The organism is Pedobacter nyackensis, from assembly GCF_900176505.1.
GTDB lineage: Bacteria > Bacteroidota > Bacteroidia > Sphingobacteriales > Sphingobacteriaceae > Pedobacter > Pedobacter nyackensis.
Window position 1 is genome coordinate 1 of record NZ_FWYB01000004.1, and the last position, 57671, is coordinate 57671.

41 protein-coding genes (1 of these 41 running past the window's edge) are annotated in these 57671 nt (G+C 39.3%); 26 read left to right on the forward strand and 15 right to left on the reverse strand.

The genetic code is table 11. The features are described from left to right. Window positions 1–242: 242 nt before the first annotated feature. On the forward strand, window positions 243–1307 hold the full coding sequence (locus B9A18_RS09850; RefSeq protein WP_084289126.1) for an IS110 family RNA-guided transposase: 1065 nt from the start codon (window positions 243–245) through the stop codon (window positions 1305–1307). 36 nt (window positions 1308–1343) lie between these two features. Here B9A18_RS09850 and B9A18_RS09855 read toward each other — a convergent pair whose 3' ends face one another. The 7 genes from B9A18_RS09855 to B9A18_RS09885 all read right to left on the reverse strand — a co-directional run bounded on the left by B9A18_RS09855 (window position 1344) and on the right by B9A18_RS09885 (window position 7257). Beyond that, window positions 1344–2069, reverse strand: a complete 726-nt coding sequence (locus B9A18_RS09855) for a TonB-dependent receptor (protein WP_084289127.1) — start codon at window positions 2067–2069, stop codon at window positions 1344–1346. Between the two features lie 221 nt (window positions 2070–2290). Beyond that, window positions 2291–3481 carry an ADP-forming succinate--CoA ligase subunit beta gene (gene sucC / locus B9A18_RS09860; RefSeq protein WP_084289128.1) on the reverse strand — a complete coding sequence of 397 codons (1191 nt, stop codon included), beginning with the start codon at window positions 3479–3481 and terminating at the stop codon, window positions 2291–2293. A gap of 41 nt (window positions 3482–3522) precedes the next feature. Further along, window positions 3523–4278, reverse strand: a complete 756-nt coding sequence (locus B9A18_RS09865; RefSeq protein WP_084289129.1) for a ferritin-like domain-containing protein — start codon at window positions 4276–4278, stop codon at window positions 3523–3525. Window positions 4279–4289: 11 nt separating this feature from the next. After that, window positions 4290–5948 carry a DUF4153 domain-containing protein gene (locus B9A18_RS09870; RefSeq protein WP_084289130.1) on the reverse strand — a complete coding sequence of 553 codons (1659 nt, stop codon included), beginning with the start codon at window positions 5946–5948 and terminating at the stop codon, window positions 4290–4292. Window positions 5949–5974: 26 nt separating this feature from the next. Beyond that, window positions 5975–6277, reverse strand: coding sequence for a hypothetical protein (locus B9A18_RS09875; protein ID WP_084289131.1), 303 nt, complete (start codon window positions 6275–6277; stop codon window positions 5975–5977). A gap of 54 nt (window positions 6278–6331) precedes the next feature. Then, the gene (locus tag B9A18_RS09880) at window positions 6332–6628 is read right to left on the reverse strand and encodes a winged helix-turn-helix domain-containing protein (RefSeq protein WP_084289132.1); all 297 of its coding nucleotides are present in this window, start codon (window positions 6626–6628) and stop codon (window positions 6332–6334) included. Continuing rightward, window positions 6628–7257 (reverse strand): hypothetical protein, encoded by a 630-nt coding sequence (locus tag B9A18_RS09885; protein ID WP_084289133.1) that lies wholly within the window; start codon window positions 7255–7257, stop codon window positions 6628–6630. Before B9A18_RS09885 ends, B9A18_RS09880 begins: the two co-directional genes overlap by 1 nt. Window positions 7258–7377: 120 nt before the next feature. Between B9A18_RS09885 and B9A18_RS09890 the strand changes: the two genes are divergently transcribed. The 5 genes from B9A18_RS09890 to B9A18_RS09910 all read left to right on the forward strand — a co-directional run bounded on the left by B9A18_RS09890 (window position 7378) and on the right by B9A18_RS09910 (window position 11064). Further along, entirely contained in the window at window positions 7378–8028 is a 651-nt protein-coding gene (locus B9A18_RS09890; protein ID WP_084289134.1) for an ABC transporter ATP-binding protein, read from the forward strand. Further along, entirely contained in the window at window positions 8025–8366 is a 342-nt protein-coding gene (locus B9A18_RS09895; RefSeq protein ID WP_084289135.1) for a hypothetical protein, read from the forward strand. The genes B9A18_RS09890 and B9A18_RS09895 overlap by 4 nt, the downstream gene beginning before the upstream one ends. Then, complete coding sequence (locus B9A18_RS09900; RefSeq protein ID WP_084289136.1) at window positions 8356–8964, forward strand: haloacid dehalogenase; 609 nt, start codon at window positions 8356–8358, stop codon at window positions 8962–8964. The genes B9A18_RS09895 and B9A18_RS09900 overlap by 11 nt, the downstream gene beginning before the upstream one ends. A 45-nt stretch (window positions 8965–9009) precedes the next feature. After that, window positions 9010–10650, forward strand: coding sequence for a S41 family peptidase (locus B9A18_RS09905; RefSeq protein ID WP_084289137.1), 1641 nt, complete (start codon window positions 9010–9012; stop codon window positions 10648–10650). Window positions 10651–10797: 147 nt separating this feature from the next. Continuing rightward, window positions 10798–11064 carry a hypothetical protein gene (locus tag B9A18_RS09910; RefSeq protein ID WP_084289138.1) on the forward strand — a complete coding sequence of 89 codons (267 nt, stop codon included), beginning with the start codon at window positions 10798–10800 and terminating at the stop codon, window positions 11062–11064. 3 nt (window positions 11065–11067) lie between these two features. Here the strand turns inward: B9A18_RS09910 and B9A18_RS09915 are convergent, their stop codons facing one another. The 6 genes from B9A18_RS09915 to lpdA form a co-directional block, all read right to left on the reverse strand. Continuing rightward, on the reverse strand, window positions 11068–12024 hold the full coding sequence (locus tag B9A18_RS09915; RefSeq protein ID WP_084289139.1) for a M28 family peptidase: 957 nt from the start codon (window positions 12022–12024) through the stop codon (window positions 11068–11070). A 75-nt stretch (window positions 12025–12099) separates the two neighbouring features. Next, the gene (locus B9A18_RS09920; RefSeq protein WP_084289140.1) at window positions 12100–13548 is read right to left on the reverse strand and encodes a glyceraldehyde-3-phosphate dehydrogenase; all 1449 of its coding nucleotides are present in this window, start codon (window positions 13546–13548) and stop codon (window positions 12100–12102) included. Window positions 13549–13678: 130 nt separating this feature from the next. Further along, window positions 13679–14539: a sigma-70 family RNA polymerase sigma factor gene (locus B9A18_RS09925; RefSeq protein ID WP_008242129.1), complete on the reverse strand. Its 861-nt coding sequence runs from the start codon at window positions 14537–14539 to the stop codon at window positions 13679–13681. A gap of 380 nt (window positions 14540–14919) precedes the next feature. Beyond that, complete coding sequence (locus B9A18_RS09930; RefSeq protein WP_084289141.1) at window positions 14920–15249, reverse strand: YegP family protein; 330 nt, start codon at window positions 15247–15249, stop codon at window positions 14920–14922. A gap of 142 nt (window positions 15250–15391) precedes the next feature. Further along, window positions 15392–16234 carry an MBL fold metallo-hydrolase gene (locus tag B9A18_RS09935; RefSeq protein WP_084289142.1) on the reverse strand — a complete coding sequence of 281 codons (843 nt, stop codon included), beginning with the start codon at window positions 16232–16234 and terminating at the stop codon, window positions 15392–15394. A 195-nt stretch (window positions 16235–16429) separates the two neighbouring features. Next, entirely contained in the window at window positions 16430–17818 is a 1389-nt protein-coding gene (gene lpdA, locus B9A18_RS09940; RefSeq protein ID WP_084289143.1) for a dihydrolipoyl dehydrogenase, read from the reverse strand. A gap of 333 nt (window positions 17819–18151) precedes the next feature. On the opposite strand from lpdA, the gene B9A18_RS09945 reads away from it, so the two are divergent. Together B9A18_RS09945 and B9A18_RS09950 are read left to right on the forward strand one after the other, a co-directional pair. Continuing rightward, window positions 18152–21325, forward strand: a complete 3174-nt coding sequence (locus B9A18_RS09945) for a TonB-dependent receptor (RefSeq protein ID WP_084289144.1) — start codon at window positions 18152–18154, stop codon at window positions 21323–21325. Between the two features lie 125 nt (window positions 21326–21450). Beyond that, window positions 21451–22239 (forward strand): sulfite exporter TauE/SafE family protein, encoded by a 789-nt coding sequence (locus B9A18_RS09950; RefSeq protein WP_084289145.1) that lies wholly within the window; start codon window positions 21451–21453, stop codon window positions 22237–22239. Window positions 22240–22282: 43 nt separating this feature from the next. On the opposite strand, the gene B9A18_RS09955 is transcribed toward B9A18_RS09950, so the two are convergent. Further along, window positions 22283–23506 carry an ROK family transcriptional regulator gene (locus B9A18_RS09955; protein WP_084289146.1) on the reverse strand — a complete coding sequence of 408 codons (1224 nt, stop codon included), beginning with the start codon at window positions 23504–23506 and terminating at the stop codon, window positions 22283–22285. 438 nt (window positions 23507–23944) lie between these two features. Here B9A18_RS09955 and B9A18_RS09960 point away from each other — a divergent pair, with 438 nt between their 5' ends. The 13 genes from B9A18_RS09960 (at window position 23945) to B9A18_RS10020 (ending at window position 47777) form a co-directional block, all read left to right on the forward strand. Continuing rightward, window positions 23945–26080, forward strand: coding sequence for a hypothetical protein (locus B9A18_RS09960; protein WP_200816343.1), 2136 nt, complete (start codon window positions 23945–23947; stop codon window positions 26078–26080). A gap of 9 nt (window positions 26081–26089) precedes the next feature. Then, window positions 26090–27286 carry a n-acyl-d-glucosamine 2-epimerase gene (locus tag B9A18_RS09965; RefSeq protein ID WP_084289147.1) on the forward strand — a complete coding sequence of 399 codons (1197 nt, stop codon included), beginning with the start codon at window positions 26090–26092 and terminating at the stop codon, window positions 27284–27286. Window positions 27287–27288: 2 nt separating this feature from the next. Continuing rightward, window positions 27289–28527 (forward strand): sugar MFS transporter, encoded by a 1239-nt coding sequence (locus tag B9A18_RS09970; RefSeq protein WP_084289148.1) that lies wholly within the window; start codon window positions 27289–27291, stop codon window positions 28525–28527. A 30-nt stretch (window positions 28528–28557) separates the two neighbouring features. Beyond that, entirely contained in the window at window positions 28558–31632 is a 3075-nt protein-coding gene (locus tag B9A18_RS09975; protein WP_084289149.1) for a SusC/RagA family TonB-linked outer membrane protein, read from the forward strand. Window positions 31633–31636: 4 nt separating this feature from the next. After that, entirely contained in the window at window positions 31637–33331 is a 1695-nt protein-coding gene (locus tag B9A18_RS09980) for a RagB/SusD family nutrient uptake outer membrane protein (RefSeq protein WP_084289150.1), read from the forward strand. Window positions 33332–33355: 24 nt separating this feature from the next. Next, window positions 33356–35068: an FAD-dependent oxidoreductase gene (locus tag B9A18_RS09985; protein WP_084289151.1), complete on the forward strand. Its 1713-nt coding sequence runs from the start codon at window positions 33356–33358 to the stop codon at window positions 35066–35068. A gap of 162 nt (window positions 35069–35230) precedes the next feature. After that, window positions 35231–38227 (forward strand): SusC/RagA family TonB-linked outer membrane protein, encoded by a 2997-nt coding sequence (locus tag B9A18_RS09990; protein ID WP_084289152.1) that lies wholly within the window; start codon window positions 35231–35233, stop codon window positions 38225–38227. Between the two features lie 11 nt (window positions 38228–38238). Further along, on the forward strand, window positions 38239–39939 hold the full coding sequence (locus B9A18_RS09995) for a RagB/SusD family nutrient uptake outer membrane protein (RefSeq protein WP_084289153.1): 1701 nt from the start codon (window positions 38239–38241) through the stop codon (window positions 39937–39939). A gap of 19 nt (window positions 39940–39958) precedes the next feature. Continuing rightward, window positions 39959–43033: a SusC/RagA family TonB-linked outer membrane protein gene (locus B9A18_RS10000; RefSeq protein WP_084289154.1), complete on the forward strand. Its 3075-nt coding sequence runs from the start codon at window positions 39959–39961 to the stop codon at window positions 43031–43033. Window positions 43034–43043: 10 nt separating this feature from the next. Then, the gene (locus B9A18_RS10005; protein ID WP_084289155.1) at window positions 43044–44807 is read left to right on the forward strand and encodes a RagB/SusD family nutrient uptake outer membrane protein; all 1764 of its coding nucleotides are present in this window, start codon (window positions 43044–43046) and stop codon (window positions 44805–44807) included. 63 nt (window positions 44808–44870) lie between these two features. Then, a complete protein-coding gene (locus B9A18_RS10010; protein ID WP_084289156.1) occupies window positions 44871–45608 on the forward strand; it encodes an SGNH/GDSL hydrolase family protein in 738 nt (245 codons plus the stop codon). 135 nt (window positions 45609–45743) lie between these two features. After that, a complete protein-coding gene (locus tag B9A18_RS10015) occupies window positions 45744–46550 on the forward strand; it encodes an alpha/beta hydrolase (RefSeq protein ID WP_235005284.1) in 807 nt (268 codons plus the stop codon). A gap of 33 nt (window positions 46551–46583) precedes the next feature. Further along, window positions 46584–47777 (forward strand): copper amine oxidase, encoded by a 1194-nt coding sequence (locus B9A18_RS10020; protein ID WP_084289157.1) that lies wholly within the window; start codon window positions 46584–46586, stop codon window positions 47775–47777. On the opposite strand, the gene B9A18_RS10025 is transcribed toward B9A18_RS10020, so the two are convergent. Next, window positions 47778–48998: an ROK family transcriptional regulator gene (locus B9A18_RS10025; RefSeq protein WP_084289158.1), complete on the reverse strand. Its 1221-nt coding sequence runs from the start codon at window positions 48996–48998 to the stop codon at window positions 47778–47780. Between the two features lie 143 nt (window positions 48999–49141). Here B9A18_RS10025 and B9A18_RS10030 point away from each other — a divergent pair, with 143 nt between their 5' ends. From B9A18_RS10030 to B9A18_RS10050, 5 genes are all read left to right on the forward strand, one after another. Further along, on the forward strand, window positions 49142–51031 hold the full coding sequence (locus tag B9A18_RS10030) for a beta-N-acetylhexosaminidase (protein ID WP_084289159.1): 1890 nt from the start codon (window positions 49142–49144) through the stop codon (window positions 51029–51031). Window positions 51032–51178: 147 nt separating this feature from the next. Beyond that, a complete protein-coding gene (locus B9A18_RS10035; protein ID WP_084289160.1) occupies window positions 51179–52195 on the forward strand; it encodes a phosphodiester glycosidase family protein in 1017 nt (338 codons plus the stop codon). A 47-nt stretch (window positions 52196–52242) separates the two neighbouring features. Further along, window positions 52243–54126: an FAD-dependent oxidoreductase gene (locus B9A18_RS10040; RefSeq protein WP_084289161.1), complete on the forward strand. Its 1884-nt coding sequence runs from the start codon at window positions 52243–52245 to the stop codon at window positions 54124–54126. 33 nt (window positions 54127–54159) lie between these two features. Beyond that, window positions 54160–57348, forward strand: a complete 3189-nt coding sequence (locus tag B9A18_RS10045) for a SusC/RagA family TonB-linked outer membrane protein (RefSeq protein WP_084289162.1) — start codon at window positions 54160–54162, stop codon at window positions 57346–57348. Between the two features lie 11 nt (window positions 57349–57359). Continuing rightward, window positions 57360–57671 carry the 5' portion of a RagB/SusD family nutrient uptake outer membrane protein gene (locus tag B9A18_RS10050; RefSeq protein ID WP_084289163.1) on the forward strand. It continues 1500 nt past the right edge of the window, so the window shows 312 of its 1812 coding nt (coding positions 1–312); the start codon lies at window positions 57360–57362; its stop codon lies off the right edge, out of view.

Genomic DNA, 57671 nt, shown 5'->3' on the forward strand with positions numbered 1-57671 from the left:
TCTTTTATATTTACTGAGAATTTTAAAAAGGTCATTATATTGTTGTTATGCAAAATGTATTGACTGTTCGTGTGAGATCAATTCGGTCTTGGTAAGCTTCCAGCTATACCGTAAAAAAGGGATGATCCACACGATTTCATTCTCAGGAGTCTGAACAGTACTTAAGGCCGCTATAACGAGCCTGAATAAAACAAAAGGATAGACGAAGGAGGATTAAGTCGATACGATTTAAATTCTTGATTATGGCTATTACAAAACAATCAATTGGGATAGATATCTCAAAAACTAAATTTACTGCATGTCTATGTCAGCGTTTAGAGGACGGTAAATTAACGTTCTCAAAGTCTTTAGATTTTAGTAACGACACCAAGGGTTTTAATCAATTGCTACGGTGGGCGAAAAGCATTATTGTTGCTGGAACAGAGCTTGTATTCCTGATGGAAGCTACAGGTGTTTACTATGAACATTTGGCGCACCACCTTTACAAGATCAAGAAAACGGTTCACGTTGTGCTACCCAATACCTCAAAGCACTATTTTTCCAGCCTAAACATCAAGACAAAGACAGATGCAGTTGATGCGAGAATACTCAGCCAGTTTGGGATAGAGCGAATCCATAAGTCATGGGCTCCACCTCCTGCAGCATTGTTGCAGCTTAGGAATCTAACCCGGTATTATGTTCAACTGCAGGAGCAGAAAACTGCTCTTGGGAACATTAAGCATAGTAAGGATTGCTCACATGACATTCAAAATTTCATCATCAAAAGCAACAAGAAATTGATTGTCGAGATAGATAAAGAAATTGCAAAATGTCTAATTGAAATCAAGAAACTTCTAGAAGCCGACAGGGTTCTGAAGGAAAAAGTAAGAAAGTTGTTGACAATAAGAGGCGTCGGCCTTATTACTCTTGCTACAATTCTTGCTGAAACTATGGGTTTTAAGCAGTTTGGTAGCGTTAAGCAACTTGTGAGCTATTCAGGCTATGATGTTGTGCAAAGGGAATCTGGAACATCAATAAAGGGAAAGACAAGAATATCTAAGAAAGGAAATAGGTATATCAGGAATGCACTCTATTTTCCTGCAATGGTAGCATGCAGATACAATGAGTCATTAAAGGAAATCTACATGAGAATAAACCAGAAAAAAAGCTCTAAAATGGTAGGCCAAGTTGCTATACAGAGGAAATTACTAATTCTAATCTATACCCTTTGGAAAAATGATACTGAGTTTATGGAAAATTATAAAGGAAGTAGTCCCGATCCGATAATCGAGACTACACAAGATAGTTCAGTAGTTGAACTTCTTTAGATTACAAAAATACTTTTTTGTCTAAATATTTGGATTTTAAAACAGTACCTTTTTTAACCTGATGTTGATGATTCCTGAATTTCCTGCAGCATCATATTTAGCTGAAGGGTTAGTGATCAGTTCGATAGATTGTATAGCGCTTCCTTCTGTGCTACGCAATAGATTGGCTAATTGCTCGGAGGATAGGTAAGTAGGTTTACCATCTAGCATGACATTTACCCCCTGTTTACCTCTCAGGCTAATCTTTCCGTCTTTGTCGACCGTTACACCTGGAGATTTTTGCAGGATGTCAAGTGCAGAATTGCCAACAGCCAATGTGCTGTTTTCCACATTGATTACTGTCTTATCTACCTGTCGTTCTATTAAAGGCTTTTGTTTCACAATTTCAACACCTTTTAGTTGTCTGCTATCTTGTGTTAGTTGTGTAGGGTCAAGTTTGTGCAACTGGTTGATAGCGCTGATTGTGTAGGGGCCTTTGTATGTTTTTTTGTAGCCAACCACATAAAAAGCTACGAGATAAGCACCTTGTTTAAGGTTTGCTAATGTATAGCTGCCGTTATCGGCACTGAGTGTTCCTTTTACTAATGTTGAATCTTTGGCGTCCAGTAACGTAACGGATGCATAGGGAAAGGCTTTCTGTGTTTCATCCAATACTTTACCTGATATTTCACCTGTAATATTGTTTGACTGGGCATAAGCTGCGCCTATTGATAAAAGAGCTATAGATACAACAATAGATAAAGATATTTTAATCGTTTCCATGGCTTGTAGTTTTGTTTTCGGTTGTGTAAATCGAGCGTGCGTTTTAATAAGACGCGATTAATCCGAATACGTTGCAGCATTTACAGGAAATTGGACAAACATTAAGAAACGAACGACCAATTGGCTTAATACTTCGACGAAATTGAAGCACTTGTGGGGAGGGGACAAAAAAAAGCTGCCTCTTGTGAAGGCAGCTTTTTTCATATGATTTTGTTTATGGCTTATGCCAATACTTTAGTAACAAGATCAGCTGCATCTTTCAATGCGATTGCTGAATATACTTTTAAGCCTGAATCGTCAATTAATTGTTTTGCTTCAACTGCATTTGTTCCTTGTAAACGGCAGATGATTGGAACTGGAACGTCACCGATCTCTTTGTAAGCATCAATAACACCTTGAGCAACACGGTCGCAACGTACAATACCACCAAAGATATTGATAAGGATTGCTTTTACGTTAGGGTCTTTAAGAATGATATTGAAACCTGCTTTTACTGTTTGTGCGTTTGCAGTACCACCTACGTCAAGAAAGTTAGCAGGCTCACCACCAGCAATTTTAATGATGTCCATAGTTGCCATCGCTAAACCTGCACCGTTAACCATACAACCTACGTTACCGTCAAGTTTTACATAGTTAAGGTTTGATTCGCTAGCTTCTACGTCTGTAGGATCTTCTTCCAATTTATCACGCATTGCTGCATAATCAGGATGACGGAATAAAGCATTCTCGTCTAAGTCAACTTTAGCATCAACTGCGATGATTTTGTCATCAGAAGTTTTTAACACAGGGTTGATTTCAAACATAGCAGAATCAGTGCTGTCGTAAGCTTTGTAAAGAGCAGTAACAAATTTTACCATTTCTTTATGAGCACCACCGCTTAAACCTAAGTTGAAAGCGATTTTACGAGCCTGGAATCCTTGTAAGCCTACTTTAGGATCGATCTCTTCCTTAAAAATTAAGTGAGGAGTGTGTTCAGCAACTTCTTCGATGTCCATACCACCTTCGGTAGAGTACATGATGATGTTTCTTCCGCTTGCACGGTTTAACAGCACACTTACGTAAAATTCTTTGGTTTCAGATGCACCTGGATAGTAAACGTCCTGAGCAACTAAAATTTTGTTAACTTTCTTTCCTTCTGGACCAGTTTGTGGAGTTACCAACTGCATACCTAAGATAGCAGTAGCTTTTTCCTTAACCTCATCAAGGTTTTTAGCCAGCTTTACGCCCCCGCCTTTACCTCTACCACCTGCGTGGATCTGAGCCTTAATTACAACCCAGTCAGAATTGTAGTCAGTTTTCATTTTTTTAGCAGCTTCTACAGCTTGCTCTACCGTGTCGGCTACTACACCTTCTTGTACGGCTACTCCAAAACTTTTAAGTATTTCTTTACCTTGATATTCGTGGATATTCATTATGCTGAAAAAATTTGTTCAAATCTACAACTTCAAAAGCTTTATAACAAATGGCTATAGGTATTTTCAATGTTTATATTTTCAGGCTCCGGTTTTAGTTTTTTTATGGTCTTTTTAAATTTGAGTTTCATCTTCATCCAGTAGTTGCTGAAATTGACTCGTCCAGCCTTAAATAGTCTCTTGTGTGCAAACCAAACCACGAGCGTAGTAGAAAAATAGAACACCGTATAAAAGTAATAAGTGATTATCCTCATAAATGGGTTTTTATGGTTGTATAATAGGCTTAATCGCTCAATTTGAAAGTTAATATGCGCAGCTTCATCAATTAAAATGTCTGTACATATTTGTCTAAGCAGCTTGCATTCTGTGGCATCTTTCAGGCATTGATAAAAAATCTGAGCTGTACTCTCGACAGTGATTACTGCGATGGTCCAGAATTCCATGTGTGTATTTAAACCTCTCATTTTTCTAAACAAACTGTCGCCCCAGTCTTTTTTAATTCTTTGTTCACCTATCAGATCAATATATCGCCCTAAATTATTGCCGTGTTTTTGCTCCTCCTTAATGAATAATTTTATAGCATCGGTGTAATGGGGATCATTAAGTTGTTTTGCATGCTTGGTCGCCGCATTTACCAGATTAGTTCCCTCTGATGTTTCGCCCAGTTGCCAGGCTTGCAGAGCGGCTAAAATGTTTTCTTTCTCCGTTGATGTCAAAGTAGGGGCAGTGCTCCAGTCGATCCTTTGTTTTTTGAGATTTTGACTAAAATAATTTATCCAGTACAGTGAGTCGTGCATAGGTTTAGATGTTAGTGTGATAGCCGGTTTTTAACTAAATATTGCTGGGTTTTCCAGTCGCGGTAGTTCCAGGAGCGCCAGGTTGTCCGTTTATAGGTTTCTTTAAAATTATCGATGCGCCGATTCAGGTCTTTTTCAAACCCCTTTAGTTGCTCCATGTCAGTATTCTCCTTGCGAATATTACGCTGGGTGGTAGTGTCATATACCATTTCATACGCGTAGCTGGAATTATTCAGGTATTTTGAAAGCAGTTGTTTATTTTCATTTAACAGCGGCAAAGTTTTGTCAGAGAAGCTAAGTAAATGATCCAGATCTAAGGCGGTCGTATTTCTGTTATTGATGTTGTATCTCACAATGGAAGCGTCCCAGTTTACGAAACCAAAGGCTGGCAAAAGGACATACCATACAAAACCGTTTACTTTACACAAGTAGAAAAGAGTTTTTTGCTTTGCGACTTTGAGGTAAACAGTAATAAGACCTATAGTGCAGAGCAGTAAGAATATTAAAACCCCAATACGTTTATAAGTTAAACCAAGTGCATTTATGTAATTGAAATCTCTAATTAAAACAGAGGAAATCAGGAAGATATTCTGGGCGATCCAGAGATAAGCAAGTACACGGATGGTTTTATTCTTTTGGTAGAAGTTTAAATTTCCTCTGAAAAAATAAAGAATCACCAGCATTGCCATAATGATACTTAGTATTAATGCATTGGTTCCATCATGAAGTTCAGCAGAATAGCTGGCGCTTTTTAGGCTTTCATCTTTACCGAGCCATAAGGAACTGACGTCAATTACATTTAAAGAAAGTAACAGGAGGTTTAGAACCAGAAAAGATAGGATACCAATGATGTTTTCTGTTTTTAAAGCCATAGTCCGTTTTAATATGCTGCCGGCAAAAACTGCGATGATTTCGTGCACAAATGAGTTGTTTTTCTGATCCCTTCGTCTACGGATCAACTGCTCACTGAAACTTGCTTCAAATCTTTCTAAGTTGATGCCTTTCAGGCTGATGAATACCGCTGCGGTGATGAGCATTCCTAAAATGAGATGCATCAGACGGAGGAAGCTCAAATCATCAAAAAAGAAATAGAAAACGGTGTCGATCAAATCGCCTATGCTTGAGGTAATTTGATTCATATAGTTGGAAAATATGGGGTTGGCACTGTAAAGTACGCTGAAAAAAAGAAGGGCAATAAATGGAATAAAGATGTATTTAATGATTTGGAATACAGGCTTAAAAGAGAAGTCTTTGAAATAAGGAGTCATCATTTTTTTTACCAGGTTTAGTGGTGCTGTTATAAATTGTAGAAAGGCGGCAAGGAGACTGGTGAAAACGCTTCTTAGTAACTGAAAATGAACAAATCCCACCATGATGGCCAGACTGATGTACCAGGTTATAATGGTAAGAATGGATTGGTTTATTACGACCAGTATGGCTGCCAGAAGGTGGGCTCCACATGAGAGATATAGTTTTTTGTTTTTTCGTTTTTCCGGGTCAAGTAGGATAATAACGAGTATAAACAGGGAGTAGATCAGTAAGTTAAGGGCTTGCTTTTCCATCCAAAAGAGAAGACTGAATAGTATGCCACCAGCCAGGGTTGAAATAAGCTGTAAGTCTATTCGCAGTTTCATAGGAGTTGTGACTTGGTTGATTGATGTAGTTTCCATGGTTGTGTAAGATTAAGTTAGAGCGGTTAGAGGGGGATTTCGGTAATGATTAACAGGTATAAAAAAGCTATGGGAAGATTTAGTAACATGATCGTAGCCGTTTTTAATAGGAGGTAGTCTTTGGGATAAATGATGATGGTAATGAGCAGTGTAAGCAGAATAATTAGATTACCTATCATAGCAGTGGAGAGGTATAAGAGCCCTACGTAGATCAGTGGGTTAAACTTTGTTACGATATATATTAAAAACAATGCTGTTCCTATCAGAAAGGAGTATTTTGCGAAACCTTTGCCAATAGCGGTGATTTGGTCGATTGATGTTGTTTCCATTTTTTTAGATATTTAAAAGTGCTTTGTAATTCAAAGTGATCGTGCAAAAAAAAATTAAATACCCTTAATCATTTTTTCTAAAGCATCTAAATGTGCTTTAAAAGCGTGTCTGCCGAGCTCTGTAAGGATATATGTTGTATTCGTTTTTTTTCCTATAAATGATTTTTGAACTTTTAGGTATTGTGCCTGTTCCAGTGTATTCAGATGGGAGGCAAGATTGCCATCAGTTAGTTCCAGCAATTGCTTCAGTTCGTTAAAACTAATGCTGTCATTAACTATCAATACCGACATCACGCCTAATCTGATTCGGCTGTCGAATATCTTATTTAGGGCCTCTATGGGATTTTTCATTAATTCCCCCTTTCGTATTTAAAGTACATCAGCGTTCCATAAAAGATATGAAGTACACCGAACCCAATTGCCCAGAAATACAAACCATAGCCAATGTTAAACATGGCAATTAATCCAAGTATAATTTCACAGAAGCCTAAAAAACGAATATCAGTATACGTGTATTTGCTGGCGTTAATTAAGGCGAGTCCGTAAAAAACCAGGCAGGAGGGAGCGATTAATCCATAAGTACCGGGATGAGCAAGTAGTAAAGCTACAATAAACAGTCCGCCAGAAACGAGGGGGATCGCTAAATTCAACAATAAGTTTTTAGTAGTTCTGTCCCAAAATGGCAAGTTCTTTTTTCTGCTTTGTCTTAAAGTGAGCAGCAAACCACCGGTCAACGCTACAAGCAATACACCAAAACCTATCTTAAGCAGATTAAATTCCAGATCTTCTATTGAAGAACCGTATGTGTAAGTGCCATTCAGGTAGTTAGCGATCTCTCCATGCGCAAGATAAGCACCAACCAAGGCTGTGAATCCTGCAAAAACTCCGGATAAACCGCTTAAAGAAATAAATCGGGATGAACGGTCCATCAGTTTTTTGATGTCGTTCAGTGCATTGAGTTGTTCTTCCTGCTTGTTCATTTTGAAAGTACTTTGTTTTTCAAAGTTAAAGTATAATTCTGAACATCCAAGAAATATTTAGGATTATTTGTTCTGGTATATTTGTTTAACCTTCTGCTATGTTTTTGTAAGTTTGCAGCTATGTTAAAAGCCACAGGTATAACAAAAGCTTATGGAAATCTGCCAATATTAAAAGGTGTAGATTTTGAAGTGTCAAAAGGCGAGATTGTAAGTATTATAGGTGCCTCTGGTGCGGGTAAAAGTACACTTTTACATATTTTAGGCACTTTAGATAAACCCGATCAGGGGGAGGTTGAGCTGAAAGGTACTAAAGTGAGCAAACTTTCTGGTGAGCTACTGAGCATTTTTCGCAACCGTAATATCGGTTTCGTGTTTCAGTTTCATCATTTGTTACCTGAGTTTACCGCTTTAGAAAACGTTTGTATCCCTGCTTTTATAGCAAAAACACCGAAAAAACAGGCCGAGCAACGGGCTATGGAATTGCTGGATCTGTTAGGTTTAAAGGATAGGGCAGACCATAAGCCAAATGAGTTGTCAGGCGGAGAACAGCAACGCGTCGCGGTTGCGAGAGCATTGATCAATAATCCTGCAATTATTCTTGCGGATGAACCATCCGGTAATTTAGATTCGGCGAATGCCAATGCGCTGCATGAGTTCTTTATTACACTCCGTAATAATTTTCAGCAAACCTTTGTTATTGTTACCCATAACGAAGATCTGGCAAAAATAAGTGATAGAGTAGTAACCATGAAAGATGGCTTAATTATATGAGGATATTAATAACCGGCGGGAAGTCGGCACAGGCCCTGAAACAGGCCAAATTGTTTACTGATGATGATGCTATCGTATTAGCGGATTATGGCGATATGCCTAATTTTCCATCAACCAGATATACATTCCTTTCATTAGGAGAAAGAAACGACGCTATTATAGCGCATAACCTGTTAAATCATTGTCTTAATGAGGCAGTTGATGCTGTGGTGGTTTTGAATGCTTTTGAAATAGAACAAGTTGAAAAATCGACTGTCCTTTTTGAAGAGTTTAATATTAAAGTATTGCCGGCTGAGGCTAGTATGGTTATCCCTCAAGTACCTTCTGATGAACACTGAAAAATACCTAAAAGATAAGCAGTCTTTTATTTTCGAATTAGACAATGTGATCTATCCTGAAAAGGATTATTATTTACAGGTGTATTATCTGTTTGCGCAGTTTATAGAGTACGGAGAGCAGTTAAATTCGGCTGATGTTCTCGCTTTCATGCAGCAAACTTATCTGGAGGAGGGTGAAGTTGATATTTTCGCTAAAACTGCAGCAAAGTTCAATATACCTGAAAAGTATAAGGTTAATTTTGAGATGTTGCTGCTCAGTGTTCGGTTGCCACTTAAGCTGTTGATATATAATGAAGTACTTAGCCTTCTGCAGGCGATTGTTTTAGAGCGTAAGCAAATCTTTTTATTGGTAAGGGGAAATCCTGCCATGCAGCTCAATAAAATTAAGCAAACGGAGTGGAATGGACTTGAAAAATACCTGACGGTATTCTTTACAGAGGAGTTCGAAACCGAAGCCGAAGCTATGAAAGAAATTATGGAGCAGCATCAGATTGAAAAAGATGGGGCATTGTTGATCGGAAGTTCCTCATTTGCAGAAAGTTCAGCGTTAAGTAATAAAATGGATTATTTGTTTGTAAATGAACTATTTGGGCAATAAAATCGTTTTAGTTTAGTTAACTTTACTTTACTTAAAACTTTTGAAATGAAATCCATCTTTTTGTTGGAGAAACCAACGCTCCTGCTAATGCTTCTTATTACAGTGCTGTCTATGGGCGCTTGTAAAAAGTCGAGAATTACACCTGAACCAGTTACGCCTGGACCTCGTAATGCTGGTCCAAATACTAAGCAGACACCCACCACTGATAGAACACAGTTGACCAACGATTCTTTATTCCTTTATGCAAAGGAGGTGTATTATTGGAATGATGCATTGCCTTCATATGATGATTTTACGCCCAGAAATTACGGTATTAATTACGATAGCGAGTTGTTTGCTATTACTAAATATAAAATAAACCCTGCTACAAGCCAGGCTTATGAGTACAGAGCCTCTGATCCGAACAGACCTAAGTACTCTTATATAGAGGATTTAGCTAATCGTAATCCTGTTGCTGTACTCGCAAGTACGGAAGCTACTGTGAATTTAGATGGTAATGGTAATGATGTTGGTATTTTAGCGGTAAGTGCCGTTAGAAATAGCAGCACTTCTCCTGATTATAAACTTTTCATTAAAGCTGTCGATAAAGGGTCTCCTGCAGATGGATTGGGGCTTACCCGTGGAGCTTATCTCACAAAAATAAATAATGTGGCTATAGGTACTGTGGCGAATTTTAATAGCGAAGTAAACACTATAAATGATGCTATATATGGTAATCCTGCTTCAATAAAGATTGAAGGTTTTAGAACTGATGGTACTCCTTTTTCAGGTACTTTAACTAAGTCACTATATAAGAGCAACCCTATATTTAAAACCAATGTATTAACTGTTGGTGCAAAAAAAATAGGGTATCTGGCTTATGCACGCTTTTCAAGTAAAGCAAATTCTGAGGCTGTTTTGGATGCAGCTTTTAAAGATTTCGCTTCACAATCGGTTACAGACCTGGTGATTGATTTAAGGTATAATGGTGGTGGATATGTAGATATGGCTGAATATTTGGTTAATCTGATTGCTCCGTCAACTGCAACAGGAGTAATGTATAAGGAGTACTATAATTCAACTATGCAGAATCATCAGGCTACTATTTTAAAAAATCAGCCCCTGCTGGATGATAATGATAAAATACGATATAGTAATGGCAGGATGTTGAATAGTTTTGATGATTTGGATTTTAGTCTAGCCAGGAACACCTATTCGTTTAGTAAAAAAGGGACATTGGCTAATGTTACTAATATTGTATTTATTGTTACTGGCAATACAGCTTCTGCAAGTGAGTTAGTTATTAACAGCTTGAAGCCTAAGATGAATGTGAAGTTAGTTGGCGTACAAACTTATGGTAAACCGATTGGATTTTTTCCGATACGGATTCAGAATAAATACGATGTCTATTATTCTATGTTTGAAACTAAGAATGCACTGGACCAAGGGGGGTATTATGGAGGTATGACACCTGATGTTATAAATGACAGGGATTTTGCGAATTATGATTTTGGTGATCCATCTGAATACTTATTAGCATCTGCAATAGACGTTTTGGTACCTAAGACAGTTACAACTAGTGTAGTGTCAAGGAATCGGGTAATGAGTGTATCGACCGATGGATTAGGCTCCAAATCAAGTTTAGGTGGATTGAATCAGACCAAAGAATTCATTGGGATGATTGAAGCAAGAAGGCGTAATAAATAAAAGCCTGTTAATCAAGAGTCTTAACTATATATTGTGAATTTTATATATATAATTGTGTAAATACCTTTGAATTATGGCTCTTTTTTTGTTTTATTGTGTTTCAGTAGATTAAATGTATGTTTAATCAGGAATTAAGCCAATATAATTATGTTAGGGGAATTAATAGAGAAAGAAGCGATAGACATCAGTCAGATCATTCCTGCTGATCAGAATCACACCGAAGAATTGAGAGTGAAATTGAACGCAGCACAGCGTTTAGGGAATGAGTTTAAATCAAAATCGGATATTACGTTCAACACGAAAGAAGGTCCGAAAACGGTTTCTACAACCGTATGGTCGGCTACGGAGAAATTTCTTCAACTAAAAAATGGAATACATATTCCTTTAAACTGCTTACTGGCTATCGATTTTTAAACCTTACTGTTTTTTCATTTGTATCTTTTCGTGAAATAATTTCTGAATATCACGTTCTTTATCGATGTTAATAATGATTTCCAGAATGGAGTTGCTGGCATCGATAAAGAATGTTTTATTGATATTCTTATAATCATCAGTAGCCTTGTGGTAATCTTTATGGTCTTCCACACCAAAATAAATAAAAGGAATATTCTTGTCGTTAAAGGCTGAATGATCACTCTGATTGGTCCAGTCATCTTTCCCCAATTTAGGGTCATCATGACCAAAAAGCACCTTTAATTTTGGGTTAGTAGTATAGAAATAATTCTTTAAGGCTGGATATTTAAAAGTACCACAGGCATAAAGCTCTCCCTTTTCATTTCGACTGATCATATCCATATTAATGTTTAGACTGATCTTACTTATGCTGACCGGTGGATTGGCTATAAATGCTTTAGCCCCCTGAAAGCCCATTTCTTCTGCATCGAAAGCAGCAAAAATTATGGTGTGATTAGGTTTGTGCTCCATATAATAAGTCGCGAATTTTAATAAAGCTGCTACACCTGATGCATTGTCATCAGCACCATTGTATATTTCATTATTAATGATCCCTATGTGGTCATAGTGTGCAGAAATTACGATCACCTGATCACTTTTCCCTTCAATAAAGGCAATCATATTTTTGCCCTTAACTATGCCATTTTTTGTTTCAAATGAAAAAGGTTGCTCGTAGTTTGGTGATTGAGGGAAAGATTTTAAGCCAATTGCTTTAAATCGGTTGCTTAGGTATGTTCTGGCCATCTCAGCACCTTTAGTGTCGGTTTTACGCCCTTCATAACTATCGGAAGATAAGATCTCCACATCACTTAGTAGCTGCTTATCGGACGATGTAATAGCAGGTTTTTTTACGGTACTACAGCTTAGCAGTAAGCCTAGTGATAAAAGCAGATAAGTATTCATATGAATGAGTTTCAACATTATGTAAAGATAATTAAATTAAAAGGCCTGTCCAATGATTATTGAACAGGCCTTTTAGTTGGACTATTAGGTGATCTAGTAATAAGTTAACCTGATTACGCCGGCCATTTTTTTAGCCAGACGAATAACCTGTCTGGTGTAGCCATATTCGTTGTCGTACCATGTATAAAGCACTACCGACTTATTGTCTTTTGCAATGATGGTTGCAGGACCGTCGATAATAGAAGCGTGACTATTTCCAATCAGGTCAGTGCTCACCAATTCATTGGAAATTGAATACTCAATTTGTTCAGACAAATCCCCAAACAATGAAGCTTGTTTCAATACTTCAGATACCTCTTCTTTAGACGTTATTTTATTTAAAGATAAGTTCAGTATTGCAAGTGAAACATTTGGTGTAGGAACACGCACTGCGTTTCCAGTCAGCTTTCCACCTAAATGAGGAATTACCTTCGCTACAGCTTTATCAGCACCGGTTTCGGTAATTACCAGGTTCAATGCTGCTGAGCGACCTCTGCGATACTTTTTGTGATAGTTGTCCAGTAAATTCTGGTCATTTGTGTAAGAGTGTACGGTCTCTATATGTCCTTTTTCAATGCCAAAAGCATCGTCTACTATTTTTAGTACCGGTACGATCGCATTTGTAGTACATGAAGCATTTGATAAAATGTTTTCTACATTGAAGTCAATTTCAGAGTCATTGATTCCTGCAACTACGTTAGGGATATCGCCTTTGGCAGGAGCGGTTAATAACACCTTGCTGATGCCTTTAGCTTTAAGGTGTCTACCCAAACCTTCACGATCGCGGTAAATACCGGTATTATCAATTAAAAGGGCATCTTCAATATCGTAAGCTGTGTAATCTACTGATTCCGGTGATGAGGCTTCAATGAAATGAACGGTTTGACCGTTGATGATCAATGCTTTGTTTTCAAAATCTTCGATGATGGTTCCATTAAAAGGACCATGAATTGAATCTGTGCGTAATAATTCGCCTCTTTTAATCAGTTCTTCATCGCTATAGCTGCGGGTTACAATTGCTCTTAAGCGAAGTTGTTCACCTTTTCCAGCTTGTAGAATAAGCTCTCTAGCGGCAATTCTTCCAATACGACCAAAACCGAAAAGCACTACATCTTTAGGTTTTAAGCTAATTTTATCTTTACCTATGTGTTTGCTTAATTTGTTAACTACGAAGTCGTGCATAGACGGATAGTCGTTGTTGTCTGTCAGCCATTCTGAAGCTAGTCGGCCAATATCTACCCTTGAAGGGGCCAGGTTACATTTAGCGATGGTGGTAGCTAGTTCTAATGTTTCATAGATACTAATGTCTTTTCCACTTACTTCTTTTGCATACTGATGGTGTGCAAGGATCTCGCTGCTGCCTACATCGAATAAAGGCTTACGGAATAATACAAGTTCAACAGATCTGTCGAACCAAAGCTGTCCCACAATATTGATTAATTCAATTGCTTTCTTTTCTTTTTCAATCCAGTTTTGGAACTCAGATTGGTACTTCTTTAACATGTCAGAATTTTTTGGTTAGAATGCTGCAAAAGTAAAAAAGATTGAGCGAGTACCCAATCTTTTTTGCTTTATAATTTTTATGAAGGATTTTACCGTCGCGTTCTGAAGTAAATTCAGTACGACAAGGCGTTTAACCTAAATATGATTTTAATATTTTACTTCTTGAAGTGTGACGTAGACGTTGTAAAGCTTTGTCTTTAATCTGACGAACACGTTCGCGGGTCAGGTTAAATTTCTCACCAATTTCCTCCAATGAAAGGGGATGGTTGGTGCTTAAGCCAAAGAACAATACGATGATTTCACGTTCGCGTTCTGTTAAAGTAGACAATGAGCGTTTAATTTCTTCAGAAAGCGACTCGTTGATTAAGCTGCTATCCGTGTTTGGCTCATGGTTTTCCAATACGTCAAGCAAAGTGTTTTCTTCACCTTGAACGAAAGGAGCATCCATAGATACATGGCGACCTGAGTTACTTAAAGTGTCTGAGATTTTATCTACCGTAGTTTCTAAAATGTCTGCCAATTCTTCAGGAGAAGGCTCACGCTCATACTCTTGCTCTAATTTTGAGAATGCTTTACTGATTTTACTTAAAGAGCCTACCTGGTTTAATGGTAAACGCACAATACGACTTTGCTCAGCAATAGCTTGCAAAATAGATTGACGAATCCACCAAACGGCATATGATATAAATTTGAAACCTTTAGTTTCATCAAAACGCTTAGCGGCTTTAATCAGACCAAGGTTACCTTCGTTAATTAAATCTCCTAGGGTTAAACCTTGATTTTGATATTGCTTAGCTACCGAAACAACGAAACGTAAATTGGTTTTTGTTAAACGTTCTAATGCAGCCTGATCTCCTTCCCGTATCTTCCTTGCTAATATTACTTCTTCTTCTGCGGTGATTAAATCCACTTTACCAATCTCGTGAAGGTATTTGTCTAATGATTGACTTTCGCGATTGGTAATTGATTGCGTGATTTTGAGTTGTCTCATTTATATGTTTTGGTACTCGTTATGTGTTTTGAACGTGCAAAAGTAAGAATTTAAAGGCATTTTTGAAACATAAATTCCTGAAAATGTTACACTTTACAACAGTAATTTGTATATATTGAATGCAGCAAAAATTATTCCAAAGTACATTTGTCAGTGTTTTTATTTTGTAAGTATAGCAAAGGCGAAATTGTGATTCACAATTTGCATGTTGATAGATAATCATATACGGTTGAGGGCTTCATTATGTAACGATCTAGATAAGATTGATATGGCCTGATAAACCTTGTAAATAGTAAGCGGCTGTCCGAAAATAAAGGAATACTTACAAGAATAGTAAATAAATTTTGGGACAGCCGCTTAATTGTGAAGGAAAAGGCTAGTTAACTCAAGTCTGAAATTTGTGCCTCCGGTGCATTTTTCTTAACCGACTCAATTCCATTTTCGCGGCTCGACTCGCTTTCGTACATTTCACTATTGCCAATAACTTGTCCGTTGCTGGCTTTTAAATTGAAATAAGGCTTGCCATTGGATGACGTTTTTCTTTCAAACTTGCTGTCATCTTGCGAATTCTTTTTAACTGATTCAATGCCATTCTGGCAAGCGCCTTTGCTTGAATAGCCTTCGCTTGCTAAAATAACCTGACCATTGCCTGCTTTTAGATTGAACTGAAACTCTCCGTTTTTTCTAGTGGTGATTTCAAACTTACTCATAATTCTTTTTTATTAATGTTTACTTAGGTTGATATTTATAATCCAATTTATAAAAAGCATTATATAATTGCAACCAAAAAAGAATAAATATCATTTTATGACAGTCTGAATGCCAGCGGAATTAAAGAAATATTATCAGTGATTACAAAATGGTGTTTAAGTCAAATGTGCGATCAAGTCTAATGCCCTTTTCCGTCTGTTGTAAGGTGCAACATTCATGAATTGGATCGTGCTCCAGGAATAGTATATATTGTTTATCTGTTGCTTCCTGCAGGAAGGCTTTTTTCTCTTTTAGGGTTTGCAATGGAAACATGTCATAAGCCATTACATAGGGTAGGGGAATATGACCAACAGATGGGAGTAGATCAGCCATGTAAACAATAGTCTTGTCTTTATATTGTATTTGCGGCAGCATCATCGCATCGGTATGCCCATAAGCAAAGCGGATATTAATCCCTTTGTGAAATTCTACACCATCTTTATCGGCAACAAACCTAAGTTGTCCACTTTCCTGTATCGGTAAGATGTTCTCTCTCAAAAAGGAAGCCTTTTCTCTGTCGTTGGGGTTTACTGCCCAATCCCAGTGCTGGGCATTGCTCCAGTAAAAAGCATTTTTGAAAGCCGGACGTAGCCTGTCGCCAACCCGAATGATAGAGCCTCCACAATGATCAAAATGCAGGTGTGTTAAAAATACGTCAGTAATGTCATCTCTGCTAAAGCCTTTTGCTGCCAGTGACTTGTCTAAGGTATCATCACCATGCAAGTCGTAATGCCCAAAAAACTTCTCATCTTGCTTGTCACCAATTCCGTTATCTATTAATATCAGCCTATCGCCATCTTCTATCAGTAAACAACGCATGGCCCAGGTGCACATATTGTTGGCATCTGCCGGATTGTTTCGTTGCCATATAGATTTTGGTACTACGCCAAACATGGCGCCACCATCTAGTTTGAATAGGCCTGTATCAATAGTGTGTAAATTCATAGAATATATCGGTTAGTTGTTGCAAATATAAATTTTGCGATGAATAATAGCTAGTGTCGTAAATATAATCACAATATAGACGATAAATAGCCAAATTCACTGTACCAATGCTTAGGCTTTTATTTGCGTTTTGGTTAATGAAAAAGGGGTTGTATCATCTAGATACAACCCCCTTCTTCGTAAATATTTTGCTAGTTATAAGTGGATTACTTCACCATAAGCATCTGCAGTAGCTTCCATAATCGCCTCACTCATTGTAGGGTGTGGGTGTACTGCTTTTAACATTTCATGACCGGTAGTTTCCAATTTACGGGCAACTACTATTTCTGCAATCATTTCAGTAACGTTAGCGCCAATCATGTGGGCACCTAACAATTCACCATATTTTGCATCGTAGATAACTTTTACAAAACCATCTTTTGCACCGGCAGCGCTAGCTTTACCTGAAGCAGAGAATGGGAACTTACCAATTTTCACTTCATAACCTGCAGCTTTGGCAGCTTTCTCAGTATAACCTACAGAAGCAATTTCAGGACTGCAGTAAGTACATCCAGGAATGTTGTTGTAATCTAAAGGCTCTGGCTTGTGACCAGCAATTTTCTCTACACATATAATACCTTCTGCAGAAGCAACGTGAGCAAGGGCCTGACCGCTAACGATATCGCCAATTGCATAATATCCTTTTACTGAAGTGTTGTAGAATTCATCAACAACTACCTTACCTTTTTCGGTTTTGATGCCTGTTTCTTCTAAACCGATATTTTCGATGTTAGCCACAACACCAGCAGCAGAAAGTACGATATCGCACTCTAATGTTTGCATGCCAGAAGCAGTTTTAACCTGAACTTTGCAGCCAGCACCACTAGTATCAACAGATTCAACACTTGAAGAAGTCATGATCTCGATACCTGCTTTTTTGAAGCTACGTAACAATTGTTTTGATACGTCTTCATCTTCAACAGGAACTACGTTTTCCATAAATTCAACAATGGTAACTTTAGTTCCAAGCGTAGCGTAGAAGTAAGCGAACTCAACACCTATAGCGCCAGAACCTACAACAACCATAGATTTTGGTTGTTCAGGCAATACCATAGCTTGTCTGTAGCCGATCACTTTTTTACCATCCTGTTTTAGGTTAGGTAATTCTCTTGATCTTCCACCAGTAGCCAATATAATGCTGGTAGCTGTATATTCTTTTTGTGTACCGTCAGCAGCTTTAACTTCTACTTTGTTACCGGCTTTAACTTTTCCGGTACCCATGATTACGTCAATTTTGTTCTTTTTCATCAAGAACTGAACACCTTTGCTCATGCCTTCAGCAACACCACGACTGCGTTTGATAACAGCAGCAAAGTCTGCCTCAGCTTCAGCGGTTTTAATACCATATTCAGCGGCATGGTTAATATATTCAAATACCTGAGCACTTTTTAATAATGCTTTAGTAGGTATACAGCCCCAGTTAAGGCATATTCCACCTAAAGATTCGCGTTCAACTACTGCAGTTTTTAAACCTAACTGAGAAGCTCTGATCGCAGCCACATATCCACCAGGACCGCTGCCTATTACTATTACATCGTAGTTCATATCTTTAATAAAGGAATTTAACTTAGTAAAGCGCCAAAATTAAAAAAAAATGTTCATTAAATATGTTTTACCGATATAGGATTGTGTGATTTGTTTGTTAAGTGTAGTTTAAACACTTTATTTCAGATTCCGTGTTTATATGGAATTGATATAAATAATTGATAAACCGTGAGTTATATATTTAAGTTATATGTTAAATGTTGAAAAATATTGGCTTTCTTAATAATTATTTAACATTGAAAATAGAATGCTTGCATAATAAATTTTTAATTTTGCTGCCATATTTTCAGTTATATCATTTAAAAGAAACATTATTAACTAGCTTAAAAAAGAATGAAGAAATCTTTACTATTTAAAATCGTAGCAATTGTTTTTGCTTTCGTTGGATTTATTTCCACTGCGAATGCACAGGTTACTACGTCCAGTTTAAATGGAACCGTTGCTGATGCAAAGGGGCCTATGCCGGGAGCGACAGTAGTTGCTGTCCATAATCCGACCGGAACAAAGTATGTAGCTACATCTAATACCGATGGTCGCTATAATTTTGTGAATATTAATACAGGTGGACCTTACACCGTTACTGCTAGTTATGTAGGCTACAAAGCAGAGAAAATTGAAGGTCTTTTTCTTAAGTTAGGTGAGACTTTCACACTTAGAATTAAATTGACTGAAGGTGGCCAGGATTTACAGGAAGTACAGGTTGTTGGTAAAAACAGTACTGTATTGAACAGTAAAAGAACTGGTGCGTCGACAACAGTGAGTGAGAAGCAGTTAGAGACCATGCCTACGATAAGCAGAAGTCTTTCTGATTTTACACGTTTAACGCCGCAAGCTAACGGAAACTCTTTCGCAGGATCTAATAATCGTTACAATAACATTACGATTGATGGTGCGGTAAATAATGACGTTTTTGGTTTGTCTTCAAATGGTACCCCAGGTGGTCCGGCTGGTACTCAGCCAATTTCTTTGGATGCGATTCAGGAAATTCAGGTATTGATTGCGCCTTATGACGTTACTCAAGGTAACTTTACTGGTGGTGGTGTGAATGCAATTACCCGTTCAGGAACAAATGATATTGAAGGATCTGCTTACTTTTTTGGTAGAAATCAAAATACAATTGGTAAAAGCGTTGATGGTTTAAATACGAGAGCAACTGAGTTCTATAACAGGACTTACGGTGTGCGTGTTGGATTGCCGATTGTTAAAAATAAGTTGTTTTTCTTCGTGAGTGGAGAGATGACCCGTGTTGAACAACCTACTACTTTTAATGCAGGTGATGTGGGGTCTGTTATTAATCCGACTGACGCGCAAAAAATTGCTGATTTCATGAAGACAAACTATAGCTATGATGTAGGTTCTTTTGGTGAGAGTCAAACGCAAACGCAAAGCAATAAGATATTGGCACGCTTAGATTGGAATATCAATGATAAACACCAATTGACAGTGCGTCATAACTATATCGACGCCTTTGATGATAACTTAACAAGAAGTGGTTCAGGATTCCGTTTTGGTAATAATGGTTACAAATTCAGTAACAATCAAAATGTATCTGTATTAGAATTAAGAAGCCGTTTCAATCAAAATCTATCTAATAACTTAATTGTTGGTTATTCAAGAATCAGAGATAGCAGAGATCCATTGGGTGTGCTGTTTCCTCAAATTCAAATCAATAACATGAACAATGTTTCCACTCAGTCGGTAACTTTCGGTACGGAAAGAAGTTCTGCAGCGAATCAGTTAGATCAGGATGTTTTTGAATTTACAGACAACCTTAAGCTGTTTGCCGGTAAACATACTTTTACCTTAGGTACGCATAACGAATTCTTTAAATTCAGAAACCTATTTATTAATAATGTCAATGGATCATGGCAGTATAATAATATTACTGATTTCTATAATAAAGCTCCTAACAGGGTTCAGGCTGCTTATTCAATCCTACCTGATGATAACCGCCCTGCAGCTCAATTTTCTGCAGCGCAATTAGGATTCTATTTTCAGGATGAAATTGAACTTGATGAGACGTTTAAGTTGACAGCAGGTTTAAGGGTGGATGTTCCTTTGTTCTTTGATAAGCCATTGGCCAATCCTTTGGTGTCTTCAGTGTTCCCTGGAATGGCAACCGATAAATTGCCAAGCGGACAATTACTTGTTTCACCAAGAATAGGTTTCAACTGGGATGTAGATGGCAAAAGAAACTTACAAGTTAGGGGTGGTATTGGTTTATTTACTGGTCGTGTTCCATTTGTATGGATGGCTAACCAGTTTACCAATAGCGGTAAACTTTATGGTAGTGTTGATGTGACTAATTCAGCTACTCGTCCACTTGCTTTTATTCCAGACCCTAATAAGCAAAATACAGCAGGTGCTGCGGCTGCAAGTTATGAGGTGAATCTTTTGGCTAATAATTTTAGAATTCCTCAAACACTTCGTTACAGTTTAGGAGCAGATATTAAATTACCTGGTGGTGTGTTGGCTACTGTTGATGGATTGTACTCTAAAACAGTAAATAATGTGGTTTATAAGAACATCAATCTTTTAGGAAGAAATGGTGTTATTGCGTCAGATCTTTCAGGTGGTCAGGATACAAGACCTGCTTATGCTGGAAAAGTAAATACAACTTTTACCAATGTTCTGTTACTTGAAAACTCAAGCAAAGGATCATCATATAGCTTAACAGGTCAGTTGTCTAAATCATTTGATTTTGGTTTAAGTGCAATGGCTGCCTATACTTATGGTAAATCTGAGGATGTGAATAGCGGTTTAAATAGTACTGCTTTATCGAACTGGCAGTTCAACCAAATCGTTGCTGATGCAAATAACCCAGAACTTTCATACTCTAATTTCGATCTTAGACATCGTGTAATCGGTAGCTTGTCTTATGGTGTTAGCTACGGTAAAAACAAAACTTTTGGTACTTCAATTTCGATGTTCTATACAGGTAAATCTGGTTCACCATATACTTACCTGTATTTTGGTGATGTTAACAATGATAGTGCAAACCAGAATGATTTACTTTATGTGCCAAGAAATGCAAGTGAAATTAAACTGGTGCCTTATTATACAAGAAGTTCAACTGGTGTGATCAGTATTACTCCTAATACGCCAACTCCTGTTGAACAATGGGCAGCGCTTGATAGTTACATTGCAAACGATCCTTATTTAAGTCAGCGTAGAGGTCAGTATGCGGAGCGTAACGGTTCGAAAATGCCTTGGGAGCATCAGTTTGATGTACGTATCATGCAAGATCTTGGTGGTATGATTCATGGTACTAAAAACAGGCTACAATTATCAATTGATATTATCAATTTTGGTAACCTGCTTAATAAAGACTGGGGTAGATCATATTTTGTTACCAATAGTGCATCTACACTTGTTAACTATAGTACAACTAACAATGCTAATAGAGGCTTTAACTTTAAAGCTCCTGCTGATAACAGAGCATACAGTGTGTCTCCATTTGCTTCAAGGTGGCAAGGACAAATTGGTATTAGATATTTATTCAACTAATCATCAATTGTTGTAAAGGTAAAATCCCTGTTTCTGATAAAGGAACAGGGATTTTTCTTTTAAGTAGTAAAATCGCTACGATATATCCCGCCATTTCACATCTTTGCACCTTATTATATTTAAGGATGGAAATTTTAGCATATGTTGCTTCAGCTTTTATTGGTATTTCGCTTGGCCTTACCGGTGGTGGTGGATCTATTTTAACAGTCCCTGTAATGGTATACCTATTTGGCATTGATCCTTTAATGGCTACTTCATATTCATTGTTTGTGGTTGGGCTAACCAGTCTGGTGGGCGCCTATCAGAACTATAAACTAGGCTTCATACAAATGAGGACAGCTTTTATGTTTGGTCTTTGCTCTATAGTTGCAGTATGGCTTACCCGCAAATTACTTATTCCAATAATTCCTGAACATATTTTTACTACTAATCATTTTGTGTTTACCTCACATATGTTTATGATGGTGCTTTTTGCAATTCTGATGGTCGCAGCAGCAGTTTCAATGATAAAGGGGCGTAAGGAGTGTGAAAGCAATGTGGTTCCGCCTAGCTTAAATCTTCCCAAAATGGTGCTTTATGGATTGGGGATTGGCTTTACAACAGGATTGTTGGGTGCCGGGGGTGGTTTTCTTTTAATACCAACATTGGTGGTACTGATGGGGCTGCCAATGAAAGAAGCAATAGGTACTTCGTTGCTTATTATTGCTTTGAATTCCCTTATCGGTTTTACCGCTGATATCGGTCATTTTCATATGGACTGGCCTTTGCTGTTAAGCGTAACAGGTTTAGCTATTATGGGAGTTTTTGCTGGTGGATTACTCGGAGCGCGTCTTAACGGTGGCAAATTAAAAATTGGATTTGGCTGGTTTGTATTGGTTATGGGAGTCTTTATCCTATTAAAGGAACTTTTATAAAACTAATATTCATGGGGTAATTATAGAAACTACCCCATGAATATTAAGACAGAGATAGCAAGCGGTTGCGTACCAATAAGCATGCGCCTATAAGGCCTGCACGTTCGCCTAGTTTAGACATTTTTAAAATGGTGTCCTGGTTAACCAGACTCAATGAGTATTTGTTGATTGCACTCTTTATAGGAAGCCTGATGTATTCTTCTGTAGCGGCAAGACTTCCACCTAAAATCACCAGCTCGGGGTTAAATAGGTTGATGAGTAAAGCGATACCGCGACCAAGATTTTCTCCAATTTTGGCAATTAATTCTATAGCCAGCACATCGTCGTTATTGGCAGCATTGATGATGTCTTCCATTTTGATGTCTGCACTGTTCTTGTTTTTTGTTAAAATGGACGAAGAACCTTCCAATAGTCTTTCTTTAAACATGCGGGTTAATGCCCAGCCAGAAGCTTCAGTTTCAAGGCAGCCTTTTTTACCGCATTGGCAAATGATTTCATTATTGAAAAGTGGAATGTGTCCGAATTCTCCGGAATAACCCGACTTCCCATAGTAAAGCTGACCATTGACCAGAATTCCTAATCCGATCCCGTGATCCAGGTTTAAAAACAATACGTTTTTTTCATGATTCACTACACCAGCAGAGAATTCTCCATAAGCCATAGATTTGGAGTCGTTTTCAAGAAAAACACGGATGCCTATTTTAGATTCAATGATTTTGCTCAACGGTTCTTCGTTGAAATAGAAAAAACTATAGCTATAACCCGTGGCGTAATTGATTCTTCCTGTTAAGTTTATGCCTATGCCCAGCAACTTTTCTCTTGGAATGGTAAGCTCGGTAATAAAATCGTTAATAAGTGTACAGAGCGATTCAAGTGATTCTTTGTTGTTGTCGAGCTTATAAGGTATTTTTTCTGATACTTTAATCAGGTTTTTTTGAAGGTCTGACAAGCCAATATTGATATGGTTTTGTTTAATATCTACGCCAATAAAAAAAGCAGAATCAGGCACTAAACCATAAAGGTTAGGCTTGCGGCCCCCGGTAGATTCTACTTTTCCGTAGTCTTTTATGAGTCCATCTTGTATCAGGTCGGCCAATAGAGCTGTGACTTTAGGAGCGCTAAGGTTGAGTTCTTTACAAAGATCAGCTATGGTTGCATTGCCTACATTGGCAAAATAGCTGAGGACAGTTTTTTTTAGGCTAACATTTTTATAAGCAACGCCTGTTACGTTTTCGTTGTTTAATTCTTCAAAAAAAGTTTTTCCCATAGTTATATTTGCAATTTCTACTTTTTGTTAAACCTTGTTATAAAGGGTTTGCTTAACACAAATTAAAGCTTAATTATTCACAATCAAAGGAAACTTTGTTTGATATTTAAAAGAAAAAGGAAGTTGCTGAAAGTGTGAAGCTTACTTTTTATTCTAAAATAGTAATTGAATGATTTTTACTCTATATTTAAAATAATATATTTTATTTACAGCGACTTACTTAAAAAAAATAAAATATATTTTGATGTTATTAAAATATATGTATATTCACATTGCTTTTGATTCTGGATTAAAGAAAAACATCTGACCTGTGTTTTTATATCTGGAAACGTAAATCAAGAACTGCGCTTTAAAGTAAGATTGAACTGATTAAGTGTGCCCCGCCTCAATCTTTATTATAAAAATTAAAATAGATGTAAATTTTATATAAAGTAGAAAATGAAGCTTAAATTAATCCTTTACTGTTTTTTTGTTATGTTCCTTTTGCCGGCTATAAATGCAATGGCAGGACCGGGAATTGTTTTCTGTGGAAGTTCTTCCAATGATTTGTTTGTGTTGCTGCAGAAGCAGGGACTTAAAATCAAAAGATATAACGATGTTTTATCTGCTATTTCGGGTACGTTACCGAATGATATCTTATTTGTAATTGCCGACAATTATCCTAAGCAAAAAGTGGAGCTCAACACTGATTTTTTTAATCAGGCCAGACTTAAGAAATTGAAATTATATATTGAATACACAGACCGGATACCGGGAATAGAGATTGGTTCTGAACCGTTGCACACGCAACTGGAACGAGGCGTAGTGGCTACAGGGGTTTTTGGACCTGGTTTAAAGCCTATGAGCATTTTAGGAATTAATGATTGCTATGTATTGCCTGCCAAGGCCGACAACCCTGCTATTGTGCTGGCCAAAGTGGCGGGATTGGATAAAGCTGAATATGGGATTGATGATGTTGTTAAATATCCGTTGCTATTTGAAAAGGATAATATGATCATTGCCACCACAAAGCTGAGCAATTTTGCTACCGGCAGATATGGTCCTAACGACGCTTGGAAGCAGGTCTGGTCATATATCCTAAAAAAAATGACCGGACAGCAATACGAGTTCAGCAGCTGGACCTCTTACGTTAGCCCAATGTATGGCCCTAATGAGCCTTTACCTGTTCATGCAAAAAGAAAAAGTGTTGAACTTGGTGTAGAATGGTTTAATAAGGCGAAATTATTTGTGGATCCTTCCTGGAAGGAAATGTGGTTAGGCTACCAGGGGAACGGCGAAACTCCTTTCGGACCGCCGATGGATCAGAAACTTCCGGTCGGCGACGGGAGTCTTGGAATCCTGGAAGGTCATGCTTCTAAAATTTACCATAATGGTTCGCAGCAATACCGCTATTGGATTAGGGCTGATGTGCAGGGCGAAGCTAGCTTTGCATTGGCAGCGGCGGGAAATCTGCTGCATAAAAATGGTTATGACAAAAAAGCAGGGAAACTGATTGATTATATGTTTCACCATTCTAATTTAAGAGGGGGTGAAAGAAATGATAAGAACAGTCCTTCTTTCGGCTTAATCGGCTGGTCTGTTACCCACCCTGGAGTGTACTATGGTGATGATAATGCACGTGCCTTGTTGGGCATAATTGGTGCTTCCGCTTATATGAATACCGATAAATGGGATAAAGAGGTGGTGGAAGGTATCATGGCAAATTTTAGAACAACCGGGAAATTTGGGTACAGAGGTGACCGACTGGGAGATAAGGACTTGCAGAAGAATGGCTGGAAACACTATTGGGATAGGGATGTGGTGAACAACGCACCTCATTTTGAATCCTGGACCTGGGCTTGTTATTTATGGCTTTACAGTAAAACGGGGTACAAGCCGCTGCTGGAAAAAACAAAAACGGCAATAAGAATGACGATGGAAGCCTATCCTGATAATTGGAGATGGACGAACGGCATACAACAGGAGCGGGCAAGGATGATATTGCCACTGGCCTGGCTGCTGCGTATTGAAGACACAGAAGAGCACCGTAGATGGTTGGATATTCTAGTGAATAAATTGATCGAAAATCAGGTTGAAAGTGGCGCAATAAGAGAGGAACTTGGAGGTGAGGGTAAGGGGAAATTCGGTCGCACCAAGTCGAACAAGGCTTACGGTTTACATGAAGCTCCATTAATCTTTAGCAACGGGGATCCTATTGCTGATATGCTTTACACCAGCAATTTTGCTTTTTTTAGTTTAAACGAAGCAGCCCATGCTACCGGAAGTAAAAAATATAAAGATGCGGTGGCTAAGTTATCAGATTTCCTGACCAGGATACAGGTGAAAAGTGACAGATTCAAAGATCTGGACGGAGCCTGGTTCAGGGCGTTTGAATACAAACGCTGGGAATATTGGGGCTCTAATGCTGATGCCGGTTGGGGTGTTTGGGGTACATTAAGTGGTTGGACACAAAGCTGGATTGTAGCAACACAGGTGTTAACTTCACAAAACCAAAGCTTCTGGGACCTGACCAAAAAGTCGGAGGTAAAGAATTCTATGCAATTAACTACAGAACTGATGTTTAAAACCAAATAATAAATTAACATGCAATCTGAAAAATTAGAAAATTATATACAGCAGTACCGCGATAATCTGCTGAATGATGTGATCCCTTTTTGGTTGAAAAACTCATTCGATGAAAAATTCGGAGGCTTCTTTACCTGTCTCGATAAAACAGGTAAAGTGTATGATACCGACAAATTTGTTTGGTTACAGAACCGCCAAATCTGGTGTTTTGCTATGCTGTACAACCAGGTGGAGAAAAAAAAAGAGTGGCTCGATTTCGCTATTCAGGGTGCCGAATTTATGAAATTGAATGGACGTGATGCAAACGGGAATTGGTATTTTGCTTTGAACAGGGAAGGAAATCCATTAGTACAACCTTACAACATATTTTCTGATTGTTTTGCCAGTATGGCCTTTGGGCAATTGTATGTGGCTACCGGTAATGAAAGCTATGGTAAAATAGCTGTAGATACATTTCATGGGATTTTAAGAAAACAGGATAATAGTAAGGGGATTTATAATAAGCTATATCCTGGAACAAGGTCTATGCAGAGCTTTTCTCTGCCCATGATCTTGTCTAACCTGGTTTTGGAACTGGAAACTTTGCTTGACCCTGAATTGGTGCAGCGTACGATGAAGAATGCTATTCATTCGGTGATGGAGGTTTTTTATCAGCCGGAACTTGGATTGATATTAGAGAACGTATCGGAAGAGGGAGAATTTGTTGATTGTTTTGAAGGTAGGCTTATCAATCCGGGGCATGGTCTGGAGGCTATGTGGTTCATGATGGATTTAGGAAATAAGCTGTCTGATCCGGAACTCATTAGAAAGGCAGTTGACATTTCATTGAATATTCTTGAATATGGCTGGGATAAGGAGCATGGTGGTATCTTATATTTTAAAGATGTAAAGGGAGCCCCACCGCTACAACTTGAGTGGGATCAGAAGCTATGGTGGGTACATGTAGAAACCCTGGTATGTATGCTAAAGGGCTATATGTATACCGGAGACCAGCGTTGTTGGGATTGGTTTGAGAAGGTACATGAATATACCTGGTCTCATTTTGCTGACCCTCAAGATGGAGAATGGTTTGGTTATCTGAACAGACAAGGAGCGGTTTTATCCCCTGCCAAAGGTGGCAAATGGAAAGGATGTTTCCATGTTCCCCGCGGGTTATATCAATGCTGGAAAGTGTTGGAACTGATTGATAAAAAGAAAGCAATTTTATCTGTATAAGTATGGCAAATTTTAGTCCTCAAAGTGTAGTTGTTGCAGAAATAGACAGTAAGCAAAGCTACGTGCCGGCCTTGATATCGCTTGGTGTCCTCTATTTTATGATGGGTTTTATTACCTGTTTGAATGATACGCTGGTTCCCTTTTTTAAGAATAGTTTTACATTAAGCTATGCACAGTCTTCTCTGGTTCAGTTTTACTTTTTTCTTACCTATGGAATTGTATCTATTCCGGCCGGTAAAATTGTAGAAAAAATTGGGTACAAAAATGGGATGGTAACCGGTTTTTGTATCGCGGCAATGGGCGCTTTATTGTTTTACCCGGCTTCTATTATGCATGAATATTACCTTTTTCTGGCTGCACTGTTTGTATTAGCTATAGGCATTGTGATTTTACAGGTTGCTGCCAATCCATATATTACAGTTTTAGGACCTGCTAAAACGGCTTCTTCCAGATTTACATTGATCCAGGGAATAGGCTCTCTTGGAACTACAATAGCGCCGGTTTTCGGTGCCTATTTTATTCTTTCTGGAGTTCAGGACCAGGTATCTTCATCAGATGCCGTAAAGTACCCATACTTGGGTATTACAGCCTTGTTGTTGCTGATAGCAGGGGCCATATATGTAATGAAACTCCCGGAAATTAAAAGTAATCCTGCTGAAACTTCAGAAACTGAAACAGTTTCCAAAAAAAGTATTCTGGATTTCAGGAATCTTAAGCTGGGCATTCCCGCACTTTTCTTTTATGTTGGAGCAGAAGTATCCATAGGTACTTTTTTAACCAATTATATTGCCATTACATTGGGAGTCACAGAAGCTGCAGCGAATACTTATGTTGCGTTTTACTGGGGCAGTATGATCGTGGGGAGGCTTTTTGGTGCAGCTGTTCTGAATTACCTTAAACCTTCCAAAGTATTGGTTTTCTGTGCAGTGTCGGCGATTTTTATGATTGCGATTTCGTTAGCTTCTAGTGGATACTTAGCCGTATGGAGTATGATTGCTGTAGGCCTGTTTAATGCAGTCATGTTTGCTGTTATTTTTTCGCTTTCTGTAAACGGCTTAGGGAGATATACGACTCAGGCCTCAGGTTTTTTGTCAACTGCTATCGCCGGTGGGGCTATCATTTCGTATTCACAAGGTTTATTGATAGACCATTATAACTGGACCATTGCTTTTATATTACCCTTATTGTGTTACCTCTATATCGTTTTCTATGGAATAAACGGCTATAAGCCAAATACCTAAATATAAACCCTTTTTAAACCACCAAACTGTATGATTAAACTATTTTTACACAAATTTAGATGGAAGGTGCTGTTGTTTTTTTTTATAGCAGGTTTCTTGCCTTCGGTTGTTAACGCTCAGAATTTACTGCTTAAAGGGCAGGTCGTGGATATTAAAGGTCAATCCCTTCCTGGCGTAAGTGTACAGGTGAAAAACACTAAAGTTGCTACTGTAACCAATGGTGATGGCAGATTTGAGTTACAGGTGGCTAAACCTGATGCGATCCTCGTTTTTAAATTTGTAGGTTTTAAAACCAAAGAAATGATTGCCAGTGGCTCTTCTGCTGCAAAAGTGGTATTGGAGGAATCCAGTGAGCAATTAGGTGAGGTCGTGGTGATTGGTTATGGAACACAGAAAAAGGTCACTTTAACGGGCTCTGTTTCTGTAATTGACGGAAAAGCGCTAACCAACAGGCAGGTTGGATCAGCTTCGCTTGCATTACAGGGGGCTGCCCCCGGGGTAACCATCAGACAACAGTCGGGTGTGCCGGGTGGCGACGGTGGTGGGATCAGTATAAGAGGTATTGGGTCTATCAATGCAGGTTCAAATCCGTTGGTATTGGTAGATAATGTAGAGATGAGTCTGGATGCAATTGATCCGAATAGTATAGAAAGTATTTCTGTACTGAAAGATGCGGCTGCTTCGGCGGTCTATGGATCGAGAGCTGCAAATGGGGTAATTCTTGTAACCACTAAGAGAGGTGGTTCTGGTGTAAAAGTAAATTATAGCGGTTACGTAACTAAACAGGAAGCAACTGATTTGCCGGTAAAGGTGAATGCTCTGGACCACATGAAATTATGGGACGTGGGGCAAGTAAACAGTGGTTTGCCACCTGCATTTACGCAGCAGATTGCAGACTATGAACGTTTAGGACCTGATAATTTTGCGAGGTTTAATACCGATTGGAAAAAGCTGGTGCTCACCAATAATGGAATGATGCAGAATCATAACCTAAATATTTCGGCCGGAACAGACAAAATTAAAATGTTTGCTTCGGGTGGCTTTCTAAAACAAAATGGCTTAACGGCTATTACAGATTTCAATAGAAAGGATCTGCGTTTTAATACAGATATAACCTTAACACGTAATCTTTCAGCTTCAATGGATTTGGTGCTGAATAAATCTGAGCGTACCTGGCCGGGTAACAATTCGGCTACCGGTATCATCAGGTATATGCTGGGGCTGCCAGCTACTGCCCCAGGAAGGTTTGATGGTGGACAATGGGGGGAAGGCTGGTCGAACACTAACCCTGCGGCGCAGGCGGAAGACGGAGGGTTTGACAAGTTGTTTAACGATTCAAAGATCATCAGCGGTACTTTAATTTATAAGCCAGTTGAAGGACTGGAACTGCTGGCCACCTATAGTGCCAACTCAGCTGAAAGCAAGAATAGGAAACTACAGGGACAGTATGATATTTATGTGCCGGATTTAGCCAACAATAAATTGAATTTTGCCCGCGTATGGCCGGCATTTAATGCCCTTTTTGACAATATGTCTAAGTCTGACAGAAACCTTTTCAGAACACAGGCCACTTATTCCAAAGCGTTTGGTAATCATCAAATTAAGCTCTTGGGAGGTTTTTCTACTGAAACATTTGAATCGAGTTATGTTAACGCTTTCCGTCAGAACCTGATATCTGAAAGTTTACCTTATTTGAATGCAGGGGATGCAGTTGGCCAAACTTTGTCAGGTGGTGCTGCAGCGCTGAACATGGCGTCGGCATATGGCAGGATCAATTACAATTACAAGGAAAAATACTTGCTGGAAGTAAATGGACGTTTCGATGCTTCATCCCGTTTTATAAAAGAAAACTGGTGGCAGCTGTTTCCTTCCATGTCTGCCGGTTGGAGAATATCTAATGAGGATTTCTGGAAAGGATTATCAGGCATAATAAATGAAGCCAAAATTCGGGTTTCATATGGTGAATTGGGTAATCAGGCTATCAGAAGAGATGGAGTGGAGGATTATTATCCTACTGTTTCAAATTACAGTGGTACTTTTCCTTACTATTTTAATAATGTAATCAATAATGGCTATGCTATTACCAATGCATCTAATCCATATATTCAATGGGAGACTTCTAAAGTTCTGGATATTGGTGGGGACTTTGGCTTTGTTAATAACAAGCTTACCGTAACTGCAGATTATTTTAGAAGGGATGTAGGGAACATGCTGATGTTGGATGTAATTCCGAATTATGTAGGCTTGAACCCTCCGTTCATTAATGTTGGAACCATGCGTAACACAGGATGGGAGCTTGGTTTAACCTGGAAAGATAAGGTCAGCGATTTTAGTTATCAGGTTTCAGCAAATATTTCTGATGTTAAAAACGAGGTCACCAACCTAAACGGTAAGGAGTATATTTCCGGATCAGTGATTACTAAAGAAGGTTACGCCTATAACTCCTATTATGGCTACATCGCAGACGGACTGTTTCAGTCGGACGCGGAAGTAGCTGCCGCGCCATTTCATTTTGCCAATACCAAGGCTGGTGATATCCGTTATAAGGACATTAGTGGACCAAACGGGGCACCTGATAATAAAATTGACGCATTCGACCGTTCAGTGTTGGGAAATTATTTTCCTCGTTATGAATACAGTTTCAATCTTGCGGCCCAATTTAAAGGGTTTGATTTTACAGCGTTCTTACAAGGCGTAGGTAAAATGGATAACTATTTATCAGGCACTGGCTCGCAGCCTTTTTATTCTGCCAGTTTTCAAGGCTCTATTTATGAACATCAAAAGGATTACTGGAGTCCTTCCAATCCTAATGCCTCCTACCCACGTTTAACAGCGAACAGCATTACTAACAATTATGTAACCTCATCGTTCTGGATGCGTTCTGGTGCTTATTTAAGATTGAAGAATGTAGTGTTGGGGTATACCTTACCGAAATCATTAACAGGGAAAGTTAAACTCAGCTCTGCCAGGTTGTATGTGAGCGGACAGAACCTGGTTACCTGGAGCAATTATTTCCCGGGTTTCGATCCTGAACAAAAGGATACTGCAGGAGAATTCTATCCGATCATGAAAACGTATACTGTAGGTTTAAACGTAAATTTTTAGGAACATGAAAAAGAGAATTGTATATATATCGACATTAGTATGTGCGCTGATAGGTTTGGCTGGCTGCCAGAAGTTTTTGGATAAAAATCCGCTTGACGTGCCGGCAACTACCACATTTTTAACAAATGATAAGGAAATCAACGTATCGTTGACGGCAATTTATAAATCTGTAAACTGGGATTTTGGATTGGTGCCGTACCAGTCGGCCACTGATGCATGGGCCGACCTGGCAATTTTAAGGGCAAATGATCTTGGTGAGGGGACATTTGACACCTATAATGCACATCCCGCAAACTTATGGAAAAATGCTTATACGCAAATTCAGCGTGCTAATACGTTGCTTACTGGTATGGAAGCGGCAAAAGCCAATGTACCTGTTGCCGCTTATAATAGAATGCAGGCCGAAACAAGAGTATTAAGAGCCTGGGCTTATCATTTTCTGGTTTTCATGTTTGGTGATGTTCCGTTGATCACAAAACCACTTGCTCTTGAGGAATTTAAAACCCAGGTACGTGCACCTAAGGCCGATATAATTAATTTTATTTATAAGGAACTGGACGAAGCCGGAGCAGTTTTAACCTGGGCTCCTTTTGAGCGTGGAAGGGTGAGTAGGGCTGTGGCTATGGGATTAAAGGCGCGTACAGCACTTTATAATAAAGATTATGATCTTGCAGCAACAGCAGCAAAATCGGTCATAGATAATGCGGGTTTATCATTGAACCCGAAATTTCAGGACTTGTTTACCAGGAGTGGCCAGAAGCCTAATGCTGGTGGAGAGATTATGTTAGAAATTTTATACACCGATGCGGATGTGAACTCCCGTACCAACCTTCCTTTAGGAAATGCTTCCAGAGCAGCGGGTGGACAGTCGGGCCGCTTCCCTGCTCAGCGTCTTGTTGATATGTTCGAAGCTACGGATGGAAAAAGGATTGATGAATCGGCCGTGTATAACGCACAAAAGCCAAGGGAAAAACGCGACCTCAGACTAAAATATACGGTTGCTTTACCTGGTGATACAGTTTCGATGAACCTGGTTACTTTTGTATATGATATCTATAAAAACACCACATCGTTTTTAAATGCCGATGGTACCTGGTCGGTAAAAACAAATGCCGATTTTGACAATGCTTTTGGTCCGGCGAAAAGTGGTGTGGGCTATTTGTGGACAAAATATACAATGACTGATGAAAATGCTTTTCAATCAAAAGTGAATTTTATTTTGATGCGTTATGCAGAGGTCTTATTAACTTACGCCGAAGCAAAAATCGAAGCTAATAAGATAGATGCCACTGTGAAAACTGCCTTAGATCTGGTACGTCAAAGAGCAAAACAGCCTGTGGTGCCAATAGCCATTGCAAGCGATCAGAATGAGCTCAGGAAACTGGTAAGGAGAGAACGTACAGTGGAGTTGGCAGTTGAAGGATTCAGGTGGTTTGATATCCGACGCTGGGGAATTGCGGAGCTTGTAATGCCAGGAAAGGTAATTGGTATCTCTAAAACAGCAACCAATCTTCCGCCGGTACCTAATTACAAAACTTCGGCTATTCATGATCTGAACAGTATTCCAGATTATACAGGTCAAATTGATCTCCGTTATACCCGGGAAACCCGTTTTTGGTTTCCAAAGCTGAGTTTGTTACCCATCCCACAGGGAGAGCGGGATGTAAACCCCGGACTTGGTCAAAATAAGGATTGGTAATAGTTATTAGTTTAAGATATTAGAATGAAACGTAGAAATTTTATAAGCCTTTTAGGTGTTTCGGCCACGGCCGGTGTGATAGGTGTTCCTGGAGCGACTTTAGCCAGGGTTCAAGAAGTGACACTGCAAAACGGTGAAAGCCAGTTAGTGGCTGATGTTGTAATTGCAGGTGGAGGCCTGGGGGGCTTTGCAGCTGCAATGTCGTCGCTTAGGAATAAGCAAACTGTAATTTTGACAGAAGAAACGGACTGGATTGGCGGACAATTGACGCAGCAAGGGGTTCCACCAGATGAGCATGGATGGATAGAGACACATGGAGCTACCCAAATGTATCGTGATTTCCGAAATGCTGTAAGAGATTACTATAAAAAGAACTACCCTTTAACTGAAACAGCCAGGAACAATTCCTTATTAAATCCTGGTGATGGATCCGTATCCAAATTATGCCATGAGCCAAGGGTGGCTCTGGCTGTTTTAAATAATATGCTGGCTCCTTATATCAGCTCTGGCAAATTAGTGTTATTACTGGAGCATAAGGTTATAAAGGCTTCAGTGAAAGGAGTTAGAGTACAATCTTTAGTTGCTAAATCTTTACGGACAAATCGGACTGTAACGTTATCTGCTTCATATTTTGTAGATGCAACTGAAATGGGTGATTTATTGCCAATGACAGGTACGGAGTATGTTACAGGAACAGAATCTAAACAGCAAACAAATGAATTACATGCGCCGGAAGTTGCCAATCCAAATAATAACCAGGCATTTACGGCCTGTTTTGCTATTGACTATGTAGCGGGTGAAAATCATGTGATTGAAAAGCCCCGGGATTACGATTTCTGGAGCAATCATGTTCCTCAATTGAGCCCGCCATGGGCAGGGAAATTGTTGGAGTTACATTACTCAGATCCAAAAACCTTGAAGCCTAAGAAATTAGGCTTCGATCCGGATGGCAGGAAAATGGATGAGGTATTGAATTTATGGAATTACCGTAAGATTATTAACAAAGATAACTTTGCTGCGGGCACTTATTCAGGTGATGTTACCATTGTGAACTGGCCACAGAATGATTATATGCTGGGTAATTTGATCGGTGCTTCTGAAAGAGAATTCAATAAACATTATGCTGCTGCTAAACAACTCAGTTTGTCGTTGCTGTACTGGCTGCAAACAGAAGCCCCACGTGGGGATGGCGGGAAAGGATTTCCAGGAGTGAGACTGCGGAAGGATATCATGGGTACGGAAGATGGATTGGCAAAATATCCTTACATCCGTGAATCAAGACGAATAAAGGCGGTGTTTACAGTTTTGGAAGAGCATGTGGGTGCACAAAACAGAGCTCTGGTAGCAAAGCCAGGTGAAAAAAATATAGCAGCCCCTTTTTATGACAGTGTGGGAACTGGGTATTATCATATCGACCTGCATCCTAGTTGTGATAAGGTGAATTATGTAGATTTTGGTTCCCTGAGATTTCAGATCCCTTTAGGCGCGTTGTTGCCTGTAAAAATGGATAATATCCTTCCTGCAAATAAAAATATTGGAACTACACATATTACCAATGGCTGTTACCGATTGCATCCCGTTGAATGGAGCGTTGGCGAGGCAGTTGGGTTACTTGTACATTTTGCCAGACAGAAAAATGTAACTCCACGTGAAGTGAGGGAGAAAAAGGAATTTCTTGCTGAATTTCAGCATTTTGTTCGGTCGCAAGGAATAGAAACGGAGTGGCCTAAAAGTTAATGTATTGGGTCAATAATGGCTTTAAAATTTAGCGCATACATTTTAAAGCCATCTTATTTAAATATTGAAATAGCATTGTAAATGCTATAAGGGGATTGTATTGCCATTGGGGTGATCTATTTTTCTCTAATAAAACTAAACCACTAACCAAATATTAACTTTATGAAGAAAAACTACTCAGGGCTTAATGTCTTTAGGATATTGCTTTTTTTGCTGTTCATGCTGGCCCGTCCGAGCGATCTTTGGGCTCAGCAGATAACGGTTTCGGGTACGGTACGTTCTGCTTCGTTTAATTTGGCCATCCCAAATGTTAAGGTGTTGTCGACCGGCAACAATGCAGTTGTATCTACGAACGAACAAGGGAAGTTTGCAATAAGTACTGTAAAAGGGGAGAAGCTGACTTTTTCACTTAGCGGTTTTATAACCAGGCGAATAATTGTGAATGAACAGCGAGAAATTAATCTGGTACTGTTCGATAATCCTCTGGGTGCTGATACTACTTACAGCGTTTTGTTTGGAAAACCGCAAAAAAGAAAATTGTCGGTATCTGGGGTATCGGAAATCTATACCAGCGAGCTGGAACAGACAAATTCCAGGACAACTGCAGGATTGTTGGTGGGAAGAATGACCGGTTTATACGGTAATCAGGCCTCTGGTGAGCCCGGAGGGGATAATGTTACCCTTAGTTTAAGAGGTAACAGTCCTCTGGTAATGGTAGATGGTACTCCCCAGAGCTTTGGCGCTATTAATCCTGAACAGATTGAATCTGTTACACTGATGAAAGATGCGCTTTCCACAGTGATGATGGGAAGCAGATCTGCTAATGGAATACTCTACATTATCACTAAAAAGGGAAGGGAAGAAGCCCAACGCATATCATTTAAGCTGCAGTCCGGGATCCAACAACCTCTAAAACTTCCAGAACTTTTAGATTCCTACAATTATGGATTATTATATAATGAGGCCAGAGCAAATGCCGGTTTGCAACCGATATATACCCAGGAAGCGCTTACTGCCTATAAAAGCAATTCAAATCCTTTAAGCTATCCCAATGTAAACTGGTACGACGAAATATTGAAAAAACACTCCTCTTTTAGCCGTTACGATCTGGCGGTAGCTGGTGGTGGCAAGATCTCCCGGTATTTTGTGAATCTTGATTATCTGGATCAGGGAGGCCTGTTAAAAACTTCCCCGACAAATTCCTACAATACGAATGCTGATTTTAGAAGGTACGGTTTCCGAACAAATGTAAGTGTTGACATTACTAAAATATTAACGGCCGCAGTTAACCTGGGCGCACAGATTCAAAATGGTAATGAACCTGGATCAACCGTACCCACAATTTTTGCTAATATTTTAAAAACCCCCAATAATGCTTACCCTGTGCACAATGCAGATGGGTCGTACGGGGGAGACAACAATTATACTTCTAATATTCTGGGGCAGACCATTAGTTCCGGCTATAGGCCATATACGCAATCAGAATATAAAGCAGATCTTAGTTTGAAGGCAGATTTGAAATCACTTACGACTGGGTTATGGGCCAGGGCAACAGCTGCTTATAAAAGCTATTTACTCGAAAATATTACAAGAAGTAAAACTTTTGAAGTATTTAAGATGTCGATAAATGCTGCCGATACCTCTTATACCAGAAGCGGGCCTGTAGCAACAGCAATGGTGAACCAAGGTGGTGTAAATTCCCGCTATCGGATGTTGTATACTGAATTGGCGTTGGGTTATGATAGAGATTTTGGTACACATGGGCTTAATTTATTCTTTAATGCGAGTAATGATAATGTTCAGAATGGTGATAACCTGCAGGAAAATTTTAGAGGAATTGCCGGTAGGGCTTCTTATAATTTTGACGAAAAATACCTGGCTGAATTTGCTTTCGGATATAACGGTGTAGAACGCTATCCAAAAAATCAACGGTATGGCTTTTTTCCTGCATTTGGTTTGGGCTGGAACCTTTCTGAAGAAGGTTTTCTTAAAGGTTCGGACTGGCTTAGTCAGCTGAAATTACGTGCAACTTATGGCTTGACAGGTAATGCTAATGCCGGTTATTATGTATACAACCAATACTATGTTCTGGGATCTTCCTACAATATAGCCAATACGCCTACAAATGCTCAAGGGATCGCTCAGGGAGCATCAAATGTACCCGCGAATACTTTGATAACCTGGGAAAAAGCAAAGAAATTAAATGCCGGTATTGATATTGGTTTCTTTGAGCAAAGGTTGTCTGTAAAGGCAGATTATTTTGTTCATAATTTCTACGACCTGTTGCAGGCACCAGGTACGAGGTCGGCCGTTTTTGGAGGAAACTATCCAAGTCTAAATATTGGTAAGGTGAAGAGGACTGGTGCCGAGTTTCAATTGCTTTACCAGGATAAGGCAGGATCATTAAGTTACTTTATACAACCTAATTTGACCATTCTAAAAAGCACTAATGTATTTAGCGACGAGCTTCAGCCTAACTATCCATGGCAAATGAGGACTGGTTTGCCTGTCGGGCAACCTTTCGGGTACGTTGCCGAAGGTTTGTTCCAATCCAATAGCGAAGCGGCTGGCAGTCCTGCTGTGGTTGGCTATACACCTCAGGCCGGAGATATTAGATATAAAGACCTGAACGGTGATGGCATCATAGATGCCAACGATGTTACTGCTATTGGCCATCAGAAGCCGCTGGTTTACTACGGACTCACCTTTGGATTTAATGTAAAAGGATTTGATCTGAATGCATTGATACAGGGAGTTGAAAACAGGCAGGTTTGGTATACCGGTGCAAGTGTCTGGGAGTTTGAAAACAATGGTACAGCCCAGGCTTTCGCACATCATTTAAATAGATGGACACCTGAAAATGCTGTAAATGCTACCTATCCACGTTTAACCATTGGCACAAATATTAACAATCAGGCTAATTCTTCCTATTGGTTAAGATCTGGTGATTACTTCCGTTTGAAAAGCATAGAGCTTGGTTATACCATCCCGGCCTCACTGACTAAAAAAATCAGTCTGGCTACGGCACGTGTCTTTTTTAATGGGACGAATCTGTTTACCGGCTCTGATATGAATGCATTGGATCTTGATCCTGAGGTTTATTCTGGTGGTTATCCAACGCCACGAATTTTCTCAGGAGGTATCAATGTTAAATTTTAATTGAAAAGAACATGAAAAAGATCATATACTTAAGTCTTTTAGCAGGCGTCTTGTTTGTGCAGATGAGCTGTTCTAAAATGGATCCGGAGAAAGAACCACTGGAAGAATATACTGAGGATTATATTTTTGATCCGAATGACCCGGCGGGAACATTGGCTATTCAATTCTTGAATAATGTGTACACCCATCTTCCAGATGGTTTTAACCGTATTGGTAACGACATGTTGGATGTGGCAACAGATGATGCTATACCATCGAGGGATAATACAAGCATTGATGTGTTAAGATCAGGTAGATTGAGCAGTGTGGTCTCTAACCCTGATGGGGTTTGGAATGAGCAGTATCTGGCTATCCGAAAAGCGAATATATTTCTTTCAAAAATTGATGTTGTTCCGTTAACGGATGAGGTGAAAAACAACTGGAAGGCCGATGCACGCTTTTTGCGGGCAATGTTTTATTTTGAGCTTGTTAAGCGTTATGGCGGTGTGCCTTTGATTGGTGATACGGTTTATAAGGTGGCGGATAAGGTAGAACCTAAACGTAATTCGTTTGAAGAATGCGTAAACTATATTGTAAGTGAATGTGATGCTGTTAAAAGTACAGCGAGGCCTGATCCTGTAAGCCTTACAGATTGGGGACGGGTGTCGAAAGGTGTTGTCCTGACGCTAAAAGCTAAGGTGTTGAATTATGCCGCCAGTGAATTATATAATGGTGGAAATATTGCACTAAGTGATGGAAATCCGGCCAATGATGCATTACAGGGCTACCCGAACTTTGATGCAGGCAGATGGCAAAAGGCTGCTCTGGCTGCGAAAGATGTAATGGATTTAGGGATTTATTCGTTGGAAAGTGGGAATAACCTTTTTATCCAGAGGAGAAATAACGAAGTCATTTTTTCTTATCTGAGGCCAACCAATCGGGATATTCCATTATTAAATGGACCTATTGGCTTTAATACGGCCAACACAAAAGGTCAGGGCTTAACAAGTCCTACACAGGACTTGGTTGATGCCTTTCCTATGATTAGCGGAAAGCCTATTACAGATGTCTCTTATAATAAAGATAATCCTTATGCTTCCAGAGATCCACGCCTGGATAAGGCAATACTTTACAATGGATTAAAATGGCTGAACCGAGGTGTAGAAACTTTTGAGGGGGGCTTAGATAAACCCAATACTACCAATTTAGTACAAACCAAAACAGGTTATTATACACGAAAGTTCATGGCTCATTTTACCACCTCCGCAGAATATAGCTTGCAACATTTGAACTTCAATATCTTTCGGTATGCGGACGTTATGCTCATGTATGCAGAAGCACTTAATGAGTTCAATATCGTTCCACCTGCAGAAGTTTATCAGATCCTGAAAGATATTAGAAAAAGGGCGGGACTGCAACTGGCAAATGCTTATGGTGTTCCGGCAACAATGAATAAAACGGAGGCCCGTAATTTTATCCGCAATGAGCGCCGTATAGAACTTTGTCTTGAGGAACAACGGTACTGGGATGTGCGCAGATGGAAAATTGCTGAACAGGAATTCAATAAAGATCTTCAAGGCATGAGAATCACCAAAACAGGTGCCACAACTTTTGGCTATCAGCGTTTTGTTGCCGGGAAAATTGTATTTAACAGCCCGCGCATGTACATGTATCCTATTCCAAATAGCGAAGTATTAAAGAATAAGAATATGGTTCAGAATTCAGGCTGGTAATTACTTAAGAGAAACAACAATGAAAAAATATACACTTTTTGTTTTTATATACCTTGCTTGTGTGGCTGTGGTATATGGCCAGCAACGAAAGATTACAGGTACAGTGACGGACCAGACCGGGCCATTACCAGGAGCTTTGGTTTATGAAAAAGAATTAACGTCTAATGGTGATGCGACAACCAATAGCGGCTCTTTTTCACTTACCTTGAAAGGCAGTACACAGGTTATTGTGGTTAAAATGGTTGGTTATCTCAGCCAGGAAATTAATATGGCCGGGAAAAGCAGCGTAAATGTTAGGCTGTTACAGGATACCAAAGGCTTGGAGGAGGTTGTTGTGGTTGGTTTTGGTACCAAGAGTAAGATCACCAACACAGGTGCAATCAGCCAGATTTCAGGCGCCGAGATTAGACAGAATCCTTCGGCAAGCATTCAGAATACGTTGATGGGCCGGTTGCCCGGTTTTACCAGTCAGCAACGCAGCGGACAGCCGGGGAGTGATGCTTCGGGTTTTAGCATTAGGGGAGCTAATAGTTATTTGGGTGCCGTAACTCCATTGGTGATTGTTGATGATGTAGAATATCCGCTGGCACTGAGTGATCTTGATGCCGATCAGATAGAGAGCGTTACCATATTGAAAGATGCTTCGACCCTGGCGGTTTACGGTGTGAAAGGTGCAAACGGCGTGGTACTGATTACGACCAGAAGAGGCCAGTTAGGAAAACCTCAGATTAGTTTTAGGTCTGAAGCGGGTGCGCAGACTCCAACTTTCCCTTTAAAGTTTTTAAACTCTTATGAGACCGCTGTGTTGGCAAATCAGGCTGCAACAAATGTTTCGGCAGCTACTATGCCGTTTTCGGACGAAGCTATAGCAGCCTACAGGGATGGTACGGATCCTTACGGTTATCCGGACGTAGATTGGTCGGAAACAATATTGAAAAAACATTCCACACAGATCCGTAATAACCTGAATATATCCGGAGGAACTGAGAAGGCTAAGTATTTTGTAACTATTGGTCAGTTGTACCAAAACGGCATCATGAAAGATTTCAGTACGGAAGCATCTGAGTTTAATTCGAATTACTACTACAAGCGATATAATTTCCGCTCGAATATTGATATTAAGGCGACTAAGGAATTTACAGTAAGTGTAGACTTATCCGGTTATACTGGTGAACAGAACACGCCCTGGTTAAGGGGGACCGCCAACAATCCTTTTTTTGAACTGAATGATTATGCCCGGCTACCGCCATTTGCTTATCCGGTTTATAACCCCGACGGTTCCTATGGAGGAAATAACTCTGCTCAATTGGCAAGGCTAGCTTATAATGTGGTTGGCAGAATGACACATTTGGGTTATCAAAGAAAATATAGTAATGGCATCATGGCTAATATCTCAGGAAAGCTGGATTTGTCGGCCTTAACCAATGGTTTGTTTTTGAAAGGCCTTTTTGGGTACAGCACTGCTCACGGTTACAACCGTAATCTGACCAGGGGGGCGTTCCCTTCTTTTGTTTATGATTCGAAAAATGATTCTTATGCTGTATTTGATCCGGCAACTACCCGAATGCCTAAGCTGGATTTAGCATACACTTCGGATGATATGATTAAGCGTATGAACATGCAGGCCAGTTTGAATTACGATAGAACATTTAAGGGTAGTCACCATGTTTATGGTCTGGTACTGACCAATTTTTTTGCGAATGAAGCGGGTGAGAATCCGCCGGCAAATTTCAGAGGATACAGTTTCAGGACTGGTTATGATTTTAATAAGAAGTATATCGCAGAGTTTACAGCCGGGTATAATGGAACGGATAAGTTTTTGACGGATAACCGTTATGCCTTTTTTCCTGCGGGATCTGTAGGATGGAATCTGTCGGAAGAGCGTTTCTTTAAGAAAACTTTTAAGTTTATTGACCTGTTAAAAATCAGGGCTTCTTATGGGCTTCTGGGGAATGATGATGTAGGCACTTCAACGTATGCCTTCGAACAGATTTATACCCGTACTACCGGTGCTTATTCTTTCGGTGAATCGGCTGGAAGTACTACGGCTAATGCGGCCAGGTTGAATGAAGGCACACTTGAGAATTTGAATGTACGGTGGGAGCTGGAGCGCTCTGCTAATATCGGTGTGGATCTGAATGCTTTTAGAGGAAAATTTAAAATGTCGGCAGATGTGTTTAACAGATACCGGTATAATATTTTAAGAGCAAGACAAAGTATTCCAGTGTATGCTGGCGTAGCTTTCCCTATATCTAATAATGCGAGCTTGAGAATGAAGGGGGTAGAGTTAGATGCGACTTACCGGGACCGCATAGGACAGTTGAATTTTTCTGTTAATGGAAACGTTTCTGTTGCAAAAAGCAAGATCGTAAAGGCCGATGAAGCTGCACCGATTGTTCCCTGGCAGGCGCAGACAGGCGGGTACCTTGGTCGGGTTTTAGGCTATGTTTCAGATGGTTTTTACAAAGATGATGCTGATGTAGCGAGTAGCCCGAAACCTGCCGGAATTATAGTGGCACCAGGTGACTTGAAATATAAAGATCTTGATGGAGATGGAATTATTGATCAGAAAGATAGAATTCGCCTGGAATATCCCAATATGCCAAATACAATTTACGGGCTAAACTTTGGCCTTTCTTATAAAGGTTTTAGCATGGCTTTGACTTTACAGGCTGCTACCAATTTTACCATAAGATCGTTATCGACTCAGATTGTTCCTTTTATAGCTAACCTGCGATCCATTCACCAGGATGCATGGACACCGGAAAATCAGGATGCCGCTCTACCACGTTTAATGCCAAGCTGGATAGGTACGGTAAATGATCCCAATACTTATGTTTCGGACTTCTGGAACAAGCGGGGGGATTACCTCAGAATTAAAAGTGCTGAAATTGCTTACGATATTCCAAAGGAATGGGCAAAGGGCATTTACCTTAATGGGCTGAGGATTTATGCGAACGGTAATAATTTGTATACCTGGATGCTAAAGGATAAAAATATCTATAACCTCGATCCGGAAAGTGCTTCTGGCTCTGCCATACAGGCTTACCCACAGCAGAAGATATTCAATTTAGGATTGCAGGTAACATTTTAATTAGAAGGACATGAATAAAATAAATATAAGTTTATTGGTTATTGTTTTTGTGCTTGGTATCTCTGCCTGCAGGAAAGCCGCTGATTTATTGGATAAAACCGAAACAACAGATTTAAATAAAGAAAAAACCTTTTCCGACAGCACTTTAACCCACGAGTTTTTAACCGGGCTATATGCCGATGTGGCTTTTAACTGGGAGTATAGGAAATATGCAAGTACAAGAAGCGGCAATACAGACGTTACTGATGACGCCATCAGTGCTTCTATTAATAATGGAGCCATTCATCCTATTGTGAGTGGAACATTATCGCCTATGTCAAATAGTCCATATACTACTTCCTGGAGTGTGCCTTATAAAAGTATAAGACTGGCCAATGTTTTCCTGGCCAATGTAAATCGTTCTCCTTTGTCTGCCGCTAAAATTAAAAGGCTTAGGGCTGAAGCGAGGTTTTTAAGAGCCTGGTATTATGTTTCGTTACTCAGGTACTTCGGGGGGATTCCTCTTATTGGGGATGCTGTAATTGATGTTAATCACGAGTTCCGTGAAAAAAGAAGTACCTATGAGGAAACGGTAAATTATATTGTTGCGGAATTAGCTGCTGCTGCTCCTGATTTACCTCCAGGATATTTAGGGAACGATTTTGGCAGGACTACCAGGGGGGCTGCCCTTGCCTTAAAAGCCAGGGTGTTATTGTATGCCGCAAGTCCGCTGTTTAACGGCGGAAATATTGGTGCTGAACTTGGTGCTGGCGCTGAGAAGACAGCAGTTGCGGGTTATGTTAATTACGATAAAAGCAGGTGGCTCCTTGCGCAAAAAGCGGCTTTAGATGTAATGAACTTAAATGTTTATAGTTTATATACAGATCCTGATGCGAGTACAAATCCGGCTGGATATAGTTTTAGCAGGGTGTTTTTAAAGCGGATGAATAATGAGTATATCATGCAGTATAATTTACCATTGAACAGAGATCTTGAAGCTGACTTTTTTGCACCAAGTAGGAATTCTTCACTGCGATCAATGCCAACCCATAACCTGGCACAGGCGTTTGGGATGATCAATGGAAAAGGAATTAACGAACAGGGCTCTGCCTATAACAAGGATAATCCTTTTAGTAATCGTGATCCCAGGTTTAATTATACCCTTGCTTTTAATGGTACTTTATGGCATAACGGCCCCACTAATACCAAAATTCCTGTTTATACATATGTTGGCGCCGCATTGGATGGGTTTAACACCCGGCAATACCATACAGGTTATTTCTGGAGAAAAATGCAGGAAGAAAATACGGCCTGGAATGGGGGAAGTAATACCGAAAGATGTCTTCCGATTATTCGATATGCAGAAGTTTTACTTTCTTATGCGGAAGCCAGCAATGAGTTGAATGAGATCAGTAAGGCCTATGATCAGTTAAAGCTTATTCGTCAAAGGGCAGGAATTCTTCCGGGTGCGGATGGCTTATACGGGCTGAAGCCTAATATGAATGCTGATGAAATGCGGGTGGTGTTACAGAACGAAAGACGCGTCGAATTTGCATTTGAAGAACATCGTTTTTGGGATTTAAGGCGTTGGAAAATAGCGGAGCAGGCGCTGAATAACTTGCAGTTGGAGGCATTAAAGGTAACAAGGATATCGAACAACGTATATACTTATGAGGTTTTACCAATTAATCATGCCAATAGTAAACTCAAATTTCTTAAGCCGAATTATTTATTTCCAATAGATCAGCTTGAAATTGATAAAAATCAAAGTCTTATTCAAAATCCGGGATATTAAAACTTAATTTTTTAATGAACAGCGCTTAATGTGCTGTTCATTAAGCTTCTTATTTTATTGATTATGGGAATTTGTCTGTTGAACAAGTTGGTTGGGCTCTGCTTGATTTGTTTATGCTTTATTTCTTGTTCCAGCCGTATTACAGTGTTGAATAAAGGTGTGGCTGGTAATAACTCCAGAGACTTATTAAAAAGAATAGAAAAGGATGTGCTACAGGAAAAACCAGATTTAGTCGTGATGATGGTCGGATCGAATGATATGGTTAATTCTGGTAAGCTCGTTGCTTACCCTGAGTTTAAAGAGAATTATGAAAGACTGCTCAAAAAGATGACGTCTTCAGGTGTAACTGTTGTGGTGATGAGTCCGCCGCCAGTAGATACAGCTTATATCTTAAAACGGCATGACCGCATTCTTTATGATGAACCACTTGATCATAAATTGGATTCTTTAAACAGGCTTGTTGGCCAGATAGCTAAAGCAAATGGAATTCATTTCATTGATTTATATACACTTTTTAAATCGAAAGGCTCTCCCAGCAGAGCGCCCGGTTCTTTAACGATGAACCAGGCGAATTTTGGAAAGGAGGATGGTATTCATCCCACGAAAAGAGGCTATATGTTAATTGCTGAAACACTTTATAGGTACCTGAAGAAAAATAAATTGTTAAGAAAGAGCAAAAAAATAATTTGCTTTGGCGATAGCATTACTTACGGTGCATTTATGGAGGGGGCTGGTACATCAACAGGGGACACTTATCCGTCTTTCCTGAAAAATATGATAACAACCGGACAGCAATACTAAAAATTATCTTTTAAGGATTAATGTTTGGTAAGTTTATTTGACTTTGTAATAAAATATAATAAATATATTGTTGTTATTAAATTTTATTTATATTCACATGCCGTTAGGTAAGGGGAATTTAAATGCTATAACAATATGAATAGATTGAAATGTATTTTTTTGCTTGTTTGTGGATTAATTAGCATGTCGGTAAAAGGGCAGGATATGGTGATCCTTAAGTCGGCCTATTTGAAAACGAATGATAGTGTTTTGGTTTATAAGCCTACGGCCTATGAGTCGAAAGTTAAATACCCTGTTGTTTATTTGTTGCACGGTCATTCCGCAAACCATCGGTCCTGGAGTAAGCTGGCAAACTTGCAGGGCCTGGCAGATGAATATGGTTTTATCATTGTTTGTCCGGATGGACTAAAGAAAAGCTGGTATATGAATTCTTTAAATAAAGATAGCGTCCAGTATGAAGATTTTATGATAAAAGAGCTGATGCCTAAAATAACCTCTGTTTATAAAGCTGATGCCGAAAGGGTTTTTGTAACTGGTGCCAGTATGGGTGGTTTCGGGGCGATGTATCTGTTTCTAAATCATCCGGATGTTTTTTTGAGTGCTGGCAGCACTTCGGGAGTGCTTAATTTAAGGCATTCAGCTTTTAAAAAGACTACGATCGCGAATGTAATAGGTCCTTATTCGGAGGAGAATAAAAGTTTTGATGAATATTCACCTGTAAATCGACTGGAAAGAATAAAGGATTTAAAAAAGACTTTGATTTTTGATTGCGGTACTGAGGATTATCTATATAAGGCCAGTAACCAATTTAGGCAAAAATGCGATGAATTGAAAATTAAGGCAACCTATATTACCCAGCCTGGTGCACATACGGGTGGATATTGGTCTAAAAGTATTAAAGCTCATTTTAGTTTTTTCAATGAGCTGGCTAATAAGAGTTAACCTGATAATTTAGTAACACACACAAATAGAAATATGGAATACAAAAACTTAAAAGTTACATTAAGTTTGGCTTTAATTTGCGGCACGTTGCAATTAAAAGCGCAAACTGTTACTCCCTCGGATGCTGTGAGCTTGTTAAATGCGAAGCAGGGGAGTGTTGTCGTGATGAAAGAATTTTTTGCGGCTAAGCCGACAGACATCAAGTACAACAAGGTGGTTTTGCCTGGACCTCAGTTTATCATTTCTGATGATCCTGAATACATCAGAGTGCCTGAGGCTATAGCGTTGAAAGAGGCAGTGCAGCCTGGAGCAGTTAGATTGTATGTTTATAATGTCAACGGTGTAAAAGAGCCGGTAAAGATTGATCGTAAAATTACTGCAGTGATTAAGAATACTGGTAAGCAGAAAATGCATATCCGTATGATTAAATATTCGTCACAAAAACCAAGCGCAAATTATTTTCAGATTGGTAAGCAGGGGCTGGCAGATTATTTTGCTTCAAAAGGAAGTGAAAATATCCGTACAGTGGAACCGGGTGAAGCTATTGCGATAGATGAAAAATTGGAACAAAATGTAGTAAAGTATGATGAGCTTACGCATGGTTTTTATGATTTTGTAATCGATCAGCCCGGAGAAATCAGTGTGATTCAAACAGATCTTAAAACGCCTGGTCCGGTAGCATTAAAGAGAATCAAAACAGTAATTCCTACAGGACATAAAAATGCCGGTCGTGGTTTGTTTGGTGTGAGTAATTATAAAGTTACTGCCGTTGATGTATTGGATACTAAAAACGGAGTGGCCGAAATTATTGTAGCGGATGGCGTGAAGGATCCTTGGGTATTAGGTGTTGAAGGTACAAGTGGAAAGGAATCTACATTGGCTGGTAATTATGGCGTGATGTACAACATCGAATTGAAATGGAAAAGTACCGACGGAAAGGGTTTGGCATTGGTTACCTGGAATTCGCGTTCTGCGGATAATCAATGGTGCAATGGTATGGCTGCAACAATGGTAGTGAGTAAAGGTAAGTTTAAGGAAGGGATTATCCAGTTGCCAAGTGATAGATTGGTTACTAAGGCTGCTCCTGAAGCGATATTGGTACAGGTGTTTCCACCGGCTAAAAATGGAGAGGAACAGACAATCAAGTTTACCTATTCCCCGCCGGGTGCTTCGTGTTTACCAACACCGTTAGTATTTATTCCGGTGGATATGAATTTGGCGAAATAACTAAATAGAATATTCTAGAAGCCTTTTTCTAACCAGGAGGCAGGCACCCATAACGCCTGCTTCTTCACCAAGCTTTGATAGTTTCAATTGTGTGTCGCTATTTACAAGGCTTAATGAAAACTTGTTCACCGCGCTTTTTATAGGCAAGTGTAAATGCTCGCCTGTTGAGGCCAGTGCGCCGCCCAGGATAACGAGTTCGGGATTGAATATATTAATGAGCAGGGCAATACCGCGACCAAGCTTTTCTCCTATAGTAGCAATAAGTTCTATAGAAAGTACATCGTCATTGTTGGCTGCATTGATAATATCCTGCATTTGTATGTCGTCATGCGCTTCTTTTTTTAATGAGCTGGAAGAACCTGTCAATAACTTTTCTTTAAACATGGCTATTAAAGCCCGTCCGGAAGCTTCTGTTTCCAGGCATCCTTTTTTTCCGCACTGACAGATGGTCTCATTACTGAATAAAGGCATGTGACCAATTTCTCCGGCAAATCCTGATTTCCCATAGTACAATTCATTATTGATCATAGCACCCATTCCAAGACCGTAATCTAAATTTAAAAAGAGTACGTTTTTTTCCTCCTTCACCACGCCGCAATTAAATTCTCCATAAGCCATTGCTCTGGAGTCATTTTCAAGATAGGTTTTCAGGTTCAATTCTTTTTCCAGTAATTTACTTAGTGGATCTTCATTGAAATGGAAAAAACTATAGCTGTAGCCGGTAGAGTAGTTGATTCTCCCGGAAAGATTGAGCCCTAATCCAAGTATTTTGTCTTTTGCAATGGCGGTGTCTTTAATGAAGGATCTTATCAATTCGCAAAGTTCGGAAAAGGATTCTGCGGTATTGTTTAAGTTGTAAGGAACATCTTTAGATATTTTGATCAGTTTTTTTTGCAAATCGATCAATCCAATGTTAATGTGATTGTGTTTCACATCTACCCCCAGGAAGAAACCTGAATCAGGTGCCAGACCATAGATATTCGGACGCCTTCCGCCGGTCGACCCAACCTTGCCAAAATCTTTTACCAGTCCGCCCGCTATGAGTTCCGTAATCAGTGTAGTTACCTTTGGTACGCTGAGGTTAGTTTCTTTGCAAAGTTCCGCGATAGTAGCATTACCTGCATCTGCAAAATAGGAAATGATCTTTTTTCTGATGTGAATGTTTTTGTAGGCAACTCCAGTTAGGATGTCACTGTTGTCGTCAAAAAAGTCGCTTTTCATGTGGTAGGCTTTTGTGCTATTTAAAATCTCTATTACAATCTTATTAAAAAAAATTAATAAATATCGATTTTATGTATCTAAAAATATAGATTTACGCCAAAGTTAAATAAAAACGATCAGCTTATCTGTATTTCGAAATCCCCATGATTAAAATTGTATTCAAATTAATTGGCAAAGGAGTATTCCTTATTGGCTTTTTGATTTTTTCTATCTCAGCGCTAGCTCAGGATAAAGATTTTAGACTTATTCCATGGCCTAATCAGTTAGAGAAAGGTAAGGGCGAATTCATTTTAAAGGCTAGTACTTCTATTGTCCCACCAAGTATTAAAGATAAAGAGCTGGCAGAATTGCTTGCTTTAAGATTGAAATCATTAACAGGCTATGATTTGAAAGTTGCAAATTCTGCTGCAGTGAACAATGTGATTCGATTTTTAGCTGATGAGCATATTAAGGGTGGCAAAGAGGCTTATCAGCTTGAAGTTACCGGTGGAAACGTGGTTATTAAGGCTGCGAAGCCTGAAGGATGGTTTTATGCTATGCAAACATTAGTGCAGCTTTTGCCTGCGAATATAGATCAACGGGTTGCTAATTTGGGTGTGAGAATTCCGGCGGTTAAAATTGCCGATGCTCCTCACTTTCAATGGCGGGGATTAATGGTAGATGTAAGTCGTAATTTCTTTTCCAAAGAAGTTATTAAACGGTATATACTGCAAATGTCTAAGTATAAAATGAATGTGCTGCATTTGCATTTGACAGATAATCAGGGTTGGAGAATTGAAATTAAAAGTTTACCAAAATTGACTGAGGTGGGGGCCTGGCGGGTGCCTAGGACTGGATATTGGAGAAATCAGAAGGCACCTGAGGCTGGTGAAAAGGCTACGAAAGGTGGGTTTTATACTCAGGACGACATAAGGGAGTTGGTTGCTTACGGACAAAAGCACTTTGTTGAATTGGTGCCTGAAATTGATGTTCCCGGGCATAGTTTAGCGCTAATTGCTTCATATCCGGAACTTTCCTGTACAAAAGGGGCTCAGCAGGTTTTAGCGGGCGACCCATGGAATGCTTCGCGAACGAATGTAGTGTGTGCTGGTAATGATTCTGTTTTTGTTTTTTTGGAAAAGGTTATTGATGAATTAGCGGGGTTATTTCCTTCTAAATTTATACATATTGGTGGTGATGAGGTATCGAGAGCCTATTGGGATAAATGCCCGGTTTGTCAGCAAAGGATTAAGGATGAGCATCTAAAGAGCTCGGAAGAGTTGCAGTCTTATTTTCTGAAGCGTGTTTCTAAAATTGTACTGTCTAAGGGTAAGCAGCCTTTGGGCTGGTACGAAAATCTGCCTGGTGGTCTTCCTGATGATATGGCTGTAATGAGTTGGAAGGATGATAAAGGAGGAATTTTGTCGTCCAATAAAGGCCAGCAGGTAGTTATGACGCCTGCTGCATATACTTATCTCGATTTTTACCAGGGAGATCAATACCTGGAAAACGCTATTTTTTCGGTAAACCGCTTGAGCACAACTTTTCAGTTCAATCCTATCCCTAAGGGGATTAAAGAGGAGAATGTAATGGGTGGGCAGGGGAGTTTGTGGACAGAGCAGGTGCCTAATGAGCGTAAGCTACAAGCTATGACCTGGCCCAGGGCTTTTGCATTAAGTGAAACCCTGTGGAGTGGCCCTGCTAAGCGTAGCTGGAGCAATTTTATTGATCGGGTAGAGTCGCATTTGCCTGTTCTAGATAAGGATACGGTCAACTATTCAAGGTATTTTTATGATGCCATAGTTTCCGGTGTTCGTGGTGCAGATAAAACGCTTTTGATCAATCTGTCTACTGAGATTGAGGGACTGAAGATTTATTATTCTTTTGATGATACGGATCCGGATCCATATTATCCTGTATATGCGGGGATTCCTTTAAGTATTCCTAAGGGTGCGCAGAATATACGTGTAATTACATATCGTAACGGTGTGCAGGTAGGTAGGTTAATGAAAATTCCGGTTACGGAACTGGAGAGAAGGACTCCTGTTAAGTAAGTAAATTCTCTGTAGTTAATGTTGTTGGTGCTTTTTCTTTTGTCGGGTAGGTATTTGAGATGCTTTTAAAAATATTTTAATAAAACTCTTTGATTGTTTTTAATTTATTTAATAAAGTTATTATATTTACTGGCAAACCAAACCATTATGAACTTAAAATCAAACTTTGCGCTTATTCTTATTGCGGCTGCGACTTTGATGTCTGCATGTAGTAAATCTAAAAAAGAAGTGGGTTCCGGTCCTGAGGAGCCTGTTGTGGTTGTTGATTCCACTCCATTAATTAGCTTATCTTCTAGCTGGAAAAAAGCTGTTCACCTGATGGCAGATTTTCCAAATGGAATTCAGGTTTACATGAATACCACCCCATTCAACGGAAAAGCCTTAGTTGCCTATTGCGTCGTTTTTGATCCTAAATCAGGTCTGGAGCTTAAGCCGGTAACGGCAACAGCAAATAAAAAAGTGTCTGCTTTTTATACAGAAGAAACAGGGTTTAGGTATGCCTGTATTAACGGAGGGTTCTTCGGGACGAATACGTCTTATAGTCTTGCCATGTACAAAGGTGCTATAAACGCTATTAATATTAAGTCATTAACGCGTACACTTAATGGTGCTAATGCGACTTATTATCCTACCAGAGCTGCTTTTGGAATTTCAGAAGAAGGTGTGCCGGATGTAAGTTGGATTTATCATGTGGGTACTGGAAATGGAACGATATATTCTTATCCCGCTCCTGCTGCAAATCTGATTAATACCGCGCCGAAGCCAGTGCCAACTGCTACATTACCTGCAGGCGGAGCAATCTGGAATGTTAAAGCGGCAATTGGAGGTTCTCCAATGCTAATTAAGGATGATAAGATTAACATAACAGATAAAGAAGAATTAATCGATATTGATAACACTTCATCTCGTGCACGTTCAGCTATCGGCTATACTAAAAATAATATGATTGTACTTCTTGCTGTAGAAGGAAATATTACTAATGGAGGGGCCGGCTTAAATCTAGCTGAGTTAGCTCAGTTGATGAAAGAGATGGGGTGTGTAGGTGCGGTAAACTTAGATGGAGGAGGCTCTACATCTATGACTGTGCGTGCAAAGCCAACTGTTAAGCCTTCAGATGGTGCGGAAAGGCCGGTTATGACTGCGCTGATTATTAAGAGGAAATAGCCTGCAGATATTCTATAAATACAAAAAACAAATTACACGATTCAAAAATGATTGCATTCTACTTAAAGAATTATTTTTTTAATGCTCTTCTACTGGTTTCTCTTGTTTCAGCACTCCCTGCTGAATCTAAAGAGTATCATACCCAATTATTAGTTGTTGGTGGTGGCGCAAGTGGAACCACTGCTGCAATACAGGCCTCGAGAATGGGGGTTAAAACCTTAGTTATAGAGGAAACAGAATGGCTGGGCGGAATGTTGACTTCGGCTGGAGTTGCTGCTATCGATGGTAATCATCAAATGCCTTCTGGCTTATGGGGTGAATTCAGACAAAAGCTTTATGATTATTATGGTGGACCAAAAGCAGTAGAAACTGGATGGGTAAGCAACACCTTGTTTGAGCCATCAGTAGGAAATAGAAAGTTAAAAGAATTAGCTCAAAACCCTAATCTGACAATCTGGTATAAAGCAGAATGGAAAAACATTACACGTAACGGGACTAAATGGACAGTTGAAACGTATGTGAAAGGGAAACGTACCCTTGTAACTGCGGATCTGATCATTGATGCTACTGAATTAGGGGATGTAATGGGCTTTTTAAAAATTCCTTATCGCATTGGTATGGATAGCCGATTTGATACCGGCGAATCTTTCGCTCCTGAAAAAGCTAACAATATTATTCAGGATCTAACCTATGTTGTAGTGCTTAAAGATTTTGGTAAGAACGCAGATAAAACGATTGCTAAACCAGCTGGATACGATCCAAAAGTGTTTGAATGTTGCTGCGACGTTACTGATCCTTCAGCTGATGCCAGTCATAAACGTTCAATCGATTGTAACCAAATGATCACCTACGGTAAATTGCCGAACAACAAGTATATGATCAACTGGCCTAAATGCGGAAATGATATTTACCTGAATATCATAGAGCTGAGTAAAAAGGATAGGGAAGCAGCACTTAAAGAAGCTAAATTACACAGTTTAAGATTTATTTATCACCTGCAAGCAAAGCTTGGATTTAAGCATTTAGGTATCGCTGATGACGAATTCCCTACAGCCGACAGGTTGCCGATGATCGCTTATCATAGGGAAGCAAGAAGATTAGATGGTAAAGTTACTTTAACTGTTAACGATATTACTGCACCTTATCAGCAAAAAACTAGTCTATATCGGACCGGGATTGCAATTGGAGATTATCCGATAGATCACCATCACTTAAAAAATCCTGAAGCTCCTCAAATTGATTTTATAAATATCAAAGTTCCTGCTTATAATATACCACTGGGTGCTTTGGTTCCTAAAAATGCAGACGGAATTATTGTTGCTGAAAAAAGCGTTAGTGTGACAAATATTGTCGCAGGTGCCAGTAGGTTACAGCCTGTAGTATTGACCATTGGTCAGGCGGCAGGAGCATTGGCTGCGGTTGCCATAAAAAATAATCAACAGCCTGCTCAGGTAAATATTCGTCAGGTGCAGATGGCCTTATTGGAAAGCAAAGCTTACCTGATGCCTTTTATTGATGTAAAACCTGAAGATAAGGATTTTGTAGTCATGCAAAAAATTGGAGCAACGGGAATTCTAAAAGGAACGGGAATACCTTATAAATGGGCCAATCAAACCTGGTTTTATCCCGAGCAGCCGGTTAATGAATATACTTTGATTGAAGGATTTAAATCTTTCTACCCCGTAATGACTGATCTTTTCCCTTCGGGAAAACTGGTAAATGCCGCATTTGCTGCAAAGCTATTTTCTTCTGTTTCAAAAAAAGATATTAATCTTTCAGCCGTATCGCAAGTAATTAATGAACGTATTGCCAGACAAAATGTGGGTGAAGAAACTGTTTTGTCAAGGCGGATACTTTCTGTATTGATAGACCATTTTTTAAATCCTTTTGCTCAGGAAATCGATTTTAATGGATCACCCAAACTCAAATAAACAAACGTATTTTAAATCTAACCAATTAACAGTATGCAACAAATTTTTACTAAAAAGAAGGAGTGGCTCCTCAGTGGGATAAGCCTTATCCTTTTGATGTGCATTTCTATGGCGTCCCTGGCGCAAATCCGAACGGTTACCGGTGTTGTAACCGATGTGAAAGGTGATCCTCTGGTGGGGGTGACTGTTCAGATAAAGGGTACTAAAACAACAGTGAATACTTCTTCTAGCGGAAGTTTTAGCATTAAGGTTTCACAGGGGAATCAGGCTTTAGTGTTTAGTTATATTGGTTACGAGCCAAAGGAGGCAGTTGTAGGACAAAATGCAAGCCTTAAAGTAGTTTTGCAGGAATCGGTCTCGCAGCTAAATAATGTAGTTGTTATAGGTTATGGTACAGCCAAAAAAGGAGATCTGACGGGATCAGTAGCGAGTGTGAACGTTGCGGATTTACAAAAAGCGCCAGTAAGATCATTTGATGAAGCTTTGGCTGGCCGTGTGGCTGGGGTACAGGTGGTTTCGTCGGAAGGTGGGCCCGGTGGTAGTGTAGACATTGTAATTCGCGGAGGTAATTCCATTACACAAAACAACTCTCCATTGTATGTTGTTGACGGATTCCCTATGGAAGATGTAAATAATGTTGGCTTAAATGCTTCAAATCCGATTTCATCGATCGATCCTTCAGATATAGAATCTATAGATGTATTAAAGGATGCTTCCGCTACCGCTATTTATGGCGCAAGGGGTGCTAATGGTGTTATCGTAGTAACCACCAAACGTGGTAAAATAGGCCTGCCTACAATTAGTTACAATACGTATTTCGGCTTGCAGCATAACAACAAGAGAATGGAGTTGCTCAGTCCTTATGAATATGTAAAGCTTCAGTATGAGATTGATCCGATAACAACTAAAAAGTTGTATCTGAACAAATTGAATGAAATTGAAAACACAGAGATACCATTAGATTATTATAAAGGAGTTAAAGGGATAAATTGGGAAGACCAGATCATGCGTACCGCACCTATGCAGAATCATAACTTAAGTTTAAACGGCGGTACAGAAAAAACAAAGTACAGTATTTCTCTTTCTTATTTTGATCAGGATGGGATTATTATCTATTCAGGTTTTAATCGTTTACAAGGGAGAATTACACTTGATCAGCAGGTAAATGATAAGCTTAAAATAGGAGTTAATACCAATTATTCTACAATAAAACGTTTCGGTACACCACCGTCACAGTCCACCTATCAAAATCAGCTTAATTTATTGTACAGTGTGTGGGCTTACAGACCTATAACAGGTTTTAATTCATCTGCTAATCTTATTGATGTTCCACAAGATCCTGAAATTGACCAGGGGCCTTCAGAATTTCGCTTTAATCCAATATTTACAACAAAAAATGAATTACGTCAGGATGTTGGAGAAACATTTATGGTTAATGGCTACGCCGAGTATGCAATTATGCCTAACTTAAAGTTGAAAGTTAGTGCAGGTGCAACAAAAGGTACTACTCAATATGAGACTTTTAATAATTCAGGTAGTAGAACGGGTAATCCAAGTACAAATAATAAGGTAAACGGAGGGATTGCCATTTATAATTCAATGAGCTGGTTGAATGAAAATACCTTGGCCTATCATAAAAAGTTTAATGACGATCATATTCTTGATGCTGTTGGTGGATTTACCATGCAGGGCGGAAAAGGCAGATCATTCGGGGCTACTGCAAAATTACTTCCAAATGAAGGCTTAGGTTTAAGTGGATTAGATGAAGGTGTTCCTTTAGCGATACAATCAACCAGTACAAACAATACCCTTTCTTCCTTTTTAGGTAGGGCAAACTATACTTTTAAGTCTAAATACCTTTTTACAGCTTCGTTCAGGGCTGATGGATCTTCAAGGTTTATCAACAACAAATGGGGATATTTTCCTTCGGGATCTTTTGCATGGAAGCTTGGTTCAGAGCCTTTCATGAAACAGTTAAAATTTATTTCTTCGGCTAAATTAAGAACCTCTTATGGTTTTACAGGAAATAACGGTATTGGAGACTTTTCTGCTTATTCCAGCTTTGTCGTTCCATTGTCAGCAGGATATTCATTCGGAAACCAGTTGGTAAACGGAAGCTATTCCGCCAGTATGGGAAATGCTGATCTGCGCTGGGAAAAAACGGAGCAGACAGATATAGGTCTGGACTTCGGTTTATTCAAGGACCGCGTAACTTTTGAAATCGATGCTTATCGTAAAAATACCAGCGATCTATTGTTAAATGCCAGTTTGCCGACCAGTACGGGTTATATCAAACAATTTAATAACATTGGTAAGGTTAGAAATGAAGGATTGGAGTTTACGGTTAATGGAACTCCTGTACGTACTAAAGATTTTAAATGGTCCACAAATTTTAACATTTCGTTTAACAGAAATAAAGTGTTGGAATTGGCTGAAAATGAATTGACACTAACTTCCGTTCAGGCATGGGGAGCGGGTTGGGAGGATCTTCCGGGTTATATCGCTAAATTGAACAAACCGGTGGCTCAGTTCTATGGCTATGTATGGGAAGGTGTTTATAAATACAGCGACTTTAATCAGTTAGGGCCAAATAGCTTTATCTTAAAAGATAATATTACTGCCAATGGGGAGACCAGGCCAAATGTGCAACCTGGAGATATCAAGTACAAAGACCTAAATGGTGATCTTGTGATTGATGCGAACGATAGAACAGTTATCGGAAACCCGCTTCCGATTCATACCGGTGGTTTTTCAAACAACTTTACCTATAAGAACTTTGACCTGAATGTTTTTTTTCAATGGTCTTATGGTAATGACATTTATAATGCAAACCGTTTGGCCCTGGAAACAGGTATGCTAATTAATACAAATCAGTTTGCTTCATATGCGAACAGATGGTCTCCTTCGAATCCTGATTCTAATATGCCGGGTGTAAGAGGAACTACAAATATGGCTTACTCAACGCGTGTGGTAGAAGACGGTTCATTCATCAGATTAAAAACAGTACAGTTGGCTTATATGCTTCCTGCAGACTTTTTGAAACGTATAAAAATCAAAAGTGCAAAAGTTTACATGGCTGCGCAGAACATCATTACATGGTCTAATTATTCAGGATATGATCCTGAAGTATCTGTTAGGAGGACTGCCCTTACCCCTGGGTTTGATTATTCTGCTTATCCGCGTGCATTTACTGCAACACTTGGTCTAAATGTGAATTTTTAAATTAATTAGCAATGAAACGTATTATAACATATAGTCTATTGGTATCTGCATTGTCACTTGGTGGATGCGCTAAATTTTTGGATACTGCTCCCACTGATTTTATATCACCTGTAAATTATTTTAAAACAGAAACAGATATCAACACGGCACTTGCTGGAGTTTATGATGTGTTAGGTAAGAGCGGTACTTATGGCAGAACTTTTCATTTTGAGAATGATCAGAGTGATGAATGGTTTGACTCAAGAAGTACTGTGACAACAGGTTTACAAATAGGTAGCATCACGACATCTGATCTTACAGTAAGTACAGCATGGACTTTGCTT

Bases quoted from the DNA above. Each gene is read 5' to 3' on its own strand.
- B9A18_RS09850 (WP_084289126.1), top strand. From the start codon at position 243: ATGGCTATTACAAAACAATCAATTGGGATAGATATCTCAAAAACTAAA.
- B9A18_RS09855 (WP_084289127.1), bottom strand. From the start codon at position 2,069: ATGGAAACGATTAAAATATCTTTATCTATTGTTGTATCTATAGCTCTT.
- sucC (WP_084289128.1), bottom strand. From the start codon at position 3,481: ATGAATATCCACGAATATCAAGGTAAAGAAATACTTAAAAGTTTTGGA.
- B9A18_RS09865 (WP_084289129.1), bottom strand. From the start codon at position 4,278: ATGCACGACTCACTGTACTGGATAAATTATTTTAGTCAAAATCTCAAA.
- B9A18_RS09870 (WP_084289130.1), bottom strand. From the start codon at position 5,948: ATGGAAACTACATCAATCAACCAAGTCACAACTCCTATGAAACTGCGA.
- B9A18_RS09875 (WP_084289131.1), bottom strand. From the start codon at position 6,277: ATGGAAACAACATCAATCGACCAAATCACCGCTATTGGCAAAGGTTTC.
- B9A18_RS09880 (WP_084289132.1), bottom strand. From the start codon at position 6,628: ATGAAAAATCCCATAGAGGCCCTAAATAAGATATTCGACAGCCGAATC.
- B9A18_RS09885 (WP_084289133.1), bottom strand. From the start codon at position 7,257: ATGAACAAGCAGGAAGAACAACTCAATGCACTGAACGACATCAAAAAA.
- B9A18_RS09890 (WP_084289134.1), top strand. From the start codon at position 7,378: ATGTTAAAAGCCACAGGTATAACAAAAGCTTATGGAAATCTGCCAATA.
- B9A18_RS09895 (WP_084289135.1), top strand. From the start codon at position 8,025: ATGAGGATATTAATAACCGGCGGGAAGTCGGCACAGGCCCTGAAACAG.
- B9A18_RS09900 (WP_084289136.1), top strand. From the start codon at position 8,356: ATGAACACTGAAAAATACCTAAAAGATAAGCAGTCTTTTATTTTCGAA.
- B9A18_RS09905 (WP_084289137.1), top strand. From the start codon at position 9,010: ATGAAATCCATCTTTTTGTTGGAGAAACCAACGCTCCTGCTAATGCTT.
- B9A18_RS09910 (WP_084289138.1), top strand. From the start codon at position 10,798: ATGTTAGGGGAATTAATAGAGAAAGAAGCGATAGACATCAGTCAGATC.
- B9A18_RS09915 (WP_084289139.1), bottom strand. From the start codon at position 12,024: ATGTTGAAACTCATTCATATGAATACTTATCTGCTTTTATCACTAGGC.
- B9A18_RS09920 (WP_084289140.1), bottom strand. From the start codon at position 13,548: ATGTTAAAGAAGTACCAATCTGAGTTCCAAAACTGGATTGAAAAAGAA.
- B9A18_RS09925 (WP_008242129.1), bottom strand. From the start codon at position 14,539: ATGAGACAACTCAAAATCACGCAATCAATTACCAATCGCGAAAGTCAA.
- B9A18_RS09930 (WP_084289141.1), bottom strand. From the start codon at position 15,249: ATGAGTAAGTTTGAAATCACCACTAGAAAAAACGGAGAGTTTCAGTTC.
- B9A18_RS09935 (WP_084289142.1), bottom strand. From the start codon at position 16,234: ATGAATTTACACACTATTGATACAGGCCTATTCAAACTAGATGGTGGC.
- lpdA (WP_084289143.1), bottom strand. From the start codon at position 17,818: ATGAACTACGATGTAATAGTAATAGGCAGCGGTCCTGGTGGATATGTG.
- B9A18_RS09945 (WP_084289144.1), top strand. From the start codon at position 18,152: ATGAAGAAATCTTTACTATTTAAAATCGTAGCAATTGTTTTTGCTTTC.
- B9A18_RS09950 (WP_084289145.1), top strand. From the start codon at position 21,451: ATGGAAATTTTAGCATATGTTGCTTCAGCTTTTATTGGTATTTCGCTT.
- B9A18_RS09955 (WP_084289146.1), bottom strand. From the start codon at position 23,506: ATGGGAAAAACTTTTTTTGAAGAATTAAACAACGAAAACGTAACAGGC.
- B9A18_RS09960 (WP_200816343.1), top strand. From the start codon at position 23,945: ATGAAGCTTAAATTAATCCTTTACTGTTTTTTTGTTATGTTCCTTTTG.
- B9A18_RS09965 (WP_084289147.1), top strand. From the start codon at position 26,090: ATGCAATCTGAAAAATTAGAAAATTATATACAGCAGTACCGCGATAAT.
- B9A18_RS09970 (WP_084289148.1), top strand. From the start codon at position 27,289: ATGGCAAATTTTAGTCCTCAAAGTGTAGTTGTTGCAGAAATAGACAGT.
- B9A18_RS09975 (WP_084289149.1), top strand. From the start codon at position 28,558: ATGATTAAACTATTTTTACACAAATTTAGATGGAAGGTGCTGTTGTTT.
- B9A18_RS09980 (WP_084289150.1), top strand. From the start codon at position 31,637: ATGAAAAAGAGAATTGTATATATATCGACATTAGTATGTGCGCTGATA.
- B9A18_RS09985 (WP_084289151.1), top strand. From the start codon at position 33,356: ATGAAACGTAGAAATTTTATAAGCCTTTTAGGTGTTTCGGCCACGGCC.
- B9A18_RS09990 (WP_084289152.1), top strand. From the start codon at position 35,231: ATGAAGAAAAACTACTCAGGGCTTAATGTCTTTAGGATATTGCTTTTT.
- B9A18_RS09995 (WP_084289153.1), top strand. From the start codon at position 38,239: ATGAAAAAGATCATATACTTAAGTCTTTTAGCAGGCGTCTTGTTTGTG.
- B9A18_RS10000 (WP_084289154.1), top strand. From the start codon at position 39,959: ATGAAAAAATATACACTTTTTGTTTTTATATACCTTGCTTGTGTGGCT.
- B9A18_RS10005 (WP_084289155.1), top strand. From the start codon at position 43,044: ATGAATAAAATAAATATAAGTTTATTGGTTATTGTTTTTGTGCTTGGT.
- B9A18_RS10010 (WP_084289156.1), top strand. From the start codon at position 44,871: ATGGGAATTTGTCTGTTGAACAAGTTGGTTGGGCTCTGCTTGATTTGT.
- B9A18_RS10015 (WP_235005284.1), top strand. From the start codon at position 45,744: ATGAATAGATTGAAATGTATTTTTTTGCTTGTTTGTGGATTAATTAGC.
- B9A18_RS10020 (WP_084289157.1), top strand. From the start codon at position 46,584: ATGGAATACAAAAACTTAAAAGTTACATTAAGTTTGGCTTTAATTTGC.
- B9A18_RS10025 (WP_084289158.1), bottom strand. From the start codon at position 48,998: ATGAAAAGCGACTTTTTTGACGACAACAGTGACATCCTAACTGGAGTT.
- B9A18_RS10030 (WP_084289159.1), top strand. From the start codon at position 49,142: ATGATTAAAATTGTATTCAAATTAATTGGCAAAGGAGTATTCCTTATT.
- B9A18_RS10035 (WP_084289160.1), top strand. From the start codon at position 51,179: ATGAACTTAAAATCAAACTTTGCGCTTATTCTTATTGCGGCTGCGACT.
- B9A18_RS10040 (WP_084289161.1), top strand. From the start codon at position 52,243: ATGATTGCATTCTACTTAAAGAATTATTTTTTTAATGCTCTTCTACTG.
- B9A18_RS10045 (WP_084289162.1), top strand. From the start codon at position 54,160: ATGCAACAAATTTTTACTAAAAAGAAGGAGTGGCTCCTCAGTGGGATA.